Here is a 57,671-nt window from a genome sequence, read left to right on the forward strand (position 1 = left end):
GCCCAAGCAACTGTTTAGCAAAAACACAGGTCTATGCAAAACCGCAAGGTGAAGTATATGGGCTGACGCCTGCCCGGTGCTGGAAGGTTAAGGGGAGGGCTTAGAGCAATCGAAGGTCTGAACTTAAGCCCCAGTAAACGGCGGCCGTAACTATAACGGTCCTAAGGTAGCGAAATTCCTTGTCGGGTAAGTTCCGACCCGCACGAAAGGCGTAATGATTTGGGCACTGTCTCAACAACACACCCGGTGAAATTGAAATACCAGTGAAGATGCTGGTTACCCGCGCCAGGACGGAAAGACCCCATGGAGCTTTACTCTAGCTTGATACTGGGATTCGGTACTGCATGTACAGGATAGGTGGGAGACGTGGAATCATGGACGCCAGTCCATGAGGAGTCGCTGTTGGGATACCACCCTTGCAGTATTGGATTTCTAACCAGCAGCCGTGATCCGGCTGGGGGACAATGTCAGGTGGGGAGTTTGACTGGGGCGGTCGCCTCCGAAAGGGTATCGGAGGCGCTCAAAGGTTCCCTCAGAATGGTCGGAAACCATTCGCAGAGTGCAAAGGCAGAAGGGAGCTTGACTGTGACACCGACGGGTGGAGCAGGTACGAAAGTAGGACTTAGTGATCCGGTGGTATAAAGTGGGATTGCCATCGCTCAACGGATAAAAGCTACCCTGGGGATAACAGGCTTATCACTCCCAAGAGTTCACATCGACGGAGTGGTTTGGCACCTCGATGTCGGCTCATCGCATCCTGGAGCTGTAGCAGGTTCCAAGGGTTGGGCTGTTCGCCCATTAAAGCGGTACGCGAGCTGGGTTCAGAACGTCGTGAGACAGTTCGGTCCCTATCCGGCGTGGGCGCAGGAGATCTGAGAGGAGCTGTCCTTAGTACGAGAGGACCGGGATGGACGGACCGCTGGTGTATCTGTTGTCGTGCCAACGGCATAGCAGAGTAGCCAAGTCTGGAAGGGATAAACGCTGAAGGCATCTAAGCGTGAAGCCCCCCTCAAGATGAGATCTCCCATTCTTCGGAAGTAAGACCCCTTGAAGACGACGAGGTAGATAGGGCAGGGGTGGAAGTGCAGCAATGCATGGAGCTGACTGTCACTAATCGGTCGAGGTCTTAACCAGAGAATGGCTGTAGAGATGTTTGAACGTACAGGAAGAGATGGAAGGTTAAGAAGATATCTGTATGTAGTTTTTAGGGTACATCCTTAATACAAGTATTGCAAGATGAAATATATAATTTTGTTATTATATAGGGGTATAGTTCAGCTGGTAGAATAACGGTCTCCAAAACCGCAGGTCGTGGGTTCAAATCCTACTGCCCCTGTTAAGAATCCTAGGAAATAAGCCATTTCCTAGGATTTATTTGTATCAATATTTATATATACATAAAGCAAATGATCAGAGAAATGGAAGAATAAAAAATAATACCACCAGTTAGTAATGACCGGTGGTATTTTTGTGTAAAATAGCACTGAAAAAATCAGTCTCTATAAGTGTATCTCTAAAATTATCTGTACTTAAAGTCAATAGGACTGTCAATAAGGGTAGCTGCCTGAAATTCGTGCTTATGGTTATCTTCCACTTCTGTAAAGTCTTTAATAAAGTGTACGTGTTTTCCATTTCCTACATCAATAGCACCGGAAGTTTTTCCACAGAATTCATGAAAATGCTCATCGGAAAAATCAGTATGGAATTTTACTTCATGGTAATGATCGTGTTTATCTTTGCGATAAATAGCTTCACCTGTTACTGTACAGAATCTATGATTATGACAATCATCACATTCATTAAAAATTCTTGTACTTCCTGTTAATTCATGAACATGTTTCTGATCTTGGGAGCAATTTTGATTATACATTTAAAAAATTCCTTTTTCTTTTACTATATGACAAGAGATAAGTAGTGTGATAAGTGAGCAAAAATAGAGAGAAGAAAAAAGAAGGTCATATGGAGAGATGATGGGGGTTATTCCCCATCATCTCCTCCTGGACCATCCTTTCGTGGCCGAGTAGACTCTGGAAGTGGTTCCACTGGCTTTACAACATTTTCGCCTTGAGGTAAGTCCACATCGGGAATATTATCATCATCGTAATCGTTTTTGATATCTTTTGATTTCATTGTACATACCTTCCTTTCAAAAATAGTATGTGTCGATGAAAGTATATTATGTATGAAACATTAATAGCATTTCTTACATAGGAATGGGTTAATGATTTTGTCAGACAAAGAGTCAATGATGCATCCATAGCGGATTACATTAAATGAGGAATCGATTCTCTAGTAGTAACCAGTTTGCGCGAAAGAGCTGCATGATATTCCAGTAGCTGCATCCACGCAAAGAAAATTCTTTGATCAGATTGAATTTTGCATCCAGACTTCGGACATCTTCAAACCACACTTCATGGAGCTTGCCAGCTTCGGTGTAATGATAATAAGGTGCTTGGGAAATAGGGTCGAATTCAATAGAGGAACCTTTTTCGATGGCCAATTGAACGGCCTCTATATTTCCAAGGGTAATGGCTCTGGATTCGCCTCTGACAAAGGGAAGTGTCCAGTCGTATCCATAGTTAGGAATTCCGAGATGAATTTTTTCTGGAGGAATTACAGTCAGGGCATAATTTACTACTTCTCGAACCTTGTTGATGGGAGCTACGGCCATGGCAGGACCATAGGTATATCCCCATTCATAAGTCATAAGTAGGACGTAATCAGCAATTTCGCCTAACCGTTTATAATCCTTTCCTTCATAAAGAAGACCTTTTTGGTCATCTGAGGTTTTTGGAGCAAGAGCCACAGAGACAGGATAGCCAAGGGAAGAGATTCCGTCTTTCATATAAGCAACAAAGGACACAAAGGCTTCTTTATCTTCTGGAAGAATATATTCAAAATCAATGTCTAGTCCACGAAATCCGCGTTGGGTCATTTGCGAAATAATATCTTCTCTTAAAGATGACATTGAGGAAGGACTATGGATCACTTTGTGAATGAGATAATTGCTAAATTGTCCATCTGGGCCAAAAGGGGTCAAAGTAAGGACAGGTGAGGTTTCATAAGAAGCTGCAAGAGAAAGAATCCAGGTATCATCCAGGGTGGGAGGAATCAGGTGGCCTTCTTCGGTAAATCCATAAGAGAAAACATACAAATAAGATAAATAGGGGAGCGTTTCAGTAAGAACCCATCGGCTGATAAAAGGATAGGCATAACCACCAGAATAAATATGTTGTTTTGGCAGAGAATCTGTTTCATCTTGTGTAGATAAAAGTAGGGCCTGGCCGATGGCGAGACGATAGGGATAGGGGATTTGATTGTTATAGATAATAGAATGTGCGGAAATACCGTATTGTTTTGCAATAGAATCAACAGAGTCTCCAGATTTTACAATATAGATTGTCATACCAACAGCTCCATAAATGAGTGCGTTTATATTAATATATGTGAAAGAAAATTCCAATATGATAAAATTCTTCCGCAGAGTGTTGATTTGGATACAAAGGAAAATGGCCGACATATAGTCGGCCTGAGAGAAAATAATGAAAAAGTTTTATAGCTTTAGCAATGCTACGAGTATTATAATAACATATAATTGTGAAAAAAGTATGTCTAAACAAAATGAAGGGCTTTAGGGCCCTTCATTCTGCTTTGTGTATATGTTTTGTTTGTTTTTTGGTGGAGTTGCAAGTACAGGAGCATTCCTGTAGAGTCTCCTGCAGACTCCACAAAACGAAAGAGTCTGTATTACTAAAATGTTTAGTGTCTGTGCATAGAGAAGTTTAATTCTTCGCCAACATGTTTTTTGATGCTGTCAGCGATTCCGATATCTTCGGTCTTGCTTAAGCAATCCTGACGGTCTTTTTTGAACTGAGGGATTGTCTTTCTTGCACCAGGTCCTGCAATACATCCTCCAGGACAAGCCATGCCTTCAATGAAATCTCCTTTGAATTTACCAGCTTTCATCATAAGAAGTGCTTTCTTACATTCTAAAGCTCCGTTGCAGACTTCAACTTTTACATCAGTGCTTTCGCCGGTTTCTTTTAGAGACTGAACAACAGCATCGGTAACACCGTGGCTGTGGGCAAAGTGTTTTCCAAAGATAGATGCCTGCTGATGATCATATTCTTCTGGTTCTAATGTTACACCCTGGGCTTCTAACATTGGAAGAATTTCACTAAATAACATAACGAAATCAACATTGCCTTCAATCTTCTGATCCTGCATTTCGCTCTTCTTAGCAACACAAGGCCCGATGAATACAGTAACAACATCCGGATCATCTGCCTTTAACATTCTGGAAACAGCACACATTGGTGATACAGAAGTTGAAATATTGTCTACCAGAGTTGGATAGTGCTTATGGATCATATTAACAAAAGCTGGACAGCAAGAAGTCGTCATCTTCTTTCCTTCTTTGTAAGCTTCTGCCCATTCTTCTGCCTCTGCCTGAGCAGTTAAGTCACCACCTAAAGCAACCTCAACCATATCGTCAAAACCGATTTTCTTTAAAGCAGTTCTCCAGCTTGTCATAGTAACACCTTTTCCGAACTGACCTTCTGCAGCTGGAGCAACCATTGCAACAACACGTTTTCCGGAACGGATAGCATTGATAACTTTTACGATACCAGCTCTTGATCCGATTGCACCAAATGGGCAGCTGTGAATGCAGGCACCACACTGAATACATTTATCTTTGTCAATCTTAACAATACCGGATACTTCTTCCATCTGAATTGCGTCTACTGGGCAAGCTTTCTTACATGGACGAACCAGATCAGCAATTGCATTGTAAGGACAAGCTTTTGCACACTGTCCACATTCTTTACAGATATTAGGGTCAATGATGGCTTTTCTTGCACCCATAGTGATTGCATTGAATTTGCAGGCATTCTGACATGCCTTCTGCATACATTTCTGACAGTTGTCGGTTACACTGAATCTGGAAATTGGACATCCATGACAGGCAGCTGGAATAACCTGGATCATATTGTAATCACCCTCATGAAGTGTTCCACCTTCAGCTAAAACAATACGTTCTCTTAATACTTCACGTTCACGGTATACACAGCAGCGGAAGTTCGCATTTGGACCAGGAGATAATTCATATGGAATCTTGTCCCTTTTTTCCTCATAAACTCCTTCAAAGGCGTACTTGGCAACAGTTCTCATAAGTTCGTGCTTTACCTGAAAAATAGTAGCGTCATTTGATAACATAATTTCCTCCCACATAATAGATCTTGATAAATTCCTACTTGGTTAATATTTTAACATACCATGTAAAAAATGCAATAAATTTTGCCGGATTTCTTGTATAAAATTGTGAACAAATAAAACTTTTCATGAAAGTTCTTTGTTTTAATATTAAATTGTGATAAAATGTTGCTAAAGTTTTAGAAAAGGAGACAAAAATGAAGAAAATCAGATGGCTTCTATTGTGGATGACCTGTGTGATTATCTTTTTTACTGGATGTTCGTTTCTAAAAGAAGGTGGAAAGGATAAAGGTCAGATAGAGGAAAAGGAGAAGGGGATGACGACAAATTCTGCGACAACAACAGAGATGAAACAAGAAGAAAAAAAACTGATTGCCATCGATGCTGGTCATCAGGAACAGCAAAATAGTCAATTAGAACCGATTGGCCCAGGCGCATCTGAAAAGAAGATCAAGGTTTCTTCTGGAACGGAAGGTGTGGAAACTGGAGTACCAGAATATAAGGTGAATCTTCAGGTTTCCCAAAAGCTGAAAAAGATTTTTCAGCAGAGAGGCTATGAAGTGTTGATGATCAGAGAGAAGAATGATGTAGATTTAAGTAATCGGGAACGGGCTCAGATTGCCAATGAAGCCAATGCAGATATTTTTTTGAGAATTCATTGTAATAGCGCGGAAAATAGTTTGGTAAATGGTGCGTTAACATTATGTCCGGATTCAGAAAACCCATATTGTGATAGTGAGATGATTGAGAAGAGCAGTCTGCTATCAGAACTGGTTTTAGAGCAGCTGTGCAGGAATACAGGCGCCAAAAAGCTTTCGATTATCCGTACTTCTGATATGTCGGGAATCAATTGGTGTGAGATTCCGGTCACGATTGTAGAGATGGGATTTATGTCGAACCCGGAAGAGGATGAAAAGCTGAATCAAGAAAGCTATCAGGAGCGTCTGGCAGAAGGAATTGCAGATGGAGTCGATACATATTTTGAGAAAGGAATGGAAGAATGAAAGAAAAAACACTGGATAAGATTATCATTGGTCTGGCAGTTGCCATTGTGTTCATGATTTTATTATTTGCAGTCGGAATTTTAAAAGAAAAGAAGAATTCTGAGCAGATAGCAGGAACGACTAATGTGGAAACAACCCAAAAGACAGAAGAGGGTTCCAAGGAACAGACTTCTGGTAAGGTTACAGATAATGAAAGTGAAACGGCTTCTGGAGAAGCAAAGAACGATGAAAAGGTGACAGATGAAACGAAAGAAGAAACTGCTTCTGGCAAGGTTACTTTTGATAAGGATGCAGATTATGTACTTTCAGAAAGTGATACAAGATATTATACGAAATCAGAATTGTCTGCTTTGACGAAAAACCAGCTGGCCATTGCAAGAAATGAGATTTATGCAAGACATGGCTATATTTTTGAGAAAAACAAAGAGATGAAGGAATATTTTGAAGGAAAATCCTGGTACAAAGGAACAACAAAGTCTTCCAATTTTGATGAATCTGTTTTCAATAAATATGAAAAGAAAAATATTGAAACCATCGTAGCATTAGAAGGAAGGTAGAAAGGAGGAGAATTCATGTATTGTCCATATTGTGGAAGTAAGATTGATGACGATGCAAGATTCTGTGGTGAATGTGGTGCTTCTTTAGAAGATTTGAAAGAGGAGAAAGAACTTGAAGAGACAGAATTAGAGGACAAAATCGCAGAGGAATCTGATGAGATAGAAGAAATCGAAGAAGGAATTGTGGAGGAAAAACCAAAGAGAAAACCAGCAGTTAAGAAGCAGTATAGTAAATCTGAAAAGAAAAAGCTTGGTATTATTTTGGTAGAAAGTATTGTTCTGTTATGTCTGGTAGTAGTCTTTGTCATTGTGGGTTCTGCTTATAGCAATCCGAATAAGATTATGAAAAAGTATGCTCAGGCAAGACAGGAAGGAGACTGGGCAACGATCTACGAGTTATATGATATTGGAGATTACGGATTTGTAAGTAAGGATCAGTTTATCTCATTTATGCAGAAAAAAGAGCAGAGCAGTGGAACAGTTCTCAATTATTCCATTCAGCCAAGCAGCATAAACAATGGAGTCAGCCAGAGTATGGTCATGACCTATTCGACAACTGGTGGAAGTACTGGTGAGCAGGAATATTTTACAGTAAAAAGGGAAGGATCCAACCGATTTTTATTTTTTCAGAAATGGTCACTGGATGGAGGTAATATTTTCCAGGATAATTTATACATAAAATATATTCCAGGGATTACTATGAAGTTGGATGGAGTAGAAATCAAAAAGGATTATCTGACGACTTATGGCACAGATAAGATACAGGCATATAAGATTCCAGTTGTTTTGACGGGAGAGCATACATTAAGTCTTCAGGATAAGAATGATTTTATTGAAAAAACGGAACAGACGGTTTCTGTAAGCGGAGATGATATGTATTATGTACCTGCTGTAAAATATACAGAGGCAGCTGCCAAAAAGGCTCTTTCTACTGCAAAGAACTATGTCAAAGATATTTATGATGCGGCTTATAGTAAGAAGGGTGTAACTGCTGTGAAAAAGTACTTTTCCAACAGCGAAGAAGCGAAAAAAGCATATGATGAAATTGTAGAAAGTTATAAATACTATAATGAAAATGGTTATAGCATGCGCAGCTATTCCGTAAGTGTAAACAGTGCTGAAGCCAATACCAATGCAGAAGAAGCGGGGCTTCGCGTGATTGTTTATGGAACGGTAAAAATTAATTATCAATACCGCAGTGCTTTTTCAGGATCCATTTATCCATATAGCGGAGATAAAAGTATTTATCAAAGTCTTGTGATGGGATATGACGATGGAGAGTGGAAGATAGCATCATTTGGATATTAAAATGAAAACAGAGGAGAAACGATTATGGCTAAATTTTGTACAAAATGTGGAAAACCATTAGTGGATGGTCAGCCTTGTTCATGTACGTTACAGGGAAAGGTCGAACCAGAAGAAGAAAAGAAGATATATGTGACTGAAGAGACAGAGGCACCGAAAGAAAAAAAGGTGGTAAAGAAGGTAGTAAGAAAACGAGTTGTCAAAAAAACAATGAATATCTGGGAGATGTTTGTTGCTGTGTTAAAGGCACCAGTTACTGCTATGGAACAGGTGGTAAATGAAAAATATTTTATGAATGGAATGTTGCTTGCTTTGATAGAATGCGCGTTGATGGCATTCAGTGTTTGTGCAGTCATAAGCAGTATGATCCGTATGACTTACAATGGGGTTTCTTCCATTGCAAACAGCATATCAGGTGGATATTCTATGGGAAGAAGCTATGCGCAGTATGTAAATGTACCATATTTTGAGATTTTCTTTAAATTACTCATTTTCTATATTATTATCAAGTTCCTGTTTGTAGTAATTTCTATGGGAATGTTAAATGGTCTTGGAAAGGCAAAGATATCCTTTAAAGCAGCATTTCCAGCTGCATCTGCCTATAGTACAGGAATGATTGTTGGTTTAGTAGTTTCTATTGTATTGACTTTTTTAAATCCATTTATTGGACTGATATTCCTTATGCTGACATCTTATCTTGCATTAATTATGTATACAGCTAGTATTACGGGAATTAAGGAAATCAAAAGAAACAATTGTGGATGGATCGTTTTTCTGACTATGGTCATCAATGGTCTTATTACAATGATTTTACTGATTTTTGTAGCACAGTCATTTGTAACCCAGCTTCAAAATTCTATTTATAACAGCTTTGGAAGTTTGTTCTAAAGTTGATCGAAAACAAAGAAAAACGCGCATTGCGCGTTTTTCTCACTTTAAGCAGATTTGAATAAGGGGGACTTGTGTTATGAGAATATTAGAAATACCAGAGGGAACGACAGAAATTAAAAATTATGAATATCGGGGCTTAAAGGAGCTGGAGCAGGTTCTCATACCAAACAGTGTGAAAAAAATCGGAAAGCATGCATTTTACGATTGTAGAAATTTAAAAAATATCAGAATCTCCGGCAATTTACATGAAATCGAGGATGGAGCATTTAAAAATTGCGATAGTCTTCGATATGTAGAAGTGACAGCGGATAATCACGAAACAGGATGTATGAAAAACATTGTTGCAGATCTTAGTCATGAAATTGTGTTTCATATCCAATATTCGGATGGACAGGCACGGCTGCTGGTTCCATCTTACAGCTATGATTATGAAATAGATATTAATTCCAGAGTTTTTCATGAGGTAGTATATGGATCTGGAGATGCCTATCAAAGATGTGTCAGCAAGGAAAAAATTGATTTTGGAGAGTATGATTTTTTATTTTCCGTAGCTAAGAGAGAGGAACAAGAGCCCACGTTATTTGAACTGATCACAGATCGACTGGAGTATCCTTATCAGCTGGAGGAGAAGGCAAAAGAACGTTATCTTGCATATTTAAAAGAACATGCGGTATCCTATGTAAAGCAAAAGATTGAAAGCAATGATCAGAAAGGACTCCGACTTGCAGCAGATTGTGGGCTTTTTCGAAAAGAAGATATGGAGGAATATCTGGAACTGGCTGGAAAAGAAAAGAAGATTGAAAGTATGGCCTTTTTAATGGAATATCAGAATCAGTATTTTCCAGTTATATTACAGGAATTTGAGTTTTAGGAGAAAGACATGGAAATGACATTTCAGCAGAAATTAAATAAAATTTGTATGGAAATCTGGCAGTCATCTAGAATGGGACTTCATCTTCATATGCGACATTTGGATCAGGCTTTATATGCATTCACATTTGCACGAAATGAAACAACCTCATTTTTTGGAACAGATGGAGATAAGATTTTTTATCATCCAAAGTATGTGATACAGACCTATGAAAAGGATCGGATTTTGATTCAGAGGGGATATGTTCACATGATCGTGCACTGTTTGTTTGGTCATCTATTTCATAGAGACGGCAGGCTCATCGATTACTGGAATCTGGCATGTGACATCGTCGTGGAATATATTTTAGATCAGTGGAAGAATGAAGCAATCCATCTTCCTGTAAGCAGTCAAAGAACACGAATTTATCAGGCGATGAAGACACAAAGGAATGTTCTGACTGCTGAAAGGGTGTATCAGATATTATTGGCTACACCAATGACGGAGAAAGAGTTTAATCAGCTTTTAGGAGAATTCGAAGTAGATGATCATTCATTCTGGAGAGAAGAACAAAATCAGCCAAATCAGCCGCCATTGTCACAAAGGCAAAAAAAATGGGAAAATATGAGCAAAAAGATGCAGATGTCTATGGAACAATTTTCAGATGAAGGAGGCAATGATGGTGAGCATATGGTGGAAACCATGAAGGTGGAAAATCGAAAACGCTATCGTTATTCTGATTTTCTAAGAAAATTTTCCGTATTAAGAGAGGAAGCGGTTGTGGATCTGGATAGTTTTGATTACAATTATTATATTTATGGCTTGACGATGTATGGGAATATGCCATTTATTGAGCCGCAGGAGTGGAAAGAATCTAAAAAGATACGCGACTTTGTGATTGCTATCGACACGTCCATGTCCTGTTCTGGTGATTTGATCGAGAAGTTTCTGGAAGAAACCTATACGATTCTGGCAGAGTCGGATCAGTATTTTTCAAAGACAGTGATCCATATCCTGCAGTGTGACGATCAGATTCGAGATGATACTTTGATTACAAAAAGTGAGGATTTGAAAAGATATATGGAGAATTTTGAGATAAAGGGATATGGTGGTACGGATTTTCGGCCGGTATTTGCACATGTAGAGCAGCTGAAGAATGAAAAAAAGATTCAGGATTTGAAAGGACTTTTGTATTTTACTGACGGAAAAGGAACATTTCCGGCGGTTTGTCCAGATTATCAAACAGCATTTGTATTTATCCAGGATGAATATGAGGATGTAAAGGTTCCATCATGGGCCATGAAACTTATCTTAGACGAACATTCAATTGGAGGAAAACTATGAATATCAAACAAGCAAAAGAAGAGTTAAAGCATACGATACAGGCATATATACAAAAAGATGAGTATGGAATTTATAAAATGGCAGCAGTACGGCAAAGACCAGTATTACTTATGGGACCTCCGGGAATTGGGAAAACAGCCATTATGGAACAGATTGCAAAAGAGTGTGAAATCGGGCTGGTATCCTATACGATTACACATCATACAAGACAAAGTGCCATTGGTTTGCCATTTATTGAAAAAAAAGAATATGGAGGAAAAGAGTACTCTATTACAGAATATACCATGAGTGAGATTATTGCATCTGTTTATGATAAGATGGAGAATACTGGATGTCAGGAGGGAATCTTATTTATCGATGAAATCAACTGTGTATCAGAGACATTGGCACCTACCATGCTTCAATTTCTTCAATGTAAAACGTTCGGGAACCATAAGGTACCAGAAGGCTGGATCATTGTAGCAGCAGGAAATCCACCAGAATATAATAAATCCGTACGTGATTTTGATATTGTAACGTTGGATCGTGTGAAGAAAATTGATGTTGAGGAGGATTATGGAATCTGGAAGGAATATGCATATGAACGAAGTATTCATCCGTCAATTCTTTCTTATCTGGATATAAAAAAAGAAGATTTTTATTGTATTGAGACAACTGTAGACGGAAAGGAATTTGTTACAGCCCGTGGCTGGGAAGATTTATCCCAGATGATGTATTTATACGAAGAACTTGGGTATCAGGTTACGGAAGAAGTAGTAATCCAGTACGTACAGCACAAGAGAATTGCCAAAGATTTTGCTAATTATCTGGATTTATATTATAAATACAAGGATCAGTATCAGATTGAAGAAGTATTGAAAGGGAAAATTGTCAAATCATCTGTACAGTCTTTGTCAAAAGCCGGATTTGATGAGAAAATCAGCATGATTAGTTTGCTGATCACCAAACTGGCAGCTGGAATTAAAGAAGCACTTGCTCAGGATGCATTTACCACAGAGTTATTTGGAAAACTGAAGGAAGTGCAGGCGGAAAATGACATTGCAGTCGTATTGAACAGAATAAATGTAAAGCTAGAGCAGATGCGGGAGAAGGAGATGCTGGATGCAGAGCAGGAAAAGCAGCAGCATAGACTGGCAGCTCAGTTAGAAGCCTATCTTCCGATTATGGAGGAAAAAGGATTCGAGGGAGTCAAAGAAGCATTTGCCCAGCAAGCAGAGCTTCGTAAGCAGCTGTTAGAAGGGGCAGGAAAGCAGCTGGAATATGCATTCTTATTCCTGGAAGAAGCGTTTGGAGAAGGACAGGAGCTGGTATGGTTTGTAACAGAGTTGACTTCTAATTATTATACAGCCAAGTATATTGGCAGATTTGGATGTGAAAAATATTTTTATTACAATAAAGAACTTCTTTTGGTGGAAAAAGACCAGGAATTGCAAAGAGAAATTGAGGAAGTGAAAAATCTTTTGGATTATATGTAAGCAGATTTTGACATATTTTTTATCTCTCAGTTTTTCTTTCCCATAAATACGGGTTTTGTGGACTAAATGAAGAAGAAAATTTCTCCTCCTGCGCCTAGGATGCCAGAACGTAAGAACAACCAAAGCTGTCTGGATTTACCCCGCGCCAAACCCTAATCCGCTCCGCTAGTCGGGCTTGGCATGGCACAAGACGAACTGCATTCCTTTTTTCCATAACAGTTGGAAAGGTAAGTAAACTTCCCTACCAACTGTCCTATGGAAAACAGTCATCTTCGATGCCTGAAGCAGTTCTGGTGATAGAATCCAGCCAACAGGTTGTTCTAACATTCCGCATATGTCGCTTTCGGAGAAGTTTTCTTCTTTTCCATGTTCCGTTTCTCCACACGAATATGGGAGAAATCAATACACTACAAAGAACGAAACCATTCCGGTAAAGCAATCTGCGAAGGAGCTTACATGTTTTCTCAGGTAGAAAATCTTTGGCAAAAGCGTTGCTTTTGGTCGTCCATAAGGACAAATGGATGGAAGCTTGCTTACATAGCCATTTGTCCCTGGACGAGAGATAAGATTTTCGTCTGTCTTGGTGTGGAACAAGAGAAAACATGTATCAGATTTGGAAGCTCCGTAGCCTGATTGCTGACCGGAATGATTTCGTTCTCACATATTATCCCATAGTCAAAGAAACCCGCATTTTTTGCACTATATCACAATAAAATTGGAATTTCATACGGTTTACGCTTGCGAAAAAGCGTGTAGTGGTCAAAGCCAGCTTCTTTTAAGATCGCCGGAAGTTTATGAAAGTCATAGGCCATATGTTCAGGCTTATGGCCATCAGATCCGATGGTCAGAATCGAACCGCCTAATTCCCGGTAACGTTTTAAGATATCTATATGTGGATTGGGTTGTCCCAGTCCATATTTTAATCCAGCGGTATTTACTTCAATTCCTTTTTCAGATTTGATCAATGCTATTAAGATTTCATCCAGAATATCCTGATAATCGGCAAAGTGGAAAAAGGTGTTTTTGTCTGGAGCGTAGCGGATGACATAGTCCAGATGACCATATACTTGATAATCCACATGTCTGCAGCTGGTGATATTTTCATAAATGGATTCGAAATATCTTCGGACCCCCTGTCTGGAGTCGTATTTTTGAAAGTATTCTGGTTCGTATGGGTCCATTCCATCAACTAAGTGAGAGGAGCCGATGACAAAGTCAAAATCATAGGAATCGGTTACTTTCTGATATCTGGCATCTAAATGTGGCATAAGACCCAGCTCTATGCCAAAAAAAAGTTCTATTTTGTCTTGGTATTTGTCTTTCAATCGCAGATACTCTTTATAGTAGGAATCAAAATCCAATAAAAAGTCCAGTCCCTCTTCGTTGGGAGGGTAATCATAGTCTAAATGTTCTGTCATACACACCGATGTAAGCCCGAGTTCTATTCCGCGTAGCACCATATGCTCCATTGGTGTATCAGAATCACTGGAAAATGAAGAGTGTAAATGACAATCAGATCGTATCATAAGTTGTCCTCCTGAAATGCTGTATAATGAGATAAGAAATGTCAATACTTCCTATATCCCTTTGCTTTATTATATAAGTTAAATCCCCTTTTCGTAAAGTAAATTTATGGAGAGAAGATAAATTTGCTTTTGACTTTATGGGAAGTAAACACAAACTTTACATAGAATTAACATAAGAAAAAGAGACGCATGATAAAATTTAAGAGAGATTGGGAAAATATTTGAAAGGAAGAGTGAAACAATGCAACACATTGGAAATTTATTTGGATTTATCGGCGGACTCGGGATGTTCTTATATGGTATGAATATCATGGCGGAGGGATTGCAGAAGTCTGCTGGTAATAAAATGAAGCAACTATTAGGCTATTTAACGAATAACAGACTTCTTGGAGTTTTAGTGGGGGCTTTGGTGACTGCGATTATCCAGAGTTCTTCTGCGACCACAGTTATGGTCGTTGGATTTGTCAATGCTCAGATCATTAATCTGACACAGGCAGCTGGAGTGATCATGGGTGCCAATATCGGAACGACGATTACAGCCTGGCTGGTATCTGCAAGCGAATGGAGTGCATTTCTAAAACCTGAATTTATCGCTCCGCTAATATTGGGAATTGGTGCGTTTGTCTTAATGTTCGCGAAAAAGGAAAAGTATCACCAGTTTAGTGAAATTGCTATTGGATTTGGTATTTTATTCATTGGACTTAGCTTTATGTCCGATTCTATTAGTATTTATAGGGAAAGTCCGATTTTTTCAAAAGCATTTGCAGTTTTAGGGGGGAATCCGATTCTTGGAATTTTAACAGGAGCGGTAGTAACAGCTATTATTCAAAGTTCATCTGCATCTGTAGGAATCCTGCAGACATTGGCCATGAATGGAATCGTAAATTGGCGTTCAGCAGTTTTTATTACCTTGGGACAGAACATTGGTACTTGTGTGACAGCATTATTATCCAGTATTGGTGCTAATAAAACGGCAAAAAGAGCTGCTGTGATCCACCTGTTGTTTAATGTCATGGGGGCAATTTTATTCGGTATTATTATGGTTGTGTTCTTTACGATCAACCAGGTGTGGGCAGTGTCGCAGATCAGCAGTACACAGATTTCTATTTTCCATACGATCTTTAATGTGACTAATACGATTATTTTATTCCCATTTGCGAACCTTTTGGTAAAACTGTCTGGAAAGATTGTAAAAGATACTGAAGATGCGGAAGAAGAATTAGACGAAGAAGAATTAACAATGAGACATCTGGATACTCGTATCATGGAGACACCGACCTTTGCGGTCAATAGTGGAATTGAAGAAATTGTTCACATGGGAGAGGTAACCATGAAGAATTATAGCCGGATCCATACAGAAATGTTAAAGGACAAGCCTAGCAAAAGCCGGCTGGAACGTGTAGAAAAAACGGAAAATTATATCAATGATATGGAAACCATGTTGGCACAATATTTCGTACAAGTAAGCACACTTGCTATTTCAGAGCAGCAGCGACTGATGGTAAATAATCTGCATTTTGTCATTAATGATATCGAACGAATTGGAGACTATGTTAAAAATATTGCAGACTTTATTGAAAGAAATGCAGGAATTGGCGGCATTTTTTCAGATGGGGCAAAAGAGGATCTGCGTCTAATGAGTGAGAAAGTGGGGAAAGCATTTGAATTATCCATTAATTCTATTGCCAGTGACAGTATGGAATTGGCGGACCAGGTAATGGAAGTTGAGGAGGAAGTTGACAAAATTGAAGCAAAAATTCGTGAAAAACATATCAATCGATTATCGAAGGAATCCTGCAAGGTAGAGAGCGGTGTTATTTTCCTGGATATCATCAATTGCCTGGAGAAAATCTCTGATCATGCAGAAAATATAGCAAAATGTGTGAAAAATGAACAGACCCTTCATAAATAAAACTAAAACATTTTCACAAAAGAAAGAACTAAATGTATATTGTATACATGCTAATATTTTTAAAAGGGACTTGAATTTTTTACTAGAATTGGTTAAAATAATAATAAAGTTTGACATAACAATGTCAAGGTAATCTTTTAAAAGACTTAGGAGGAATTATAAGATGGCAGTAAAAGTAGCAATCAATGGATTTGGACGTATTGGACGTCTTGCATTTAGACAAATGTTTGGAGCTGAAGGATACGATGTAGTTGCGATCAACGACTTAACATCTCCTAAAATGTTAGCTCACTTATTAAAATATGACTCTTCTCAGGGAACATATGACAAAGCAGCAACAGTTGTAGCTGGTGAAGATTCTATTACTGTAGACGGAAAAGAAATCAAAATCTATGCAAAAGCTAACGCTGAAGAACTTCCTTGGGGAGAAATCGGAGTAGATGTAGTATTAGAATGTACAGGTTTCTACACATCTAAAGAAAAAGCTTCTGCTCACGTTAAAGCAGGCGCTAAGAAAGTTGTTATTTCCGCACCAGCAGGAAATGACCTTCCAACTATCGTTTACAATGTAAACCATACAGAATTAAAACCAGAAGATACAGTTATTTCTGCAGCTTCTTGTACAACAAACTGTTTAGCACCTATGGCTAAAGCTCTTAATGACTTAGCTCCAATCAAATCTGGTATCATGTGTACAATCCACGCTTACACAGGTGATCAGATGACTCTTGATGGACCACAGAGAAAAGGTGATTTAAGAAGATCTCGTGCTGCAGCAATCAATATCGTACCAAACAGCACAGGTGCTGCAAAAGCTATCGGATTAGTTATTCCAGAATTAAATGGTAAATTAATCGGTGCTGCACAGCGTGTTCCAACTCCTACAGGATCTACAACAATCTTAACAGCAGTTGTAGAAGGAACAGTTACTGTTGATGAAATCAACGCAGCTATGAAAGCAGCTTCTACAGAATCTTTCGGATACAACACAGACGAAATCGTATCTAGCGATATCGTTGGTATGAGATATGGTTCTTTATTTGATGCAACTCAGACAATGGTTTGCCCATTAGACAATGGTACAACAGAAGTTCAGGTTGTTTCTTGGTATGATAACGAAAACTCTTACACAAGCCAGATGGTAAGAACAATCAAATACTTTGCTGAATTAGCTTAATTTGAAGTATTTTAAATTGATCCAGTAGGGGTCCGGTCTTTTTGGGCCGGACCCTTTTTTATTACATAAGAAATTCCCTGAATTTCTTATGTAACAAAAACGCTCCGCGGGAATCGCACTTCGACGGAGAAGAAGATGCTGCTGTTGCAGCCCGCCTCAGGCGGAGAATCTCGCAAAGCGAGATTCTTTTTCACTTATAATATTGAGGTTCTATTAGGAGGAATAAAATATGTTAAATAAAAAATCAGTAGATGATATTAATGTAAAGGGCAAAAAAGTCTTAGTTCGTTGTGACTTTAACGTACCTTTACAGGATGGAAAGATTACAGATGAAAACCGTCTGGTAGCTGCTCTTCCAACATTAAAGAAATTGATTGCAGATGGTGGACAGTTGATTCTTTGCTCTCATTTAGGAAAACCAAAAGGAGAACCAAAACCAGAATTATCTTTAGCACCTGTTGCTGTTCGTTTAAGCGAATTATTAGGACAGGAAGTAACATTTGCTGCAGATCCAGAAGTTGTTGGACCAAACGCAAAAGCAGCTGTTGCAGCAATGAAAGATGGAGACGTTGTTCTTCTTGAAAACACACGTTACAGAATTGAAGAAACAAAGAACGGTGAAGCATTCAGCAAAGAATTAGCAAGCTTAGCAGATATTTTTGTAAATGATGCATTTGGTACTGCTCATAGAGCACACTGTTCTAACGTTGGTGTTACAAAATTTGTTGATACAGCAGTTGTAGGTTACTTAATGCAGAAAGAAATCGATTTCTTAGGAAATGCAGTAAACAATCCAGAAAGACCTATGGTTGCAATCTTAGGTGGAGCAAAAGTTTCTTCTAAAATTTCTGTTATCAATAACTTATTAGATAAAGTTGATACATTGATCATCGGTGGAGGTATGGCATATACTTTCATGAAAGCTCTTGGAGAAGAAGTTGGTGATTCTCTTCTGGAAGCAGATTATTTAGATTATGCAAAAGAAATGATGGAAAAAGCAAAAGACAAAGGTGTGAACCTTTTAATTCCTGTAGATACTGTAATTGCTGATGCTTTCTCTAATGATGCAAACCGCAAAGTTGTAGGACGTGGTGGAATCGAAGCTGGATGGCAGGGATTAGATATCGGACCTGAAACTCAGAAATTATTTGCAGATGCTGTAAAAGATGCTAAGACAGTTGTATGGAACGGACCTATGGGATGTTTCGAAATGCCTAACTTTGCAGCTGGTACAGTAGCAGTAGCAAAAGCTTTAGCAGATATTGATGCTACAACAATCATCGGTGGTGGAGATTCTGCAGCAGCAGTTAACCAGTTAGGATTTGGTGATAAGATGACTCACATCTCTACAGGTGGTGGAGCTTCTCTGGAATTCTTAGAAGGAAAAGAACTTCCTGGTGTAGCTGCAGCTAATGATAAATAGGCATTGAACACTTAACGATTGGCAAGCCTGAAAGGCACAGAAAGAGTTTAGTGAGAAAGCCCATCCCGAGCCTTAATGAAAACAAACCGAAGGTGAAGTTTGAATTTAGTATTGAGTATAAGAACAGTTAGGAGAATTTTATTATGCGTAGAAAAATTGTTGCTGGAAACTGGAAAATGAACAAAACTCCAAGTGAAGCAGTTGAATTAATTAATACTTTAAAACCATTAGTAGCAAATGATGATGTAGATGTTGTATTTTGTGTACCAGCAATCGATATTACAGTAGCAGTAGAAGCTGCAAAAGGATCTAACATTGCAATCGGTGCAGAAAATATGTACTATGAAGAAAGTGGAGCTTATACAGGAGAAATTGCTCCAGCTATGTTAGTAGATGCAGGTGTAAAATATGTGATCATCGGACATTCTGAAAGAAGAGAATACTTTGCAGAAACAGATGAAACTGTAAATAAGAAAGTATTAAAAGCAATCGAACATGGTATCGTTCCTATTATCTGCTGTGGAGAAACATTAACACAGAGAGAACAGGGTGTTACGATTGATTTTGTTCGCCAGCAGATTAAAATTGCTCTTCAGGGAGTAACTGCAGATCAGGCTAAAGAAGTTGTAATCGCTTACGAACCAATCTGGGCAATCGGAACTGGTGTAGTAGCTACAACAGAACAGGCTCAGGAAGTATGTGTAGCTATTCGTGCATGTATCGCTGAAGTTTATGATGAAGCAACAGCAGAAGCAATCCGCATTCAGTACGGCGGATCTGTATCAGCAGCAAGTGCTCCAGAATTATTTGCTCAGGCAGATATCGATGGTGGATTAGTTGGTGGTGCTTCTTTAAAACCAGATTTTGGAGCAATCGTAAACTATAACAAATAATTTTAGTAAACGAAGAGTCCCATAGGTATATTGCCTGTGGGATTTTTTTATTACATAAGAAATTCTTCGAATTTCTTATGTAATAAAAATCCTCCGGCGATGTACACTGGTGCGCAAAACGGAATAAAAATTCTTTCCCAAAAGTACAACACATTTTATGTGCATCCTGCCCAATGATATTTGAAATATATTGTACATTGTAGATTTTGTAAATGAGAGCAAGCTTCCTTATACTTTTTATTAAAAATAAAGAAGAAATATGAAGTATCAGTCAAAGATAAAAATGAATTTTATTAATCAGAATTATATATCTACTTAAAAAAATAATGTGATAAATTAGTTATCTTCGGATCAATCCTTCTCCCAACCACCGCTGGTAGAGAGAGAGGTAGAACTTTCTTCATTGGACATATCAATGGATTGCGTGCGCTTTGCTGGTTGTTGTCTTCGGAGGGAACAGCTGGAAGCAGAGCAGCACAATAATATAAGCAAAAGAATATAAAATAATGTTCTTGCCGTCATAATTATTCCTCCCATCTATTGTTTTTTCACAATATTTTGTGCTATGGTAAGTATATTACATAAAAATGAGAATCGTATTAAAATAACGAGGGAGGATCAGGAATGAGAATTTTATTAGTAGAGGATGAGAGTGATCTAAGACAGATTATAAAAAAGAGATTGATCAAAGAAAAATATACCGTTGATGACTGTCAGGATGGATTAGAAGCAGAAGATTATATAGATATGACAGAATATGATGGTATTATTTTAGATGGCATGCTTCCAGGGAAAGATGGCCTGGATATTTTAAAAGAGATGCGTCGGAAGGGAAATCATACGCCGGTATTGATGTTGACAGCAAGAGATAGTATAGAGGATCGGGTAAAAGGCTTGGATTATGGAGCTGATGATTATCTGGTAAAGCCGTTTTCGTTTGAGGAATTGTTGGCAAGGCTTCGTGCTGTTATGAGGAGGAAGCCTGTATTTGTTTCCGAGGTGTTGACCGTGGATGATCTGCAGATGAATCTGCATACAAAGGATGTGATGAGAAATGGAGAAAGAATCGAACTGTCCAGTAAGGAGTATATGCTGCTGGAATATCTGATGCAGAATAAAAATATCGTACTTTCACGAGAACAGATCCAGGAACGGGTATGGGGATATGATTTTGAAGGAGGCTCCAATGTAGTTGATGTTTATATACGATATTTAAGAAAGAAAATCGACCATGAAAATGAAAAAAAACTGATTCAGACGGTTCGTGGAGTGGGATACGTCATAAGAGGATAATGTATGAAGGAACGATCTATAAAGCGTAAGATTACGCTATGGTATACGATGATTCTGGCGCTTATTTTATCGATCGTACTGGTCGGAATGCTGGTTTTCATTCATAATCTGGAGACCAATGTAGCAAAAGAAGAACTTAGCCAAAATCTGTCTGCATTTTATGGACAGATTACCTTTGCAGAGGATGCGTATTATATACCAGATGACATGGAATTTTATAATAATGGAGTGGTGATCTCTGTTTATTCAGAAAGAGGAGTTCCACTTGTAGGAAGTATCCCCAGTCATTTTCCAATGGATACGACGTTGAAAGATGATACTTTTCAGCGGGTACAGGGAGATGGAACCAGATGGCTTGTATACGACAGAGCCTATGATTATGGAGAAGGAAAAACACTGTGGATACGAGGAGTATCTACAATCTCTGGAGTTGAATTGGTGGCAGGGCAGATCATGATAGCTACAGTATGTTTGTTCATGGGACTTACAGCATTTATTGGATGTATTGGATATATTATGCTTTCCAAAGCATTAAAGCCAGTAGAGATTATCTGTTCAGAGGCTGGAGAAATTTCAAGGGGAGAGGATTTATCCAAACGGCTTACCATACCTCAGATTCAGGATGAGATGTATCGGCTATCCATTTCCTTTAATGAGATGTTTGATCGATTGGAGGAATCTTTTGAAGCAGAAAAGCAGTTTTCTTCTGATGTGTCCCACGAACTTCGTACGCCGCTTTCAGTGATTCGTTCTCAGTGCGAATATTTGATCGGAGAGTGTCGAACTTCAGATGAAAGAGAAGAGATTGAAATTATCAAGAATCAGGCGGATCGGATGACAAATCTGATTTCTCAGCTGCTTACGATTTCCAGATGTGAACGGGGAAGTGAGCATTTCCATATGGAAGAATTTGATTTTAGTTTTATGGCAGAGATGGTTGTGGATACGTTGGCGGAAACTGCGCAGAGAAATGAGATTTCCATTCAGAGAGAGATTGAAGAGGGTCTCCTGGTCTATGGAGAAGAGACTTTATTGATGCGCATGCTGATGAATCTGATTGAAAATGCAATCTTTTATGGAAAGAAAGGTGGTTATATCAAGGTTAAAATCAGGAGAAAAGGAAATTATCTGGAAGGAAGTGTGGAGGATAATGGAATTGGAATTTCCGAGGAAAATCTATCAAAAATATGGAAGAGATTTTATCGGGAAGACAAAAGCAGAAAAAACAGTACCAATGGAACAGGACTTGGACTTTCGATGGTAAAATGGATTGTGCAGATTCATGAAGGAACCATTGATGTAGAAAGTCAAAAAGATAAGGGAAGTACATTTACATTTTTTTTGCCAGTAAAATCGGACCAGATGGATTGTTAAAAAATTCTCATTTCTGAGTAACCTGTACAGTTTGAGTTGAATTTCTCCTGAAAGTACGTTATAATTATGACATATGTGAGTAGCATGATGGCACAGGGATAGTGTCTAAGAGTTTATAGATGCAAAGGAGAGTAAAAGATGGGTAAAAAACCAACAGTTCTGATGATATTAGATGGTTATGGATTAAATGAAAAGAAAGAAGCCAATGCTGTGGCAATGGCTAATACACCAGTGATGGATAAACTGATGAGTGAAGGCGTATTCGTAAAAGGAAATGCAAGCGGAATGGCAGTAGGACTTCCAGATGGACAGATGGGAAACTCTGAAGTTGGACATCTGAACATGGGTGCTGGACGTATTGTATATCAGGAATTAACAAGAATTACAAAAGAAATTCAGGATGGAACATTCTTTGAAAATGAAGCGATGTTAAAGGCAGTGGAAAACTGTAAAGCACACGATTCTGCACTTCATTGCTTTGGTCTGTTATCCGATGGTGGAGTACACAGCCATAATACACATTTATATGGGGTATTAGAGCTTGCAAAACGCCAGGGATTAAAGAAAGTATATGTTCATTTATTCTTAGATGGACGTGATACTGCACCAACATCTGGAAAAGGCTATGCAGAAGAATTAGTAGCTAAGATGGATGAGTTAGGTATTGGTAAGATTGCAAGTGTTTCCGGACGTTATTACGCAATGGATCGAGACAATCGTTGGGAACGTGTGGAAAAGGCTTATCGTGCCATCGTTATGGGTGAAGGAAATACAGCAGAAGATGCTGTTCAGGCAATTGCTGATTCTTATAAAGAAGACGTTACAGATGAATTCGTAGTACCAACTGTTATTATGGAAGATGGTGCTCCAGTAGCAACTTTAAAAGAAAATGATTCTGTAATCTTCTATAACTTCAGACCAGACCGTGCAAGAGAGATTACACGTTCTATTTGTGATGATAAGTTTGAAGGATTTGAACGTCCAAATGGATATTTCCCAACCACATACGTATGCTTTACAGAATATGATGTGACGATTCCGAATAAATTGGTAGCATTCCACAAGGTGGAAATCAATAACACATTTGGTGAATATCTGGCAGCACATGGATTAAAGCAGTTAAGACTGGCAGAAACAGAAAAATATGCACATGTTACTTTCTTCTTCAATGGTGGTATTGAAGAACCAAACGAAGGAGAAGACAGAATTTTGGTAAAATCTCCAGCAGTTGCAACTTATGATCTTCAGCCAGAGATGAGTGCTCCAGAGGTTGGAAAGCAGTTAGTAAAAGCAATTAGATCAAATGAGTATGATGTTATTATCATTAACTTTGCAAATAGTGATATGGTTGGACATACTGGAATCCCAGAAGCTGCAATCAAGGCTGTAGAAGCAGTGGATAAATGTGTTGGAGATGCCGTAGAAGCAATCAAAGAGGTAGATGGACAGATGTTTATCTGTGCAGACCATGGTAATGCAGAGCAGTTGGTAGATTACGAGACTGGTGCTCCATTTACTGCACATACAACGAATCCAGTACCTTTTATCTTAGTAAATTACGATGAAAACTATACTTTAAGAGAAGGTGGTTGTCTGGCAGATATTGTTCCTACTTTAATTGAAATGATGGGAATGGAACAGCCAAAAGAAATGACAGGTAAATCTTTATTAGTTCGTAAATAAATCCAAAAATTTTAAAGGAGTTGTTGCAAAATGAAGCGAAATGATTTCACTTCTGGAGCACAGCTCCTTTGTTTTTTATAAATATGTATAATCCGTTAAATAGGGGTTTCTTTGACTATGGGATAGTGAGTGAGAACGAAATCATTCCGATCAGCAATCAGGCTACGGAGCTTCCAAATCTGATACATGTTTTCTCTTATTCTACACCATGATAGACGAAAATCTTATCTCTCGTCCAGGGACAAATGCCTATGTAAGCAAGCTTCCAGCCATTTGTCCTTATGGACGACCAAAAGCGTAGCTTTTGCCAAAGATTTTCTGCCTGAGAAAACATGTAAGCTCCTTCGCAGATTGCTTTACCGGAATGGTTTCGTTCTTTATAGTATATTGGCTTCTCCCATATTCATATGGAGAAACGGAACATGGAAAACCCTCATAATGCGCTCCTTTTAGAAAGTTTTATAAATAATTAAGCAAATGGAAAGAATTATTTTGTATGATAAAAATAAAAGTCACTAAGGGGGAAACGTATGGTTAAGTTATGGAACGCACTGGATCCTGCACAAGAACAGGAGTTATTAGAAGTATTGAAAAAGAATCAGATTGCATGTTTTGTGAAGGATGCAGGCGCAGGAGAATTTATGAAAATTACCATGGGTTTTTCATTGGCTGGAAGAGATATTTATGTGGATGAGAAAGATGCCAATAAGGCGAGTAGGTTGATCGGTCAGATGAAAGCAAGATGGAACCTGGAACAGATGCAGGAGGGCTGGGAAGGAGAAGAGGAGGAAGAAAGGGCCTCATGGTACCAAAGGAAAGAAATCATATCCAGAATCATTCTTAGTGTTCTTGTGGTTATGGTGATCATTCTTATTTTTATTTAGAACAAAATAAGAGAAAAAGATAGAGCGGATGTTCTTTTCTGAAATGTGAGAAAGAGCATCCGCTCGTTTGTGTTTAATACAATCGCTATTTTATGGTAAGATCACAGATACTTAGAATTTCTTCCCAATCCTGAGAATCTACCTCTTCGTAGACACCTACTACGACAAAACCTGCATCTTTTGCTGTTCTTACGCAGTGAAGTGCATCTTCAAATACGACGGTATTTTCCAGTGTCCCGCCCAGTCGCCTCATGGATTCTAAAAAAATATCCGGGTGATATTTTCCTTTTCCGACCTCGGAACAGGTTAGAATAAATGAAAACCGATGAAGAACACCCAGCCTTTTTAGAGCATCTTCAACCATATGACGGTCCGTAGAGGTAGCCGCACAGAATGGAATCTGATGTTTGTCGAGAAAATCAAGAATCTTTGTTCCCGATTCTTTCATCGGAATGGTAGTGGCATATTTTTTTTCAATGACACGATGCAGACCGGATATGATCTCTTCCCTTGTCTTATGGACTCCATAAGCTTCCTGAAGATAGGCGGCAGTTTCCTGGGAAGTGCGCCTTTTTACCTGCTCTCGAATGTCTGGGGCAGCAGTTATGCCAAGAGAAGATAGATAATCTCTGGTTACATTTTTCCAGCTTTCCATAGAATCTAAAATCGTACCGTCCAGATCAAGAATGGCATATTGCATCTTTGGTAATAATGATTCTATCATGATTAAAATAATTTATTTAAATTGATCATTTCAATTGCACCTAATGCACAATCATATCCTTTGTTGCCAGCCTTTGTTCCGGCGCGTTCAATTGCCTGCTCAATATTTTCTGTAGTTACGACACCAAACATTACAGGAACACCTGTCTGTAATTCTACAGATGCAATTCCTTTGGAAACCTCGTTGCATACATAATCATAATGAGTTGTAGAACCGCGGATGACAGTTCCAAGACAGATGATTGCATCATATTTTCCAGATTTTGCCATTTTAGAAGCGGCCAGAGGAATTTCAAATGCACCTGGAACCCATGCCAGTGTGATGTCGTCATCTTCTACATTGTGGCGTTTTAATCCGTCCAAGCATCCGGATACCAGTTTGGATACGATAAATTCATTAAATCTTGCTGCTACGATACCGATTTTTGCGCCTTCAGCGACTAATTTTCCTTCTAAAACTTTCATGATAATATCTCCTTTTTCTAAATGATTATAATTTTAATACATATGTCCCATACGTTCTGATTTTGTACGTAGATAAAATGCATCAATTTTATTTGCTTTAATGATGATTGGAACCCGTTCTACGATTTCCATGCCGAATTCTCCTAACCCATAAATTTTTTCCGGGTTATTGGTCAGAAGACGGAGTTTTTTTACACCTAGATCAGCAAGAATCTGAGCACCAGCCCAATATTCTCTTAAATCCTCTGGAAAACCAAGCTTTAAATTGGCATCCACAGTGTCATAGCCCTGTTCCTGAAGCTCATAGGCTTTTAATTTATTGATTAGGCCGATGCCTCGTCCTTCTTGTCTCATATAGAGAAGAATTCCGCGCCCTTCTTTTTCAATAGCTTTTAAAGCTGCTTCCAGCTGTTCTCCACAGTCACAGCGCATGGAACCTAATACATCTCCGGTCAAACATTCGGAATGAACGCGGCAAAGAACAGGTTCACCATTGGCAACATCACCTTTGACCAGAGCAACGTGATGTTCCCCATTTACAGTATTTACATAGCCATAAATATCAAATTCTCCAAATTTAGTTGGCATTTTTGCTTTGGCTTCTCTAGAAACCAGTTTTTGATATTGACGGCGGTAATCCTGAAGTTCATTCATAGTAATGGTAATTGTACCGGAAGGAATCTCGGTTGTTTCCTGATAAGAAGCACGATTGATCAACTTGGCAAGATCGGATAGATCCGCAGCGGCTTCTCCAAAACCAGCGTGCATTAAGGTTCCCCCTTGTGTCAGTATGGCAGGTTTGCAATTCGTATCTGCTTTTTCAGATGGTATGATAAGTGCTGCGCCTGTGTCATCTGTAATGGCAATGGTCAGTCCCTGCTTCAGGGCATTGATTGCATTTGAAATATTATTTGTGTCAGTCATGATGTCCTCCTATGTTAAAACCCATGTTGGGTTAAGAATTCGAGTGTTAGATTGCTTTCTACTGTAGGGGTGGATTCTTTTGTTGAAAAATTCAGCAGTTTTTCCACATATTTTCCAATTAAATCGCATTCCAGATTGACCAGATCGCCAATCCTTTTTCCAAGCAGCGTGGTTTCTTCACCGGTATGAGGAATGATAGATACGGAAAAGTTTAAATCAGTAACCGCTGCAACTGTGAGACTGATACCGTCGATAGTGATGGAGCCCTTCTCAATGATATATTTAAGAAGCAAAGTAGGGGGATCAATGGTAATCCAGATGGCATTGCCTTCCTTCTTTCGCTTGGCAATGGTACCTGTGGCATCCACATGACCAGCAACGATATGACCGCCAAATCTTCCGTTGGCAGCCATGGCACGCTCAAGATTCACTTTGCTCCCGATGGTCAGGGAGCCTAAGCTGGTACGACGAAAGGTCTCAGGCATAACATCGACGCAAAAAGAATTTTCAGTATAGGAGGTGACAGTCAGGCATACACCATTTACAGCGATGCTGTCACCCAAGTGGACGTCTGTTAGTACCTTATTGGCATTTAATTCTAAAATGCCGGGCTTTAGAGCTTTTACAGTACCAATTTCTTCAATAATTCCTGTAAACATATCGTTTGTTCCTTTCTATTTTACAGTTCCTTCAATTAGAATATCTCCATCGAAGGAAGTAATCTTTGTATTTGTAATGGAAAAAGCATCTGACGGTGTGGCAACACCCTGTCCGCCTACAGGTGTAAAGGCAGAAGTCCCGCCAAAGAGTTTGGCGCCAATGTAACAATAGAGGTATTGAACAATGCCAGCTTCCAGAGCAGCATAGTTTAACGTCTGTCCACCTTCTAACAGAATGCTGTCGATATGTTTTTCTCCTAATTGTTTCATCAAATCCTGCAAATCTAGATGACCGTGGTCTTCTTTCACAACGATCACTTGAACACCGAGAGATTGCAACGCATTTACTTTTTCTGATTTTGGATGACAGCAAGCTACGATGGTTGGATATTCCCCAGCAGTTTGGCAGATTTTACAGTCCAAAGGAATGGAAAGCTGACTGTCACATACGATACGAATCGGATTTCGCCCTCCTTTCATACGGCAGTTCATCATAGGATTATCTGCCAGCACAGTGCCTATGCCGGTCATGATGGCAGTATAGGTATGCCGAAGAAGGTGTACATGTTTTCTGGAGGATTCGTTGGTAATCCATTGAGAAGCACCAGTATAAGTAGCCAGCTTGCCATCCATGGTCATGGCATATTTTAAGGCAACAAAAGGAGTTTTTTTAGTAATGTAATGAAAGAAGACTGGATTAATGGCATCGCATTCTTCGCGGCAAAAATCTTCGATGACCGTAATGCCATGGTCTCTTAATATTTGTGCTCCTTTTCCGGCTACCAGAGGATTAGGATCTCTAGAACCAATATATACAGTGGAGATACCGGCATCAATAATGGCCTCAGTGCATGGTGGTGTCTTACCATAGTGACAGCAAGGTTCTAAGGTAACATAGATCGCAGCACCGGTCATATCCTCCTGACAATTTAAAATTGCATTGCGTTCTGCATGGTATTCTCCATATCTGTGGTGATAATCCTCATTTATGATGCGGCCGTCTTTTACGATCACGGCACCAACGAGAGGGTTGGGATTTACCGCACCGATTCCTTTTTTTGCAAGCTCAATGGCACGCATCATATAATTTCTATGAGCATCCATGGAAATTCTCCTTTCCCCGCACATTGTGTGCATATTTTTAAGCATTGTTTTATAAAACAAAAAACATCCCGAAATGTCTATTCAGGGATGCTTGTAATGAAATATATCTATATCATTGAAAAAGCTCTGAACCCATGTAGATTCAGAGCAGTATGTCGTCAAATGATCAATGATGGATAATGATCTTTGTATCTTCTTTCATCCAGACTATACTGTCGGCTTTGGAATTACACCAAATCATGCCTTTCGGCTCGCGGGCTTTACCGCCGGTAGGGAATTGCACCCTGCCCTGAAGAACAAATCATTTAATTGTCTGAAATCATAATATCACCATTGGTAACTAATGTCAAATAGAAAAAGAAAGTATTAGAAGATTTTTCATATCTAAGGAATATTTTCTGCAATTCTGGAAAAAATAATAAAAATTCAAAAAAAGGACGTGGAATTATGAAAGGTCAATTGGAAATTTTAGATATTTGCAGTAGAGAAGTTCTGGATTCCAGAGGGAATCCAACGGTAGAAGTGGAAGTTCTTTTAAACAACGGTGCAATGGGAAGAGCTATGGTACCGTCTGGTGCCTCAACAGGGAAATTTGAAGCGGTAGAGCTTCGTGATGGAGAAAAACGCTATGGCGGCAAAGGGGTCGAGAAGGCGGTCAATCATGTAAATAGCAGAATAGCGGATAAGCTGATTGGAAAAAATCCATTGAATCAGATTGAAATCGATCAGATTCTCATCGATATGGATGGGACTGATAATAAATCAAGGCTGGGAGCCAATGCTACGCTTGGAGTTTCTCTGGCTGTTGCAAAAGCAGCTGCTGAGGCACTGAATCTTCCACTTTACCAATATATTGGTGGATGCAACAGTAAAAAACTTCCGATTCCCATGATGAATATTCTAAACGGGGGACAGCATGCCGATAATACGGTGGATCTTCAGGAATTTATGATCATGCCGGTGGGAGCAGATGATTTTCACGAAGCATTGCGCATGGGAACCGAAATATATCATAAGTTAAAAGAATTATTAAAAAGCAGAGGCCTATCTACAGCAGTAGGAGATGAAGGAGGATTCGCGCCAGATTTATCCAGCAGCAGGGAAGCTCTGGACTATCTTGTGAATGCCATCCAGGAGGCAGGCTATCGACCAGGAGAAGATGTAATGATTGCCATTGATGCGGCTGCCAGTGAATTGTACGATGAAGATGATGACCAATATTATTTTCCTGGGGAAAGTAAGATGGCAGGAAAAGAAATTCGCAGAAATGCAGAAGAAATGGTACAGTATTATGAAGAACTGGTGACGAATTATCCGATTGCCAGTATTGAGGATGGATTAAACGAAGAAGATATGAAGGGCTGGAAGGTACTGACGTATCGATTGGGCGATCGGGTGCAGCTGGTAGGAGATGATCTGTTTGTGACCAATGTAAGGAGGTTGAAAGCGGGCATTGAAAGCGCCATTGCAAACTCTATTTTAATCAAATTTAATCAGATTGGGACTCTGACGGAGACTCTGGATGCTATCGAAATGGCAAAATGTGCTGGTTATACTACGGTGATTTCTCATCGCTCCGGTGAGACGGAAGATAATACCATTGCCGATCTTGCAGTAGCAGTCAATGCAGGACAGATCAAAACAGGAGCACCTTGCAGAAGTGATCGGATCAGCAAGTATAATCAGCTTCTTCGAATAGAAGAACAATTGGGAAAATGTAAAACATTTGGAAGATAGAAATAAGAGCGGGAGAACATCTAATGGACGTTCCTCCGCTTTTGTTATATAATGCTCTTGTTCTGTTTTGATCTGTAGAAGAAAGGAAAAGGAGCAGAAAATGAGAAAGACAAAAAGTATCATAGTAATATTTGGATTATTTTGTATAGAACTGATACGAATGATATGTGTGAATCAGGGCATATATGCAAATATGGATAGTATGGTCCAGTGGCAGCAGTGGCTGCTGACTGGTATTGGCAAGATATCGGAATGTGGCATTCTGGTAGGACTGGCAGCAGGATGTTTTTATAGTGAGTTGGAAGAAACCAGAGAAGAACAGCAAAGAGCTGTGACGATGATTACGGGTCTTACCATAGTATTCGTGTTCGTTCTTCTTGGAGCAATCCAGGAAAAAGGTGGATTTGAGATGTCCTATCTGGTTCGGATGGGATCTTACTTTATTTTTCCGGTGGCCGTTATTTTCATCTTGAAGAAGATGATAAGGCATCAGGATGTGGGAGGACATTTAACATATTTTTGGCTGTTGATTCTTTTAAATATGGTATACATATCCCTGTTTCAGAAGACTGGTGAGCTGCTGCTTCCCTTCTTGATTTACCAGACCATCCTGGAAGCATTGCTGATTCACTGGATTTTTCAAGGAGAGAGAGAAAGTCAGTTGATGTTGAGCCTTTCTGTATTTCTTGGAAACATATGTATTTATAATTGGTATCAGGGAAAGATAACTTTTTTGCAACAATTTCCAAGCCTGGGTCGATGGCATTTTGAATGGGGGATGAAAAGGGCTGGAATCCTTCTCATCATGCTGATCTTAGGTGGAATGATCTTGTATTATATAACCAGATTGGAAAGGGAGAGACAGATTCTGCTTTTGTCTTCCGGAGTAGGCGCAATGTGGGAGCTGTTTTTAAAGTCTGGTGCAGATGGGATTTTTCACATGCGGGCAATCTGGCAGGAGCAACAGGGAATCTTTTTGCTGACTCCATTTTTGGCGGTGATTGCAGGAGCATTTCTAATTGAGGAAAGAGAAGGAATGTTTTTAGAGGACGAGGAAGAATACGAAGATGAGGAGGAAGAAAATGGATAAAGGAAGAATCAAAGGCATTGCACTTGATTTGGATGGAGGAATATTTTTCAAAACTTTAATGAAAGTTCAGTGTTTTTTCAAAAAACAAAAAGACTATCTTCATAATTGTTTTGTATAATAAGAAATGGATATAAAAGGAGAAGCGTATGACGAATGAACAATATTATGATCTGCGGACTCCGTACAATGATGCATTGCAGATTATGGGGACCAGAATTGATATTTTGGATCACAATTTATATCATAAGCCAAGCAGTGGCCCGGTTCACCATATTCAAAAACGGGTGAAGTCAAAGCAGAGCATAGAAGAGAAATTAAGAAAATTAAATCTGACCGATAGTAAGGTAAATGCTAAGGAAAATCTGCTGGATATTGCCGGTATCCGGGTCATCTGTTATTTTACAGATGATATTTATAATTTGGTGGAAGTATTAAAGGGACAGTCAGATCTGATTATTTTAAAAGAAAAGGATTACATAAAGCATCCGAAACCAAATGGATACCGAAGTTATCATATTATTATTGGAGTTCCTTTGTATTATGCAGATGCAACAGAATATTTTCCGGTAGAAGTACAGTTTCGAACGATGGCTATGGATATGTGGGCCAGTCTGGAGCATAGAATCTATTACAAGAAGGGGAAAGAAAAGGATGAAAAGCTGGAAGAAGAACTGCTAAATTATGCCCATATTCTTGCAGATTTGGAAGAACGATTCAAAAAGCATAATGAAAATGAACGCTTGAAAATTCAAAAAGAATAAGAAAATAATTGTGAAATTCAAAAATAGTTGCTATAATTGAGTCGTTAGCTTAAAGAGAAGCAAGAAAGGAATCAAAAATGGCAATTGTAAAACCTTTTTGCGCAGTGCGGCCAAGAGCTGATTTGGTCAGTCAGGTAGCTGCATTGCCTTATGATGTTTATAATCGAAAAGAAGCAAGAGAAGCAGTAAAAGGAAAACCATACTCGTTTTTGAATATTGATCGTCCAGAGACACAGTTAGACCCATCGATCGATATTTATGACGATGCTGTTTATGAGAAGGCAAAAGAATTATTAAACAAGCATATTGAGGCGGGCATTTATTTAAGAGACTGGTCAGCATGCTATTACATCTATGAGTTGACTATGAACGGAAGAACACAGACCGGAATAGTAGGTTGTTCTTCCATCGATGATTATGAGACTGGTGTTATTAAAAAGCATGAGAATACAAGAGCTGACAAGGAAATGGACAGAATTCGCCATGTAGATGCCTGTAGTGCTCAGACAGGACCTATTTTTCTGGCGTATCGTTCCAATGAGACGATCAATGAAATTGTTGCTATGGTGAAACGGGACGAGATGCCAATATATAATTTTGTAGCAGAAGATGGAATCCGACATCAGGTTTGGAAGATTGGTGATCCAGGTCGAATTCAGATTTTGGAGGAAGCTTTTTCAAAGATTCCGAATACTTACATTGCAGATGGTCACCATAGAGCTGCTTCTGCAGTCAAGGTCGGACAAGGAAGAAGGAATCAGCATCCGGATTATACGGGGAACGAAGAATTTAACTATTTTCTTTCTGTATTGTTTCCGGACGATGAACTTTATATTATGGATTATAACCGTACCGTTAAGGATTTGAATGGTTATACTAAAAAGGAATTTATGGAAAAAGTAGAAGAGAACTTCCAAGTTGATTTTGTTGGGAAAACGCCGTTTGCACCAATGAAAAAGAACACATTTGGTATGTATATTGACAATAACTGGTATTGTCTGACGGCAAAAGATTCTATCAAGAATGAAGATCCGGTAAAGGGACTGGATGTATCCATTCTTCAGGATTATCTTTTGAGTCCGGTGCTTGGAATCAAAGACCCAAAAAATGATATGAGAATTGATTTTATTGGTGGAATCCGGGGATTAAAGGAATTGGAGAGACGTGCCGATATGGATATGAGAGTTTCTTTTTCCATGTATCCAACGACAATTTCTGAGTTATTTGCAGTAGCAGATGCAGATTTGCTCATGCCGCCTAAATCAACCTGGTTTGAACCAAAGCTGCGCAGCGGTTTATTTATACATACATTTTAGAATTGATCTTCAGAATCATAGATAAAAGAAGCAGATCCAAGAGGTTCTGCTTCTTTTTCGTAGTTATTATTCTATTCGTATACGTAAGAAATACCTAATTTTTCTTTCATGTATTCGCTGTCTACACGTTCTCCAAGGATTAATTCGATTGCCTCGATGGCTTGGAATAACATCATGCCCTGTCCGTTCATTGTCTTGCATCCAGCTTCTCTTGCCATCTTTAACATTGCTGTTTCATGAGGAGAGTAAATAACATCTGTTACGATTAAGTCAGGACGGAAGAAAGATTTGTCAGGAATATATGTCTGCCCTTCCATTGGTTTCATTCCAACGCCAGTAGCATTTGTGAATAAATAGCTGTCGTTCATTTCTTCTTTTAATTTATCTAAATCAGCCAGATCATATAAAGTAGCTTTGCAGTTTGTCTTTGTATTGATCTTTTCAACAGTGGCTTTTGCGTTATCCCAGAACTTATCCTGAATTGCGAAGATAGACATTTCTTTTACTCCATCTAATGCAGCCTGAATCTGAACAGCGGTTGCAGCTCCGCCGGAACCTACGATGGTAACTTTCTTTCCAATTGGATCAATGCCGTTGTCCTTTAAAGACTGCATATAACCGATACCATCAGTGATATGTCCAACTAAATAACCATCTTTGTTAACAACAGTGTTAACAGCACCACAAAGTTCTGCTGCTGGAGAAATTTCATCCAGATATTTATGTACGATTGTTTTATTAGGCATAGAGATGTTAGAACCTCTTAATTTTAAAGCCTTCAATCCTTTAATGGCATCTTCTAATTCGTCTGCATCTACTTCAAATGCAAGGTTTACGATGTCAAGGCCTAATTTTTCGTATGCGGCGTTATGAGTAGCAGGTGATTGAGAGTGTCTGATTGGGTAAGCCATTAAACCGACGAGTTCGGTATGACCGGTAATTTGATGTCTTTGCATAATAGTTCGCTCCTTCTTATTAATAGTTCTTTGTTTATTTTATAACAATATTATACATCATTTTTTATAAAATTGTATGAGAAAATGCTCTGAAAAAGATGGTATTTATTTATAGATTTATAGGTGTTTGGCTATTGATTTTTTCAGAAATGTGAAAAGATTTTCTCGGGATTTATGCAGGTGTCTTGTTTTTCTTATTTTTATGTGTTAAAATAAATACCGATTGACGACAGATAAAAGAAGCTATACCAGATTTGTAAATGAGTCAGGAGGAATAAACATGCTTAAAACAATTCTTACAGTTTTATTTATTATAGTATGCATTGTGCTTACAGTGCTCGTTTTAGCTCAGGAAGGAAAGGATGCAGGATTGGGTTCTATGTATGGATCTGCACCAGCAGGAACCTATTGGAGTCAGAATAAGGGACGTTCTAAAAAGGCGAGAATCATTCAGATTACAACGATTTTTGCATTACTATTTTTTGTACTTGCAGCAATACTTTCTTCCAAATTATTTTAGAAAGAATAAAACGGCACTTCTTAGCAGAGAATAAGGAGTGCCGTATTTTTGTTACATAAGAAATTAGAGGCGGACTTGTCCGCGTTGTTCCATTAGAAGAAATTTTGAAAGTCCGATCAGAAGAGTTTGGGAAGGAAAACTGGAGGAAAATATGAAGAAGAATGAGTTATATGAACAGAGAAAAAAGATTGTGTATAATATTATACAGGATGATGTTTATCAACCTTTGAAATTAAAGGAATTTTCTTATTTGCTGCAGGTTCCGCCACGAGATCGGGAGCAGCTAAAACAGATTCTGGATGAATTAGTTGCAGAAGGTAAGATTTCTATTACAAAAAAAGGGAAATATACCAAGTTGGAAAAAGGCCTGGTAAGAGGAATCTTTGAAAGTAATGCAAGAGGCTTTGGCTTTGTGACGGTAGAAGGGGAAGAAGAGGATTATTTTATTCCAGAGAATGCAGTGGGAGATGCCATGTATCATGATGTGGTATTGATGCAGGTAGTCGTACCTTATGCGGAGCCAGGAAAAAGAAAAGAAGGAAAGGTTATAAAAGTCTTAGAGAGAGGCATTACCCAGGTGGTAGGAACTTTCCAGAAAAGCAGAAATTTTGGATTTGTTGTTCCAGATAACCAGAGATTTGAAAAGGATATTTTTTTATCAAAGTCAGAAAGTAAAAATCTTTCCGAAGGACATAAGGTGGTCGTAAAGATTATCGATTATGGTGGAGATGGGAAGAATCCAGAAGGAAAGGTTCTGGAGGTGCTAGGTCATGCTAATGACCCGCGAGTGGATGTTTTATCGGTGATCAAGGCATATGACGTACCCCTTGAGTTCCCACAGGAAGTCATGCAGCAGGTAAAAAGGGTAAATGATGAGGTTTTAGAAAGAGAAAAAGCCGGACGTATGGATATTCGGGGCTGGCAGACGGTGACCATTGATGGTGAGGATGCCAAGGATTTGGATGATGCGATTACGCTTACGAGGCAGGATGGCGGTTATCAGCTTGGTGTTCATATTGCAGATGTTAGTCACTACGTGACAGAAGGCTCTGCACTGGATCAGGAGGCATTAAAGCGCGGAACGAGTATTTATCTGATCGACCGAGTAATACCAATGCTTCCTCATAAGCTGTCTAATGGCATCTGTTCTCTCAATGCAGGAGTCGATCGTCTGGCATTGAGCTGTATTATGGATATTGATGCGAAGGGGCGGATTATCGGGCATAAAATTGCAGAAACCGTTGTTCGGGTGGATGAACGGATGAGCTATACCAGTGTTGCTAAAATCTTAGAAGAGCAGGATCCAGAAGAAATCAAAAGATATGAGAATCTGGTACCGATGTTCCAGCTTATGAAGGAATTGTCCGATATATTAAGGCAGCATCGGCATGAACGGGGATCCATTGATTTTGATTTTCCGGAATCCAAGCTGATTCTGGACGAGGATGGAAGGCCGTTGGAGATTTATCCATATGATCGCAATTGTGCTACGAAAATCATTGAAGATTTTATGCTTGCGGCAAATGAGACGATTGCAGAGGATTTCTTTTGGCAGGAGCTTCCATTCGTATATCGTACCCATGAAAGTCCAGATCCGGATAAGATTCAAAAGCTTGCGGTATTTATTCAAAACTTTGGATATTTTTTAAAGAATTCCAGTAAGGATCATATTCATCCGAAGGAAATCCAGAAATTATTAAATAAGATCGAGGGAACAGAGGAAGAGGCTCTGATCAGCCGTTTGGCTTTACGGTCTATGAAACAGGCACGATATACTACTACAAACATTGGACATTTTGGCCTATCAGCCAAGTATTACTGTCATTTTACTTCCCCAATTCGTAGATATCCAGATCTTCAGATTCACCGAATTATTAAGGAAAACCTTCATGGTAATCTGCAGAAGAAGCGCGTAAAGCATTATGAACAGATATTGCCAAAGGTTGCAGAAATCAGCTCTAAGACAGAGCGAAGAGCCGAAGAGATGGAGCGGGAAGTCGTTAAGATGAAGAAGGTTGAATATATGGAGCAGCATCTTGGAGAAATCTTTGTAGGAGTTATTTCAGGGATTACAACTTGGGGCATTTATGTGGAGCTTCCCAATACCATCGAAGGTATGATCAGGGTTGCGGATATGATTGATGATTATTATAATTATGATGAGCGAAGTTATTCTATGGTGGGAGAGATGACGGGAAGAACCTTTGAGCTTGGGATGCGGGTTGCTGTCAGAGTGAAAGAAACCAATAGAATGTTAAGAACGATAGATTTTGAACTCTATGATGAAGATATGGAAGAGTAGAAAGGGGAAGCTATGGCAAAAAAAGAGGGAATAAAGCTGGTCGCCAATAACAAAAAGGCCAGACATGACTATTTTATAGAAGAAACTTATGAAACCGGCATTGTGCTTCATGGTACAGAAGTGAAGTCTCTTCGTCTGGGTCAGTGCAGCATCAAGGAAGCATTTATCAGTATTGATCATGGAGAAGTGTTTATTAACCGGATGCATATCAATCCTTATGAAAAGGGGAATATCTTTAACAAAGATCCTCTGCGGGTGAAAAAACTTCTCATGCATAAAAATGAGATCTATAAGATGGAAAGTCGGGCACAGGTAAAAGGTTATACCATTGTACCATTGAGAGTATATTTTAAGGGCAGCCTGGTTAAGGTGGAAATCGGTCTTGCTAAGGGTAAGAAGCTGTACGATAAGCGTCAGGACATTGCTAAGAAAGATCAAAAGAGAGAAGCACAAAGAGATTTTAAAGTAAGAAATTTTGGATAAAGGACTAAAAAACATTGACAAAAAAAGAAAAGTAATATATAATAAAAAATCACGCAGGAGTTATCTGTGACCAGAATAAATCTTGAAGCAATCAGGGCTTGTACTGGTTTCGACGGGGATTTTGAAGGTCGGGAAGCCATTCGGAGGGACCACGTTACGGTGCGAAACTTAAATATAAACGCAGATAATAAATTAGCGTACGCTGCCTAGTTTGCAGCTGCCTGCTCCATACCACCTACAGTATGGAATCCAGGCATCAAAACATGTAGGACACTAATCTGGTAAAGCTTTGCATCAGGTTAAGTAATATGAAGCTACTAAAGCAGGCAGCCTGTTCATGGGCGTCCTGTGGAGGGAATGTAAAATCATGAACTGCAATGGGAGATGCCTTACTGGACGAGTTTTCGGACGCGGGTTCGATTCCCGCCAGGTCCATAGAAAAAGCCTTGTTTCGACAGGGCTTTTTATTTTTTTCAGGTCTTTGTTTTTCAAACGTTCTGATTATAAAGCACCATTGGCAATGAGTTTTGCAATTTCAGCCACATTGCTTCCACGGCTGAATTCGAAGGTGATCATGCCAAGACTGCTAAAATAAAGTTCTAATTCGGATTCGATATCAAAAGTTCCTGCCGTTTCGATGGAAAAGGCTTGAATGTGGTTGTAAGGAAGAGAGGTAAAATCCTTTTTTGCTCCTACGAGTCCTTGTACATTGACAGATATGATCCGCTTGTCAGTAAATACGATAAAATCCCTTAAAGAGGAATAGACATGAAGAATGCTTTCATTATCTGCAAGCATCGGCTGTACCATAGGTGTGATATGTTTCTGTATCTCCTTGTCACTGGCTTTTGATAATTTAAAAACTTTTTTATTGGTAAAATCAATCATGCTGAACCTCCTGTTCTCTCCTGCTGTCCGCAGAAGGAAATTGTTGATAAAAATCCTGAATATCGTCAAATTCCATGTTAATTTTTAGTCGGTTGATGGGGAAACTTCCGTGGCATCCATTCCCGCATGAGCAACGATTGACTTTTATAGAAGTCCCGTTAGAGAATTGAATGATATTGACAAAATCGCTACTATGACAGCCACCGCTACAGCAACACATGGAATTACCGAGAATATCTGTAATTCTAATCATATACAAAAATCCTTTCTGAATCATTCATTTTTATAAATCTATTGTATCATAGAAATTGTCTATGAAAGAGAATCTTATCATATTTTTATAAAATTTTATCATTGGGAAAGAAAATGGAATATAATAAGAGAATGGTTAAGAAGGAAAAAATTACTTTACGAGAGAACATATGTTTGGTAAAATAAAGGTGGAGGGAGAAAGATGAAGCAGGACAGAATTATTTATCATATTGACGTGAATTCTGCATTCTTATCGTGGGAGGCAGTTTATCGAACTCAGGTAAAAAAAGATGCGGTAGATTTAAGAGAGATTCCGTCCATCATCGGTGGAGATGAAAAGCAGAGGCATGGAATTGTTCTGGCAAAATCGATACCGGCCAAAAGATTTGGAGTGAGAACGGGGGAACCTATTCGTGATGCGTTGGCAAAGTGTCCGGAGTTGGTTGTGTGTCCTCCCTGCTATCCTTTGTATGATCGATGTTCAAAGGCTATGCGCAGAGAATTTGAGGTATATTCCCCTACGATAGAAAAGTATAGTGTGGATGAATGTTTTATTGATATGACAGAGACCATGAGATTATTTGGAGATCCTGTGGAAACAGCCTATGAGCTTAAGGATAAGATTAAAAGCAAGCTTGGTTTTACTGTGAATATTGGTGTGGCTCCTAATAAGCTTTTGGCTAAGATGGCAAGCGACTTTGAGAAGCCAGATCGGGTTCATACTTTATTTTATGAAGAGATACCAAAGAAGATGTGGCCGCTTCCGGTAGAGAATCTGTTCTTTGTGGGACGTGCAACAAGAAAGAAGCTATATAATCTTGGAATTTTTACGATTGGACAGTTGGCACAATTTGATCTGGAATTGTTAAAGCTACATGTTGGGAATAAATATGGAATTATGATTCATAATTATGCCAATGGAATAGATGATTCCAGGGTAGAGGAGGAACCACCCATCAATAAAGGATATGGGAATAGTACGACGATTTCTCATGATGTATCGGATTGGACAGAGGGGAAAAAGATTATTTTATCGTTGGTAGAGAATGTTGCTGCAAGATTGAGACAGGATCGGGTTAAGACCAATTGCATTTGCCTGGAATTAAAGACAAGTGGCTTCCATACCTATTCTCATCAGAAGACTTTGAAGGGAGCTACGGATATTACCAATGATATCTATCAGGCGGCTGCAGAGCTCTTTGAAGAAATGTGGCAGGAGGAGCCGCTGCGATTGATCGGGGTGCGGGCCACAGGTATTACGGAAGACGGATATCAGTTTGGATTATTTGATTATCAGGAGAAAGAGAAACTGCAGAATATGGATAAGGCTATTGATGCTATCCGAAGTAAATTTGGTCAGGATGCAGTAAAGAGAGCCAGCTTTTTAAAGGGCGATATTGAGCATATGACTGGAGGAATCTCCAAAAAGAAACAGGAAGAAAACGAAGGAGGAATTGATTTCTGAGGTAGAACGTCATAGATGGTGGTTAAAAAATTAGAAAAGAGGCACAAATTTGTTGAAGAAATCGAAAAATTTATAAAAATAGTGGATAGATTCAGCGAAAAATGCATAGACGGCAAAGAATAAGCTGTGATATAATAGTGGCACTTAGTCAGAAGAAAAATTACAATATAGAAAAGGATGGATAAGATGGACTTAATTTATAGAAGTACAAGAAATGATAACGAAACAGCAACGGCTTCTCAGGCAATTTTAAAAGGACTTGCCAATAATAGCGGACTTTTTGTACCAACTGAGATTCCAAAGCTGGATGTTGGCATTGATGAGTTGGTAAGAATGAACTATCAGGAAACGGCCTATGCAGTTATGAAGCAGTTTTTTACTGACTTTACAGAAGAAGAATTAAAGTACTGTATTGAACATGCATACGATGATAAGTTCGATACACCGGATATTGTACCGATTATTAAAGCCGGAGAGGCTTATCATATGCAATTATTCCATGGTTCTACGATTGCATTTAAGGATATGGCACTTTCTATTCTTCCATATTTACTTGTAACTGCAGCGAAGAAGAATAATGTAAAGAACGAAATCGTTATTTTAACAGCAACTTCTGGTGATACTGGAAAAGCAGCTTTGGCGGGATTTGCAGATGTTCCTGGAACAAAGATTATCGTATTTTATCCAAAAGATGGCGTAAGTCCGATCCAGGAAAAACAGATGGTAACTCAAAAAGGAGATAATACATATGTTGTTGGAATCAAAGGAAACTTTGATGATGCACAGACAGGTGTGAAAAAGATGTTCTCTGATGTAGAACTTGCAAAAGAGATGGATGCAGCTGGATATCAGTTTTCTTCTGCAAATTCCATTAATATTGGACGTCTGGTTCCTCAGATTGTATATTATGTATACTCCTATGCAAAATTAGTGTCTAATAATGTAGTATCCAAAGGAACAGCGATGAATGTGGTAGTGCCTACAGGAAACTTTGGTAACATTTTGGCTGCTTATTACGCAAAACAGATGGGAATTCCAATTAAGACTTTTATTTGTGCTTCCAATGAGAATAAAGTGCTATTTGATTTCTTCCAGACGGGTACATATGATAAGAATAGAGAATTTATTTTAACTTCTTCTCCATCTATGGACATCCTGATTTCCAGCAACTTAGAGCGTCTGATTTATAAGATTGCAGGGGATGATGCAGAAAAATGCGCAGAGCTTATGAAGGCATTGTCAGAAGATGGTAAGTATACCATTACAGACGAGATGAAGAAAAATTTAAATGACTTTGTTGGCGTCTATACCACAGAAGAGGATACAGCAAAAGCAATTAAACGTATGTATAACGATATTGGTTATGTTATGGATACGCATACTGCAGTAGCAGCTCAGGGATATTATCAGTATATCGAAAAGACTGATGATCGTACTCCAACGGTAATTGCGTCTACTGCAAGTCCATATAAATTTACAAGAAGTGTCATGAATGCCATTGATCCTGCATATGACAGCAAGACCGATTTTGAATTGGTGGATGAATTAAGTAAGATTTCTAGAACTCCAGTGCCAAAAGCAATTGAGGAGATTCGTACAGCTCCAGTTCTTCACGATACCGTATGTGAGAAAGATCAGATGCTTGCAGAAGTAAAGAAGATTTTAGGTATTTAGGCTTTGAAAGGTTTATTTTAGAGGTAGAGTTTTTCTACCTCTTTTTCTTTTGGTTGTGAAAAAACAAAAGGTATATGAAATATGATAAATATGGTAAAATAAAAGTAATAAAATATAGCAGAAAGGACGGAGTTTGTATGGCATTTTTTGATGATTTACAAAAAAATTTGTCTGCAGCCGGAAAGCAGGCAGCAGATAAGGCAAAAGAAGTTGCAGATTTAACGATGAAGACGGCTGAGCTTCGTAGAGAAGAACAGGAATTAAAGGATTGTTATGCAAGAATTGGACAGCGTTTATATGAGTCTACCAAAGAAGTTCCATCAGAAGCAGATCTGGATGATTTTAATCAGATAGAAGCACATCTGAATAATATTAAGAATATTGAGGAAGAAATTCAACAGTTAAAGGGTAAGAAGCCATGCCCAAATTGTGGGAAGACGATAGATGCGGAAAGTAAATTCTGTAATTATTGTGGAACAGTATTAGAATAAGTAAGAATACCTCTGGTCACTTAAATGGACGCAGGGGTATTTTTTATGAAAGGCGTAAAATCCTGCAAAACAGGATTCTTTTTGATTGTCTGTGAAATGTTCACAAAGTGTTCGCATTTATAGTATATAATAGACTCCAGAAATAAAAGAAAGGGAGTTTGCAATGATTCAGATTACTAATTTAGTAAAAAAATATGGAAATAAAACAGCACTTCAGGGCATTGACTTAACGGTAAAAGAAGGGGAAATTATGGGACTTCTTGGACCAAATGGTGCTGGAAAGTCAACCACCATGAATATTATGACCGGATACCTGTCTGCAACCAGTGGGGAAGTTAAAATCAATGGACATGATATTTTAACAGAACCTATAGAAACGAAAAAATCCATTGGATATCTTCCAGAGATTCCACCACTGTATATGGATATGAAGGTAAAAGAATATCTGAATTTTGTGGCGCAGTTAAAAAAACTGAAAAAAGCGGAAAGAAAGAAGCAGGTAGAGCAGGTTATGGAATTGGTAGAAGTAAAAGAATACGAAAACCGCTTGATCAAGTATCTATCCAAAGGATATAAGCAGAGGGTTGGATTGGCTCAGGCGCTTCTTGGAGAACCGAAACTATTGATTTTAGATGAGCCCACCGTAGGTTTAGATCCAAATCAGATTATCAGAATGAGAAAACTGATCAAAGATCTTGCAAAAGATCATACGATTATTTTAAGCTCACACATTTTATCAGAAATCAGCGCGATCTGTGACAGTGTGGTGATCATTGATCAAGGAAAGGTAATTGCCAGAGGTACAGCAGAAGAACTGGAGGAACAGTTTACCAATAAAGAAGTCATTTGGCTGACAGTAAAAGGAGAACAGGAAAAAGTAAAAAGTGCAGTAAAGGAATGTAAATGTTTTGTTTCTTATGATATGGAAGAGCTGGAAGAAGAGCAATGGAGAATCAGAGCAGAAATGAAGAGTGAAGAGGATATGAGAGATCAGCTGTTCTTTTATTTTGCGGAAAAGAAAATACCAGTTCTGAATATGGAACAGGAGACAAAATCCTTAGAAGATGTCTTCCTGCAACTAACAGGAAAAGAAAGTGAGGAAGCGAAATAATATGAAAGCGATTTATTTAAAAGAATTGAAAAGCTATTTTCAGTCTATGATAGGATATATTTATCTTGCCTTTTTTACGGTAGCCATTGGGATTTATTATATATACTACTGTGTATTAAATGCAACAACCAATTTTTCCTATTATGTATTGGGAAGTGTATCTACCATCTTTTTGATCACAATTCCAATTTTAACAATGAAATTGATTTCTGAGGAAAAGCGGCAGAAAACGGATCAGCTTTTATTTACAGCACCGGTACGTACATGGGAAATTATTGTGGGAAAATATCTGGCATCTCTTACAGTCTTTGTAATATCCTTGCTCTTGATTGCATTATTTCCATTAATGCTCAGCTTGTTTGGAAAAGTAAACTGGCCGATGACTGCATCAGGCTTTCTTGGAGTCTTTTTATTTGGAGCAGGACTGATGGCCATAGGACTGTTGATTTCCTGTGTGACAGAACATCAGATGGTAGCAGCACTCTTAAGTTTTGCCATTTTTATTGTCATGTATCTTCTTCCAAATATTACGGATATGTTCCCATCAAGTGGAATTTTCACAGTTGTGTTCTTGGTGATTTTAGTACTCCTTCTGGCATGGCTGTTTTACAGTGAGACAAAGGATATTCGGATCGCACTGATATCCGGAGTTGTTCCAATTGGGATTATAGTGGGCATGTATGTGTGGAAATCAGAAATTTTTGACAATGGAATTTCCAATATCGTATCCTGGTTTTCTTTGCTAGATCGATTTAACGATTTTATTAGCGGAGTATTAAATGCATCTTCTGTGGTATATTATGTATCTTTTATTGTTGCTTCTTTGTTTATTGGAACACAGATATTAGAGCGTAGAAGATGGAAATAAGGAGGAACGATGGATATGAATTTTAAAATTAAAAATAGAAAGAAAAAAGAAAAAAACCAGACAGTTCCAGTCGGAGTAAAAACAAAAAAAGCGTTAGGTGCATTCTCAGCCACTTCTATTGTTCTGGTCATAATGATTGCAATATTGGCAAATGTTCTGATCACCAAAACAGACTGGAGCTACGATGTGACAGATAATAAGCTATATACACTGTCTGAACAGTCTAAAAAAATTGTAAAGAACCTGGATCAGGATGTAACAATCTATTTCTTATCCAGCAAAAAAAATACAGATGATGGTTATTTAAAAATTGTAAATCAATACAAAAAGAATTCCAAGCATGTTTCGGTCAAATTCCGCGATATGGAGTTATATCCGAACTTTGCAAAAAAATATGTTTCTTCAGGAACTGCAGAAGAGGGTGGAATCATTGTTGTTTGCGGAGAAAAGGGAAAATATATTTCTCCAAATGACTTTGTTGGAACATCTATGGATGACAGCGGAAATTACAGTACGGAAGTTACGCTGGAGCCATCTGTGACTTCTGCTATTAATTATGTAACATCAGATGATACGCCAGTTATTTATTTGTTGTCTGGTCATGGTGAATTGGAGCTTGATTCCTCTTTCCAGAGCAGTATCGAAAGGGACAATTATGAATTTAAAGAGCTAAATCTGTTGACGGAATCGAAAGTACCAGAAGATTGTGAGATTTTGATGATTAATGGACCAACATCAGATATTAACTCTGCGGATATGAAAAAAGTAAAAAAATACCTGAATAATGGCGGCAAGCTCTTCTATGTATGTAATACAGATGCGGATACTTTAAAGAACTTTGAATCGATACTGGATTCTTATGGAATTGGTATCAACGATGGTATTGTGGTTGAGACAGATGGCTCTATGTACATGCAGGGATATCCAACCTATCTCCTTCCAACCATAGAAGCCACGGATATTACCAGCGCTTTGGCAGAGAATAAATCTTATATTTTGATGCCGGTCAGCAAGGGATTTACATTAACAGGAAATGCAAGCGCTCTGTTATCTACCAGTGATGGTGCTTATTCTAAGGTGAATTTAGAAAGTGAAACAGTGGACAAAGAAAGTGGCGATATCAATGGACCATTCTCAGTAGCAGCAGAGTCAATGAACGATGATGGAGAGATTCAGGTTGTAGCAATTGGATCTCCAAGTATGATGATGGAAGAAATTGATCAATATGTTTCAGGAACCAATTCTGATTTTGTATCAAATTGTGTCAATGGCATGACCGATCAGGAGGAAAAAATCTCTATTAAGGCCAAAGAGGTATCCAATGATACGGCTACTTATACGACAGCAGCAGTTCAGGCAGTATCCTTTGTGTCTGTAATTGGAATTCCAGTGTGCATTCTGATTATTGGTCTGATTGTTGTGATTTTAAGAAAACGAAGCAAATAAAAAGTTTATAGTGTATTTAAGGGACACTTCATATAAAGGAGTGTTCCTTTTTATTTTATTAAAAAATGATTGACAAATGGAATTTTATGTATATAATTGTAAATAAATGGAAGAATGGAGGGGCGAAAGATGTTCTTATTGCTGTTTCTTGGTGTAGTTGCTTACAAGGACATGAGTGAAAGGAGAATTCCTCTTATCTACATGGGGATAGGATTATCATACTGTTTTTGTTGCAACATATGGAAGTTATATCGTGGTGCACAGATTTTATCGTTGATAAGAATATGGGATTTTTTATTTGCAGGAGCTATAGTGGGAGCATGTTTTTTGTGTCGAAGGATTAGGCCGGAAACCATAGGGCTTGGGGATATCTGGCTTTTGTTGGTGACAGCGCTTCTTGCCGGGTATGATCGTATACTGGGGATTTTAATGATGGCTTTTCTCATTCTTATGGGATGCTCTGGGCTGTTATTGATGAGAGGATATTCAAAGAATACCACACTTCCTTTCGCGCCTTTTTTACTGATCGGTTATGTGGGATATTTAGCTATTTCAGCATTGTGAGAAATGATAAGAGAAGGGGGAGTATATAGTGATCAAGTTGGAGTATATGATAGATGCAGGATGTGCCGGAAGGGCGAATCAGGATGCTTATTGGGTTAAGCAAGGAATCTTTCAGGGAAAGCAGGTTGTATTGGCTATGGTGTGTGATGGAGTTGGCGGAGTGGCAAAGGGAGAAGTGGCGAGCAGAAAGACCATTGATTATATAGTGGGAGGTTTCTGGTCAAATTTACCTGATTTCTTACAAAAGGACCTGTCTATGAAGCAAATGGGAGATAAGATGGATCAGTATCTTCAGAAAGCCAATCGTTATCTTTATAGAGCGAGTTGCAGTAACGGAATTCGGACAGGAACCACCATTGCCTTGTATTTTATGCTGGATAGGAAATATCTGATTGTGAATGTGGGAGACAGCAGAGTCTATTGGTTGAAGGAAAAGGGAATGTATCGCACCAGGGATCATACCTTATATGAACGTAGACGGCATGGTGGAATGGCACCGGAAAAGGAAAAGCACATTTTGTGGCAGAGTGTGGGAAGTCAGACGAAGGTCAGGGCTGATCGATATATGGGAGAAGTGGATCAGAGTATGGATGTGTTATTACTGACCGATGGAGCATATCGACCGTTTTCCAAGCAGGAGATTCGGGAGTATTGTCAATATGGAAATTTAAACAAAATGAGGCGTCAGGCATTGAAGAGGAAAGAAGCAGATAATATGGCGGGAGTGAGAATTGAAATTCGATGAAAGACGTATGTATAGGAGCAGGTGGAAGTGGAAAAGTATATCGAATCTGGAAGGAAGAAGAAGGATGCTTTGTAGTTGAAAAAAGAAGCAGAGAGTCGCTGCTTTGGGAAGCATTTTGGTTAGAGAAGCTGCAGGGATTTTCTGTTCCGTGTTTTTATGGGGTAGAAAGGAAAAAGGGGTGTTGGACTATTCAGATGGAGTATGTAACTGGAAGGTCCTTACGGCAGCTTCTTGCAGAAGGAAAGCTGGATAGGCTAAGAAGGATTTCCGTTATGAAATCAATGGTCAGAGAACTGAATCGGATTCGAAAAAACTTTCCAGAAATTGTATTTTGTGATATTAAGCCTGCGAATGTTATGGTAAATCAGAGAAATGAGATAACTTTGATCGATTTTGGTGCTATTACCCAGCCCGGAGCGGGAAAAAGGTGTTTTGGAACGAAGCCTTATGCAGCACCGGAATTATTACAGGGGAATCCTGGAAGGAAAAGTGATATTTATAGCATTGGACAGATTATGTGGCAGTTAAATAGGAAAAAGAAGAATCTTTTCTTTTACTTTGTCATACGTCCTTGTATCCGAAAAAAGGAAGCACGTAGAACAGATAATCTAGATCGTATTTATCGAAGGATTTCTGTAGCTGAAAGAGCTGAACGCTGGGTTCAGGCAATCAAATATATTAGAAAAAAGATGTTTGGAATCATGTTATTTCTGTTGGTATACATCGGTATAAAGAAAGGATATTTTTCATCAGAAAAAATCGGATTGGGGTGGGAAGAAATGAAGAATATGTGTAGAATGTTATTATTTGTGAAGCTGGGACGGTCGTGGCTGTTATAATTTATCTCGTGGGAGAAGACTTCCGCTGCGATAGGTGGTGAAAAATTTATGTCTATATTCTTTTGACAGGATGTGCTATAATTAGTGTTAATGATTATTTAAAAGAAAAGGAGTGTATATATAATGTCAGAAGAATTAAAGGTCCAGGAAGCATGGGATAATTTAGAAGAAATATATGAAGCAGGAACCGTATTGGATTTAAAGGTAGAAGGAATTGTGAATGCAGGCGTGATCGTGTATGTAGAAGGAATCCGCGGATTTATTCCGGTATCTCAGTTATCTACAAGATATGTTGAGGATACTAATCCATATCTGCATAAAATGGTTCAGGCTAAAATTATTGAGGTGAGTCAGGAGGAAAAGAGACTGATTTTATCTGTACGTGAAGTGGAAATGATGAAAGCGGAAGAAGCAAAGCAGGCTAAGATCGCAGCTTTTGTACCAGGAACTGTAGTAGAAGGAAAAGTGGAAACGATCAAACCTTATGGGGCATTTGTGGATCTTGGAGATGGAATCAGTGGTCTGGTTCATATTTCTCAGTTCTGTGAAAAGAGAATTAAGTCTGCAGCTGAGGTAGTAGAGCAGGGACAGGAAGTAAGAGTACGTATTTTAAAAGTTGAAGATGGTAAGATTAGCTTGTCTATGAAAGGGTTATTAGAGACTGACGAAGAAGAGGCAGAACCAGAAGTAAAAGAGTACAAGGCAGATGGAGATGCATCCACCAGTCTTGCAGATTTATTATCTGGAATCAAGTTATAGGAGGCAGTATGGCAGGATCTAGCATTGGAACAATTTTTCGAATTACCACATGGGGGGAAACTCATGGAAAAGGTGTAGGGGTTGTAATTGACGGAGTACCAGCCGGCCTTGCATTGTGTGAAGAAGATATTCAGATTTATCTAAATCGCCGAAAACCAGGACAGTCAAAGTTCGTATCTCCAAGAAAAGAAAGTGATACGGTAGAGATTTTATCAGGAGTATTTGAGGGAAAGACGACAGGAACACCGGTCTCCCTTATCGTTATGAATCAGAATCAGCGTTCAAAGGATTACAGCAATATTATGAATTGCTACCGTCCGGGACATGCAGATTTTACGTTTGATGCCAAATATGGAATTCGTGATTATCGTGGCGGAGGACGCTCCTCTGCCAGAGAGACGATTGGTCGTGTGGCGGCTGGTGCAGTGGCTGCAAAGATTTTGGAACAGATGGGTATTGTATTTACCACTTACGCAAAGGCCATTGGAGGCATCGAAGTGGATATGAATCGTTTTGACCGGGAAGAGATTATGCAGAATCCTTTTTATATGCCGGACAAAGAGGCAGCGCAGAAAGTTTCTGCATATGCAGAAGAGATGATGAAGAACAAGAATTCCATTGGCGGGATTGTAGAATGCCGTATCCAGGGAGTACCTGCTGGGATTGGAGATCCAGTTTTTGAAAAGATCAGTGCGAATCTTGGAAAGGCAGTTCTTTCTATTGGTGCAGTAAAAGGATTTGAGATCGGGGATGGTTTTTCAGTTGCCGAATCCAATGGTGCGGCGAACAATGACAATTTCTATGTAACAGAAGACGGAGCAATCGCAAAGAAAACGAATCATTCTGGAGGGACCTTAGGTGGAATGACGGATGGAAGCGAGATTGTGTTCCGTACGGCATTTAAGCCTACACCATCTATTGCACAGGTACAGGAAACGGTCACAACCAATATGGAAGAAGTAGAGATTGAGATAACTGGACGACATGATCCGATTATTGTGCCAAGAGCGGTGGTTGTAGTGGAATCTATGGCAGCAATCACAATTTTGGACGCACTTTTACTAAATATGACTGCACGTTTAGATCGTATTTGTGAATTTTATAATCGATAATAGGTGAATGAAGATGTATGAATTATTGAAAAAGGATGGAAGAGCCAAACGAGGTCGTCTGACAACAGTACATGGAGTGATCGAAACACCGGTTTTTATGAATGTAGGAACGGTAGCAGCCATTAAAGGTGCTGTCAGCACCGACGATTTAAAAGAAATCAAGACTCAGGTGCAGTTATCTAATACGTATCATCTCCATGTCAGAACAGGAGACCAGCTGATCAAACAGTTTGGAGGTCTTCACAAGTTTATGGTTTGGGATAGACCAATTTTGACAGATTCTGGTGGCTTTCAGGTGTTTTCCCTGGCAGGGCTAAGGAAGATTAAGGAAGAAGGTGTATATTTTCAGTCTCACATTGATGGACATAAAATTTTTATGGGGCCAGAGGAGAGCATGCAGATTCAATCCAATTTAGGATCTACTATTGCTATGGCGTTTGATGAATGTCCGCCTCATCCAGCGACAAGAGAATATATGCAGAATTCTGTAGATCGGACGACCAGATGGTTAGAACGGTGTAAAAAAGAGATGGCTCGGTTGAATACACTTGAGGATACAGTGAATCCCCATCAGCTGTTATTTGGAATTAATCAGGGAGGTACCTTTGAGGATATTCGTATTCAGCATGCCAAGACCATCAGTGAGATGGATTTGGATGGATATGCACTGGGGGGACTTGCCGTGGGAGAAAGTCATGAAGAGATGTATCGTATTCTCGATGAGACGGTTCCATACCTTCCAGAAAATAAGCCAACTTATCTAATGGGAGTGGGAACTCCAGCGAATATTTTAGAAAGCGTAGAACGAGGGGTAGATTTTTTTGATTGTGTATACCCAACGAGAAATGGACGTCATGGTCATGTATATACCAATGAAGGAAAACTCAATTTGTTTAATAAAAAGTATGAGCTAGACGCTCGGCCAATTCAGGAAGGATGTCAATGTCCGGCTTGTAGAAGCTACAGCAGAGCTTATATCAGACATTTATTAAAGGCGAAAGAAATGCTAGGATTGCGTCTTTGTGTATTGCATAATTTGTATTTTTATAATACAATGATGGAAGAAATTCGCCTTGCGATTGAGGAAGGTCGTTTCCAGGAATATAAAAAAGCAAAACTGGAAGGATTTCAAATAAATGATAAGAAATAATCATAAGATGGAGGAAGAAACATGAATAGTGCAATGATGCAGACAGTAATGGCCCTTGTTGTGTGTGCTGTACTTATGTATTTTATGGCAATCAGACCACAGAAAAAGTATGACGAGAAAAAGAGACAGTTGATTAGTTCTTTGGCAGTCGGAGACAGCATTAAGACATCAAGCGGATTTTATGGAGTTATTCTTGGGATTGAAGGTGATGTTGTTATCGTTGAATTTGGTAATGACAAACATTGTAGAATTCCTATGGATGTAAATTGTATTGAAGAAGTGGATAAACCACAGGCAGATACAGAAGAGTAAGAAAGAAAAGCCGATTGGAAGTGATATAAAGTATCTTTTTCCAATCGGCTTTATTTGCCCCAAAATTATTTTTCGGGCTGTAATTCTGTCAACAGGCTTTCGTGAATCCGTAATCCGCCACGACCAATTCCCAGTTGGATATCTGGCTTATTGGCACCATGAAAATCGGAGCCACCGGTAGCAACCAGTTGAAATTGGTGAGTCAGTTCTCTTAAATAGCTGCTCTGTTGCTGATAGTTATTAGAGTGGTAGACCTCGATTCCCTTTAGACCAAGTTCCTTTAATTCACTGATCAATGAGATCAGCTGAGCATTGGAAAGGTGATATTCATATGGGTGGGCGAGAACAGGAATTCCACCAGCATCTACGATATAGCGAATTGCGTCAGCAGGTTTGATTTCAGAGCGCGGAATGTAATACTTTTTGCCTTCACCCAGATATTTTTGAAAAGCAGCATCCTTTGAGGAAACAATTCCTTCTTCCACCAAAACTCGGGCAAAATGGGCACGGGTAATTACAGTATCTGGATTCCCATGCTGGAGTTTTTCCATTGTGATAGGAAAACCATCTTTTTGAAAAGCCTCAAGCATGCGTTCGTTACGGCTGGCTCGATTTTTCCTAAGTGATTCTAATCGATCCAGCAGGAGGGAATCCTTGTAGTCTAAGTAAAATCCCAACATATGAATTTCTTTACCCATGGCATGGCAGGTGACCTCAATTCCGGGAATCAGTGTGATTTGGTATTCTTTGGCAGCTTGTAAAGCCTCTGGAATTCCAGCTACTGTATCGTGATCAGTTAATGCTATGGCACAAAGTTCCTGGTCTTTAGCAGCTTTTACTACATCGGCAGGAGTCAGAGTTCCATCAGAGGCGGTGGAATGAACATGTAAATCAATAAAACTCATAATAGTGACCTCTTTCTTTTTTGTAAATTATCATTAGTTTATCACATCTAATGCATGAAATCCAATGCTCCTTCATATAGGTATAGAAGGAGGTGGTCCGATGAAAAAAGGAATCAGGTTATTGCAGGGACTTTTGCTGGCTTACATAATTACTGGTATCTTATTAATGGTGTTGGCATTTTTGTTGTATCGATTGGAGTGGGGAGAGAACGCATCTCATATTGGTATTATTGTTACCTATATATTATCTACGGTAATCGGAGGATTTTATGTAGGGAAAAAGGTAAAAAGGCAAAGATTTTTGTTTGGATTGGCGTTTGGAACGCTTTATATAGGGATTATTTTGGGCATATCAATGATTCTTTATCCAAAGGCTGAAATTTTTTCAGGAAGCCTTGTAACCGTATTTGGTATGTGTGTTGGAGGAGGAATGCTGGGAGGTATTCTGTCTTGAGAAGAGGAGACTTAGAAAAAAATCTTTTAAATAGAAAAATTATATGATATAATACTATAAGCTTTATCCAGCCGAAGATGGGTCGGTAGGGCCGTCGCTGGTTGGGAAACTGCGTATCAGCGCACAAATATTATACAATGAGGAGGCGTTAAAGCATGAAACGTATTAAAACATTAACAAACAAAACTTTAAAAAATACTATGAAAAAGGGCGGATGTGGAGAATGCCAGACATCTTGCCAGTCAGCTTGTAAAACATCTTGTACAGTTGGAAATCAGAGCTGCGAAAACAAATAAGAACATAAAAAGAAATGGAGGCGTCCTTTACAGATGCCTCCATATCATCGTTATGAAAAGAACATGATCTGTTTAAAGGAGAAAAATCGTGGTACATCAATATAAGAATAATGGATACAATATGGTCTTAGATGTGTGCAGCGGATCTGTCCATGTTGTTGATGATCTGAGTTATGATGTCATTGCGTTATTTGAAGATAATAGCGAGGATGAAATTGTAAAAAAATTATCCAAGTATGACGAAAAAGAAGTAAGAGAAGTAATTGAAGAAGTAAAAGAATTGAAAGAAGAAGGAATGCTTTTCACAGAAGATATTTATAAGGATTATATTTTTGATGTGAAGAAGCGTTCTACTGTTGTAAAAGCATTGTGTTTACATATTGCACATGATTGTAACCTGGCCTGCAAATATTGTTTTGCAGAAGAAGGAGAATATAAAGGCGACCGTTCCCTTATGAGTTCTGAAGTAGGGAAAAAGGCATTGGATTTTCTCGTAGAGAATTCTGGAAATCGAGTAAATTTGGAAGTGGATTTCTTTGGTGGAGAGCCATTGATGAATTTTGATGTGGTAAAAGAAATTGTTGCTTATGGAAGAAGTTTGGAAAAAGAACATAATAAAAAGTTCCGTTTTACGCTGACGACCAATGGAATGCTTCTAAATGATGAAATTATGGAATTCGCCAATAAAGAAATGAGCAACGTGGTACTGAGCATTGATGGAAGAAAGGAAATTCACGATTTAATGCGCCCAACTCCAAATGGAAAGGGCAGTTATGACATTATTCTTCCAAAATTTCAGAAGTTTGCCAAGTTAAGAGGCGGTAAGAGTTATTATGTAAGAGGAACTTTTACAAGAAATAATCTGGATTTTTGTGAGGATGTTCTCCATATGGCTGATTTGGGCTTTGATGAGATTTCCATTGAACCGGTGGTAGCAGAAGAGGAAGCTCCTTATGCCATTCGCGAGGAAGATTTGCCGAAGATTTTTGAACAGTATGATCTTTTGGCAAAAGAGATGATCAAAAGGGAAAAAGAGGGAAGAGGATTTACATTTTTTCATTATATGATTGATCTAACGGGAGGTCCATGTGTGGCAAAGCGTCTGTCCGGATGTGGTTCTGGAACCGAATATCTGGCCGTAACACCATGGGGAGATCTATATCCGTGTCATCAATTCGTTGGCGAAGATGGATTCCTACTGGGGAATGTCTTTGATGGCATTCAAAAGCAGGAATTGGTAAATGAATTTAAAGGATGTAACGTATACACAAAAGAAAAATGTAAAGATTGTTTTGCAAGATTTTATTGCAGTGGCGGTTGTGCAGCTAATTCTTATAAGTTCCATGGAACATTAAATGATGCTTATGACATTGGATGTGAGATGGAGCGCAAGAGAGTGGAATGTGCACTGATGATAAAGGCTGCTCTAGCGGAGTAGAAAATAAGAAAGGATAACAGTATGAAAAAGAGTAAGAGAAAAGTCATTTTAGGTTTTCTGCTTGTAATCATTCTGACCGTTGCTGGTGGCGTTATCAGCTATCAGGGGATTGGAAAAAAGCACACGGGAAGCGCCCAAAATATTGATTTGGGTCTTGACCTTGCAGGAGGGGTTAGTATTACCTATGAAGTTCAGGGAAAAAAGATTTCTCAGAAGGACATGGACGATACGATTTATAAACTGCAGAAACGTGTAGATGGTTATAGTACGGAGTCAGAAGTTTATCAGGAAGGTGATAAACGAATTAAAATTGAGATTCCAGGGGTGACAGATGCCAATACAATTTTAGAAGAATTGGGTCAGCCAGGAACCTTAAGTTTTATGACACCAGATGGGCAGGTAGTATTAACTGGTTCTAACGTAAAATCTGCAGAGGCGCAGACAGGTGATGACAATGGTACAAAGAAGTATTATGTAGCGTTGGAATTTGATGAAGAGGGAACCAAAGCATTTGCAACTGCCACAAAGAACTTTTTAGGACAGCAGATTTATATTATCTATGATAATCAGATTGTAAGTGCGCCATCTGTTAATTCTGAGATTAAGAATGGAGAGTGTGTCATTGAAGGAATGGAAAGTTTTGAAGCAGCAGAAAATCTTGCTTCTTCCATTCGAATTGGGGCACTTCCAGTGGAGTTAAAGGAATTAAGCTCTAATGTGGTTTCTGCGAAGTTGGGAGCAAATGCCATTGCATCAACATTAAAAGCCGGTGCCATCGGGTTTGCACTGGTAGCTATTTTTATGATGATCGTATATCTGGTTCCTGGAGTATGCGCAAGTATCGCCTTAGTAAGCTATATTGTAATGATGCTTCTGGCATTGAATGGATTTAATGTTACGTTGACACTTCCAGGATTGGCAGGTATTATTCTGACTATTGGTATGGCAGTGGATGCCAATGTTATTATTTATACGCGTATTCGGGAAGAGATTGCAACTGGAAAGAGTGTACTTACTTCTATTAAAGAAGGATTTAGTAAAGCGAGCTCTGCTATTTTAGACGGTAATATTACAACCTTGATCGCAGCAGCAGTATTATGGTTTAAAGGCTCAGGATCTGTCAAAGGATTTGCACAGACATTGGCTATTGGTATTCTGATTTCCATGTTTACTGCATTGGTTGTCAGCAGGATTTTAGCTTATGCATTTTACTATTTTGGCTTTAAAGATACCAGGTTCTATGGAAAGATCAAAGAAGGAAAGAAGATTAATTATACCAAGCTGAGTAAAAAATGCATGATTTTATCACTGGTGGTGATTCTGGCAGGATTTGCTTTTATGCCGATCAATAAAGCGGATAAGGATATTGGACATCCGTTGAATTTCAGCCTGGAGTTTTCTGGCGGAACATCATCTACCGTTACCTTTGATAAAGATACCAAGCTAAACAGCAGCTTGGAGAAGAAGGTTGTGAAATTATATGAGGATGTTTCTGAGTCTTCTTCTGTGCAAACACAGAAGGTATCAGACAGCAACCAGATGATCATAAAGACAGTCAGTCTTACGTTGGAGCAGAGAGAGAAGCTGGAAAGTTCTCTTACCAAGAACTACCATGCTAAGAGCGTAGCATGCGAGAATATCAGCTCTACCATTAGTTCTGAGATGCAGCGGGATGCGATCATTGCTGTTATCATTGCGACTGTTTGTATGTTGATATATATCGCATTTCGATTTAAAGATATTAAATTTGGTGGAAGCGCAGTTTTGGCATTGCTTCATGACGTACTGGTCGTGCTTACGGTATATTCCATCGGACGATTGTCTGTAGGAAGTAATTTTATCGCATGTATGTTGACTATTGTTGGTTATTCGATCAATGCTACGATTATTATCTTCGACCGTATCCGTGAGAATTTAAAAGCTATGGATGGCGAAGAACTGGATGATATCGTTAATACAAGTATCAACCAGACATTTACAAGAACGATCAATACTTCTATTACTACATTTATTATGGTATTGTGTCTGTTCTTACTGGGATCCTCCAGCATTCGTGAATTTGCGTTGACCTTAATGGCTGGTATTGTCTGTGGTGCATATTCTTCTGTATGTATTACTGGACCAGTATGGTATTATATGAAGAAAAGAGAAAAAGGAAAACGCAAAGCAGTAAGCTCTAAATCAGGAGTGGATGTATCCAAGGGGCTTATTGGAAATAGAAAAGAGAAAAAAGCTGCAAAACGAACTGGAAAGAGACAAAAAAGACGTTAATAGGATTTGTGACAGGAAGGGGAAGGAGACAAGAGCTCTTTCCTCTTCTTTATGTAAAGGAAGTTTATGGAAAAATGGTTTGTGCAGGCAAAAAGAGCGGATTTTTTTGCCATAGGAAAAAAATTTCATATTGATCCTGTCATTGCAAGGATTATACGGAATCGGGATATTATCGGAGATTTGGCAGTAGAAGAATACCTGTATGGGGATCTTCGATCCCTTCATTCTCCATATTTATTAAAAGATGTGGAAAAGGCAGCCAGAATTCTGATGGAAAAAGGAAGAGCACATAAAAAAATCAGGATTATTTCGGATTATGATGTAGATGGAGTCGTTTCCAATTATATATTATGGAAGGCATTAAAACGATGCAATATGGAGGTAGACTTTCGAATTCCAGATAGAATTGCCGATGGATATGGTATCAATGAACGACTGATCGATCAGGCAAAGACGGATGGAATCGATACCATTGTTACCTGTGATAATGGTATCGCAGCCATCCCTCAGATTGCTCATGGAAAGAAGCTGGGACTTACGATTGTGGTAACGGACCATCATGATATTCCATACGAGATGACTGGGAGGGAAAAGACCTATCTTTCATCTCAGGCGGATGCTATTGTGAATCCAAAACAGCCGGATTGTGGCTATCCCTTTGATAAGCTTTGTGGGGCAGTTGTGGCCATGAAGCTGGTACAGGTGCTGTATGATCTAATGGGATTTCCTGAAGATGCTTATGAAGAATTTGTTCCGTATGCAGCTATTGCTACCGTCTGTGATGTG

General features: G+C 38.9%; 56 protein-coding genes, 1 tRNA gene, 1 rRNA gene, 1 other RNA gene, 1 pseudogene and 1 riboswitch (2 of these 61 running past the window's edge). Of the genes and pseudogenes, 44 read left to right on the forward strand and 16 right to left on the reverse strand.

Going from position 1 to position 57,671, the window contains the following annotated elements:
• Both BHF69_RS02670 and BHF69_RS02675 read left to right on the forward strand, forming a co-directional pair.
• Positions 1-1,134, forward strand: a 23S ribosomal RNA gene (locus tag BHF69_RS02670) (it extends 1,752 nt beyond the left edge of the window).
• A gap of 129 nt (positions 1,135-1,263) precedes the next feature.
• Positions 1,264-1,336, forward strand: a tRNA-Trp gene (locus BHF69_RS02675).
• Between the two features lie 183 nt (positions 1,337-1,519).
• On the opposite strand, the gene BHF69_RS02680 is transcribed toward BHF69_RS02675, so the two are convergent.
• The 4 genes from BHF69_RS02680 to BHF69_RS02690 form a co-directional block, all read right to left on the reverse strand.
• Complete coding sequence (locus tag BHF69_RS02680; protein WP_075669534.1) at positions 1,520-1,870, reverse strand: YmaF family protein; 351 nt, start codon at positions 1,868-1,870, stop codon at positions 1,520-1,522.
• 107 nt (positions 1,871-1,977) lie between these two features.
• Positions 1,978-2,130, reverse strand: coding sequence for a hypothetical protein (locus BHF69_RS14110; protein WP_158022541.1), 153 nt, complete (start codon positions 2,128-2,130; stop codon positions 1,978-1,980).
• Between the two features lie 139 nt (positions 2,131-2,269).
• On the reverse strand, positions 2,270-3,406 hold the full coding sequence (locus BHF69_RS02685; RefSeq protein ID WP_075669535.1) for a glycosyl hydrolase family 18 protein: 1,137 nt from the start codon (positions 3,404-3,406) through the stop codon (positions 2,270-2,272).
• 353 nt (positions 3,407-3,759) lie between these two features.
• Complete coding sequence (locus BHF69_RS02690) at positions 3,760-5,217, reverse strand: 4Fe-4S dicluster domain-containing protein (protein WP_075669536.1); 1,458 nt, start codon at positions 5,215-5,217, stop codon at positions 3,760-3,762.
• 194 nt (positions 5,218-5,411) lie between these two features.
• On the opposite strand from BHF69_RS02690, the gene BHF69_RS02695 reads away from it, so the two are divergent.
• The 7 genes from BHF69_RS02695 to BHF69_RS02725 all read left to right on the forward strand — a co-directional run bounded on the left by BHF69_RS02695 (position 5,412) and on the right by BHF69_RS02725 (position 12,640).
• Complete coding sequence (locus BHF69_RS02695; protein WP_075669537.1) at positions 5,412-6,218, forward strand: N-acetylmuramoyl-L-alanine amidase family protein; 807 nt, start codon at positions 5,412-5,414, stop codon at positions 6,216-6,218.
• The gene (locus BHF69_RS02700; protein ID WP_075669538.1) at positions 6,215-6,775 is read left to right on the forward strand and encodes a YARHG domain-containing protein; all 561 of its coding nucleotides are present in this window, start codon (positions 6,215-6,217) and stop codon (positions 6,773-6,775) included. Before BHF69_RS02695 ends, BHF69_RS02700 begins: the two co-directional genes overlap by 4 nt.
• A 15-nt stretch (positions 6,776-6,790) precedes the next feature.
• Positions 6,791-8,083 carry a zinc-ribbon domain-containing protein gene (locus BHF69_RS02705; RefSeq protein ID WP_075669539.1) on the forward strand — a complete coding sequence of 431 codons (1,293 nt, stop codon included), beginning with the start codon at positions 6,791-6,793 and terminating at the stop codon, positions 8,081-8,083.
• Between the two features lie 24 nt (positions 8,084-8,107).
• Positions 8,108-8,968: a hypothetical protein gene (locus BHF69_RS02710; protein ID WP_075669540.1), complete on the forward strand. Its 861-nt coding sequence runs from the start codon at positions 8,108-8,110 to the stop codon at positions 8,966-8,968.
• 79 nt (positions 8,969-9,047) lie between these two features.
• Positions 9,048-9,842, forward strand: coding sequence for a leucine-rich repeat domain-containing protein (locus tag BHF69_RS02715; protein WP_075669541.1), 795 nt, complete (start codon positions 9,048-9,050; stop codon positions 9,840-9,842).
• Between the two features lie 9 nt (positions 9,843-9,851).
• Entirely contained in the window at positions 9,852-11,165 is a 1,314-nt protein-coding gene (locus BHF69_RS02720) for a vWA domain-containing protein (protein ID WP_075669542.1), read from the forward strand.
• Positions 11,162-12,640 carry an ATP-binding protein gene (locus BHF69_RS02725; protein ID WP_075669543.1) on the forward strand — a complete coding sequence of 493 codons (1,479 nt, stop codon included), beginning with the start codon at positions 11,162-11,164 and terminating at the stop codon, positions 12,638-12,640. The genes BHF69_RS02720 and BHF69_RS02725 overlap by 4 nt, the downstream gene beginning before the upstream one ends.
• A 165-nt stretch (positions 12,641-12,805) precedes the next feature.
• On the opposite strand, the gene BHF69_RS14115 is transcribed toward BHF69_RS02725, so the two are convergent.
• Both BHF69_RS14115 and BHF69_RS02730 read right to left on the reverse strand, forming a co-directional pair.
• Complete coding sequence (locus BHF69_RS14115; RefSeq protein WP_158022526.1) at positions 12,806-12,967, reverse strand: hypothetical protein; 162 nt, start codon at positions 12,965-12,967, stop codon at positions 12,806-12,808.
• Positions 12,968-13,344: 377 nt separating this feature from the next.
• Complete coding sequence (locus tag BHF69_RS02730; RefSeq protein WP_075669544.1) at positions 13,345-14,166, reverse strand: histidinol-phosphatase HisJ family protein; 822 nt, start codon at positions 14,164-14,166, stop codon at positions 13,345-13,347.
• A gap of 241 nt (positions 14,167-14,407) precedes the next feature.
• On the opposite strand from BHF69_RS02730, the gene BHF69_RS02735 reads away from it, so the two are divergent.
• The 4 genes from BHF69_RS02735 (at position 14,408) to tpiA (ending at position 19,571) form a co-directional block, all read left to right on the forward strand.
• Complete coding sequence (locus tag BHF69_RS02735; protein WP_075669545.1) at positions 14,408-16,078, forward strand: Na/Pi cotransporter family protein; 1,671 nt, start codon at positions 14,408-14,410, stop codon at positions 16,076-16,078.
• Positions 16,079-16,241: 163 nt separating this feature from the next.
• The gene (gene gap, locus BHF69_RS02740) at positions 16,242-17,255 is read left to right on the forward strand and encodes a type I glyceraldehyde-3-phosphate dehydrogenase (protein ID WP_075669546.1); all 1,014 of its coding nucleotides are present in this window, start codon (positions 16,242-16,244) and stop codon (positions 17,253-17,255) included.
• Positions 17,256-17,484: 229 nt separating this feature from the next.
• The gene (locus BHF69_RS02745) at positions 17,485-18,678 is read left to right on the forward strand and encodes a phosphoglycerate kinase (protein ID WP_075669547.1); all 1,194 of its coding nucleotides are present in this window, start codon (positions 17,485-17,487) and stop codon (positions 18,676-18,678) included.
• Positions 18,679-18,818: 140 nt separating this feature from the next.
• Positions 18,819-19,571, forward strand: coding sequence for a triose-phosphate isomerase (tpiA, locus tag BHF69_RS02750; protein ID WP_075669548.1), 753 nt, complete (start codon positions 18,819-18,821; stop codon positions 19,569-19,571).
• A gap of 351 nt (positions 19,572-19,922) precedes the next feature.
• On the opposite strand, the gene BHF69_RS14120 is transcribed toward tpiA, so the two are convergent.
• Complete coding sequence (locus BHF69_RS14120) at positions 19,923-20,093, reverse strand: hypothetical protein (protein ID WP_158022542.1); 171 nt, start codon at positions 20,091-20,093, stop codon at positions 19,923-19,925.
• A gap of 102 nt (positions 20,094-20,195) precedes the next feature.
• On the opposite strand from BHF69_RS14120, the gene rppA reads away from it, so the two are divergent.
• From rppA to BHF69_RS02770, 4 genes are all read left to right on the forward strand, one after another.
• Positions 20,196-20,864 (forward strand): two-component system response regulator RppA, encoded by a 669-nt coding sequence (gene rppA, locus BHF69_RS02755; RefSeq protein ID WP_075669549.1) that lies wholly within the window; start codon positions 20,196-20,198, stop codon positions 20,862-20,864.
• Between the two features lie 3 nt (positions 20,865-20,867).
• Positions 20,868-22,238: a HAMP domain-containing sensor histidine kinase gene (locus tag BHF69_RS02760; protein ID WP_075669550.1), complete on the forward strand. Its 1,371-nt coding sequence runs from the start codon at positions 20,868-20,870 to the stop codon at positions 22,236-22,238.
• Between the two features lie 138 nt (positions 22,239-22,376).
• Positions 22,377-23,921, forward strand: a complete 1,545-nt coding sequence (gpmI, locus tag BHF69_RS02765; RefSeq protein WP_075669551.1) for a 2,3-bisphosphoglycerate-independent phosphoglycerate mutase — start codon at positions 22,377-22,379, stop codon at positions 23,919-23,921.
• A 530-nt stretch (positions 23,922-24,451) separates the two neighbouring features.
• The gene (locus tag BHF69_RS02770; RefSeq protein ID WP_075669552.1) at positions 24,452-24,805 is read left to right on the forward strand and encodes a putative signal transducing protein; all 354 of its coding nucleotides are present in this window, start codon (positions 24,452-24,454) and stop codon (positions 24,803-24,805) included.
• Between the two features lie 85 nt (positions 24,806-24,890).
• Here the strand turns inward: BHF69_RS02770 and BHF69_RS02775 are convergent, their stop codons facing one another.
• From BHF69_RS02775 to ribD, 5 genes and pseudogenes are all read right to left on the reverse strand, one after another.
• The gene (locus BHF69_RS02775) at positions 24,891-25,529 is read right to left on the reverse strand and encodes an HAD family hydrolase (protein ID WP_075669553.1); all 639 of its coding nucleotides are present in this window, start codon (positions 25,527-25,529) and stop codon (positions 24,891-24,893) included.
• A 2-nt stretch (positions 25,530-25,531) separates the two neighbouring features.
• Positions 25,532-25,993, reverse strand: coding sequence for a 6,7-dimethyl-8-ribityllumazine synthase (ribH, locus tag BHF69_RS02780; protein WP_075669554.1), 462 nt, complete (start codon positions 25,991-25,993; stop codon positions 25,532-25,534).
• Positions 25,994-26,026: 33 nt separating this feature from the next.
• Positions 26,027-26,791 (reverse strand): annotated as a pseudogene (ribA, locus tag BHF69_RS02785) (GTP cyclohydrolase II); the annotation flags it as partial.
• Between the two features lie 140 nt (positions 26,792-26,931).
• Positions 26,932-27,576, reverse strand: coding sequence for a riboflavin synthase (gene ribE, locus BHF69_RS02790; protein WP_075669555.1), 645 nt, complete (start codon positions 27,574-27,576; stop codon positions 26,932-26,934).
• Between the two features lie 15 nt (positions 27,577-27,591).
• Complete coding sequence (gene ribD / locus BHF69_RS02795; protein ID WP_075669556.1) at positions 27,592-28,680, reverse strand: bifunctional diaminohydroxyphosphoribosylaminopyrimidine deaminase/5-amino-6-(5-phosphoribosylamino)uracil reductase RibD; 1,089 nt, start codon at positions 28,678-28,680, stop codon at positions 27,592-27,594.
• Positions 28,681-28,866: 186 nt separating this feature from the next.
• A riboswitch (FMN riboswitch) is annotated at positions 28,867-28,981 on the reverse strand.
• 146 nt (positions 28,982-29,127) lie between these two features.
• On the opposite strand from ribD, the gene eno reads away from it, so the two are divergent.
• The 5 genes from eno to BHF69_RS02815 all read left to right on the forward strand — a co-directional run bounded on the left by eno (position 29,128) and on the right by BHF69_RS02815 (position 33,584).
• Positions 29,128-30,417 carry a phosphopyruvate hydratase gene (gene eno, locus BHF69_RS02800; RefSeq protein ID WP_075669557.1) on the forward strand — a complete coding sequence of 430 codons (1,290 nt, stop codon included), beginning with the start codon at positions 29,128-29,130 and terminating at the stop codon, positions 30,415-30,417.
• 100 nt (positions 30,418-30,517) lie between these two features.
• On the forward strand, positions 30,518-31,507 hold the full coding sequence (locus tag BHF69_RS02805) for a hypothetical protein (RefSeq protein WP_075669558.1): 990 nt from the start codon (positions 30,518-30,520) through the stop codon (positions 31,505-31,507).
• The gene (locus BHF69_RS14525) at positions 31,500-31,625 is read left to right on the forward strand and encodes a hypothetical protein (protein ID WP_278276961.1); all 126 of its coding nucleotides are present in this window, start codon (positions 31,500-31,502) and stop codon (positions 31,623-31,625) included. Before BHF69_RS02805 ends, BHF69_RS14525 begins: the two co-directional genes overlap by 8 nt.
• A gap of 28 nt (positions 31,626-31,653) precedes the next feature.
• Positions 31,654-32,268 (forward strand): GTP pyrophosphokinase, encoded by a 615-nt coding sequence (locus tag BHF69_RS02810; RefSeq protein WP_075669559.1) that lies wholly within the window; start codon positions 31,654-31,656, stop codon positions 32,266-32,268.
• Positions 32,269-32,345: 77 nt separating this feature from the next.
• Positions 32,346-33,584: a DUF1015 domain-containing protein gene (locus BHF69_RS02815; RefSeq protein WP_075669560.1), complete on the forward strand. Its 1,239-nt coding sequence runs from the start codon at positions 32,346-32,348 to the stop codon at positions 33,582-33,584.
• Positions 33,585-33,655: 71 nt separating this feature from the next.
• On the opposite strand, the gene BHF69_RS02820 is transcribed toward BHF69_RS02815, so the two are convergent.
• Entirely contained in the window at positions 33,656-34,540 is an 885-nt protein-coding gene (locus BHF69_RS02820; RefSeq protein WP_075669561.1) for a shikimate dehydrogenase, read from the reverse strand.
• A 280-nt stretch (positions 34,541-34,820) separates the two neighbouring features.
• Here BHF69_RS02820 and secG point away from each other — a divergent pair, with 280 nt between their 5' ends.
• The 4 genes from secG (at position 34,821) to ssrA (ending at position 38,283) form a co-directional block, all read left to right on the forward strand.
• Complete coding sequence (secG, locus tag BHF69_RS02825) at positions 34,821-35,060, forward strand: preprotein translocase subunit SecG (RefSeq protein WP_075669562.1); 240 nt, start codon at positions 34,821-34,823, stop codon at positions 35,058-35,060.
• Positions 35,061-35,211: 151 nt separating this feature from the next.
• Positions 35,212-37,362 (forward strand): ribonuclease R, encoded by a 2,151-nt coding sequence (gene rnr / locus BHF69_RS02830; RefSeq protein WP_075669563.1) that lies wholly within the window; start codon positions 35,212-35,214, stop codon positions 37,360-37,362.
• A gap of 12 nt (positions 37,363-37,374) precedes the next feature.
• Positions 37,375-37,845, forward strand: coding sequence for an SsrA-binding protein SmpB (smpB, locus tag BHF69_RS02835; protein ID WP_075669564.1), 471 nt, complete (start codon positions 37,375-37,377; stop codon positions 37,843-37,845).
• Positions 37,846-37,939: 94 nt separating this feature from the next.
• Positions 37,940-38,283, forward strand: a transfer-messenger RNA (tmRNA) gene (gene ssrA, locus BHF69_RS02840).
• A 63-nt stretch (positions 38,284-38,346) separates the two neighbouring features.
• Here the strand turns inward: ssrA and BHF69_RS02845 are convergent.
• Positions 38,347-38,733: a PH domain-containing protein gene (locus BHF69_RS02845; RefSeq protein WP_075669565.1), complete on the reverse strand. Its 387-nt coding sequence runs from the start codon at positions 38,731-38,733 to the stop codon at positions 38,347-38,349.
• Positions 38,726-38,986: a hypothetical protein gene (locus BHF69_RS13900; protein ID WP_143249461.1), complete on the reverse strand. Its 261-nt coding sequence runs from the start codon at positions 38,984-38,986 to the stop codon at positions 38,726-38,728. The genes BHF69_RS02845 and BHF69_RS13900 overlap by 8 nt, the downstream gene beginning before the upstream one ends.
• Before the next feature lie 201 nt (positions 38,987-39,187).
• Between BHF69_RS13900 and BHF69_RS02850 the strand changes: the two genes are divergently transcribed.
• From BHF69_RS02850 to yajC, 13 genes are all read left to right on the forward strand, one after another.
• Positions 39,188-40,450 (forward strand): DNA polymerase Y family protein, encoded by a 1,263-nt coding sequence (locus BHF69_RS02850; protein ID WP_075669566.1) that lies wholly within the window; start codon positions 39,188-39,190, stop codon positions 40,448-40,450.
• Positions 40,451-40,636: 186 nt separating this feature from the next.
• Entirely contained in the window at positions 40,637-42,124 is a 1,488-nt protein-coding gene (gene thrC, locus BHF69_RS02855) for a threonine synthase (protein ID WP_075669567.1), read from the forward strand.
• 137 nt (positions 42,125-42,261) lie between these two features.
• Positions 42,262-42,615, forward strand: a complete 354-nt coding sequence (locus tag BHF69_RS02860; protein WP_075669568.1) for a zinc ribbon domain-containing protein — start codon at positions 42,262-42,264, stop codon at positions 42,613-42,615.
• 163 nt (positions 42,616-42,778) lie between these two features.
• Complete coding sequence (locus BHF69_RS02865; RefSeq protein WP_075669569.1) at positions 42,779-43,726, forward strand: ABC transporter ATP-binding protein; 948 nt, start codon at positions 42,779-42,781, stop codon at positions 43,724-43,726.
• A gap of 1 nt (position 43,727) precedes the next feature.
• Positions 43,728-44,594 (forward strand): ABC transporter permease, encoded by an 867-nt coding sequence (locus BHF69_RS02870; protein WP_075669570.1) that lies wholly within the window; start codon positions 43,728-43,730, stop codon positions 44,592-44,594.
• 15 nt (positions 44,595-44,609) lie between these two features.
• Positions 44,610-46,040: a GldG family protein gene (locus BHF69_RS02875; RefSeq protein ID WP_158022543.1), complete on the forward strand. Its 1,431-nt coding sequence runs from the start codon at positions 44,610-44,612 to the stop codon at positions 46,038-46,040.
• Between the two features lie 129 nt (positions 46,041-46,169).
• The gene (locus BHF69_RS02880) at positions 46,170-46,604 is read left to right on the forward strand and encodes a prepilin peptidase (protein ID WP_075669572.1); all 435 of its coding nucleotides are present in this window, start codon (positions 46,170-46,172) and stop codon (positions 46,602-46,604) included.
• Positions 46,605-46,632: 28 nt separating this feature from the next.
• Positions 46,633-47,349, forward strand: a complete 717-nt coding sequence (locus tag BHF69_RS02885) for a PP2C family protein-serine/threonine phosphatase (protein WP_075669573.1) — start codon at positions 46,633-46,635, stop codon at positions 47,347-47,349.
• On the forward strand, positions 47,346-48,188 hold the full coding sequence (locus BHF69_RS02890; protein WP_075669574.1) for a protein kinase domain-containing protein: 843 nt from the start codon (positions 47,346-47,348) through the stop codon (positions 48,186-48,188). Before BHF69_RS02885 ends, BHF69_RS02890 begins: the two co-directional genes overlap by 4 nt.
• 123 nt (positions 48,189-48,311) lie before the next feature.
• A complete protein-coding gene (locus BHF69_RS02895) occupies positions 48,312-48,947 on the forward strand; it encodes a S1 RNA-binding domain-containing protein (protein WP_083650982.1) in 636 nt (211 codons plus the stop codon).
• 8 nt (positions 48,948-48,955) lie between these two features.
• Complete coding sequence (gene aroC / locus BHF69_RS02900; RefSeq protein ID WP_075669576.1) at positions 48,956-50,059, forward strand: chorismate synthase; 1,104 nt, start codon at positions 48,956-48,958, stop codon at positions 50,057-50,059.
• A 13-nt stretch (positions 50,060-50,072) separates the two neighbouring features.
• The gene (gene tgt / locus BHF69_RS02905; RefSeq protein WP_075669577.1) at positions 50,073-51,209 is read left to right on the forward strand and encodes a tRNA guanosine(34) transglycosylase Tgt; all 1,137 of its coding nucleotides are present in this window, start codon (positions 50,073-50,075) and stop codon (positions 51,207-51,209) included.
• A 21-nt stretch (positions 51,210-51,230) separates the two neighbouring features.
• Complete coding sequence (gene yajC, locus BHF69_RS02910; RefSeq protein WP_075669578.1) at positions 51,231-51,521, forward strand: preprotein translocase subunit YajC; 291 nt, start codon at positions 51,231-51,233, stop codon at positions 51,519-51,521.
• Positions 51,522-51,586: 65 nt separating this feature from the next.
• On the opposite strand, the gene BHF69_RS02915 is transcribed toward yajC, so the two are convergent.
• Entirely contained in the window at positions 51,587-52,426 is an 840-nt protein-coding gene (locus BHF69_RS02915; protein ID WP_075669579.1) for a PHP domain-containing protein, read from the reverse strand.
• Positions 52,427-52,526: 100 nt separating this feature from the next.
• Between BHF69_RS02915 and BHF69_RS02920 the strand changes: the two genes are divergently transcribed.
• The 5 genes from BHF69_RS02920 to recJ all read left to right on the forward strand — a co-directional run.
• Positions 52,527-52,880 (forward strand): TIGR04086 family membrane protein, encoded by a 354-nt coding sequence (locus BHF69_RS02920; RefSeq protein WP_158022544.1) that lies wholly within the window; start codon positions 52,527-52,529, stop codon positions 52,878-52,880.
• Positions 52,881-53,035: 155 nt separating this feature from the next.
• Positions 53,036-53,176: a six-cysteine ranthipeptide SCIFF gene (gene scfA / locus BHF69_RS02925; protein ID WP_075669580.1), complete on the forward strand. Its 141-nt coding sequence runs from the start codon at positions 53,036-53,038 to the stop codon at positions 53,174-53,176.
• Positions 53,177-53,264: 88 nt separating this feature from the next.
• A complete protein-coding gene (gene scfB / locus BHF69_RS02930) occupies positions 53,265-54,614 on the forward strand; it encodes a thioether cross-link-forming SCIFF peptide maturase (protein WP_075669581.1) in 1,350 nt (449 codons plus the stop codon).
• Between the two features lie 21 nt (positions 54,615-54,635).
• Positions 54,636-56,885 (forward strand): protein translocase subunit SecDF, encoded by a 2,250-nt coding sequence (locus BHF69_RS02935; protein WP_075669582.1) that lies wholly within the window; start codon positions 54,636-54,638, stop codon positions 56,883-56,885.
• 66 nt (positions 56,886-56,951) lie between these two features.
• Positions 56,952-57,671, forward strand: the start of a protein-coding gene (recJ, locus tag BHF69_RS02940) for a single-stranded-DNA-specific exonuclease RecJ (RefSeq protein ID WP_075669583.1). The gene runs 1,044 nt beyond the window's last position; 720 of the gene's 1,764 nt are visible here — the first part of the coding sequence; its start codon is at positions 56,952-56,954; the stop codon falls past the right edge of the window.

The sequence above is a fragment of the Anaerostipes sp. 992a genome, from assembly GCF_001940245.1.
GTDB lineage: Bacteria > Bacillota > Clostridia > Lachnospirales > Lachnospiraceae > Fimousia.

Coding starts and splice junctions, on each gene's coding strand:
- BHF69_RS02680 (WP_075669534.1), bottom strand. CDS start 1,870: ATGTATAATCAAAATTGCTCCCAAGATCAGAAACATGTTCATGAATTA.
- BHF69_RS14110 (WP_158022541.1), bottom strand. CDS start 2,130: ATGAAATCAAAAGATATCAAAAACGATTACGATGATGATAATATTCCC.
- BHF69_RS02685 (WP_075669535.1), bottom strand. CDS start 3,406: ATGACAATCTATATTGTAAAATCTGGAGACTCTGTTGATTCTATTGCA.
- BHF69_RS02690 (WP_075669536.1), bottom strand. CDS start 5,217: ATGTTATCAAATGACGCTACTATTTTTCAGGTAAAGCACGAACTTATG.
- BHF69_RS02695 (WP_075669537.1), top strand. CDS start 5,412: ATGAAGAAAATCAGATGGCTTCTATTGTGGATGACCTGTGTGATTATC.
- BHF69_RS02700 (WP_075669538.1), top strand. CDS start 6,215: ATGAAAGAAAAAACACTGGATAAGATTATCATTGGTCTGGCAGTTGCC.
- BHF69_RS02705 (WP_075669539.1), top strand. CDS start 6,791: ATGTATTGTCCATATTGTGGAAGTAAGATTGATGACGATGCAAGATTC.
- BHF69_RS02710 (WP_075669540.1), top strand. CDS start 8,108: ATGGCTAAATTTTGTACAAAATGTGGAAAACCATTAGTGGATGGTCAG.
- BHF69_RS02715 (WP_075669541.1), top strand. CDS start 9,048: ATGAGAATATTAGAAATACCAGAGGGAACGACAGAAATTAAAAATTAT.
- BHF69_RS02720 (WP_075669542.1), top strand. CDS start 9,852: ATGGAAATGACATTTCAGCAGAAATTAAATAAAATTTGTATGGAAATC.
- BHF69_RS02725 (WP_075669543.1), top strand. CDS start 11,162: ATGAATATCAAACAAGCAAAAGAAGAGTTAAAGCATACGATACAGGCA.
- BHF69_RS14115 (WP_158022526.1), bottom strand. CDS start 12,967: ATGTTAGAACAACCTGTTGGCTGGATTCTATCACCAGAACTGCTTCAG.
- BHF69_RS02730 (WP_075669544.1), bottom strand. CDS start 14,166: ATGATACGATCTGATTGTCATTTACACTCTTCATTTTCCAGTGATTCT.
- BHF69_RS02735 (WP_075669545.1), top strand. CDS start 14,408: ATGCAACACATTGGAAATTTATTTGGATTTATCGGCGGACTCGGGATG.
- gap (WP_075669546.1), top strand. CDS start 16,242: ATGGCAGTAAAAGTAGCAATCAATGGATTTGGACGTATTGGACGTCTT.
- BHF69_RS02745 (WP_075669547.1), top strand. CDS start 17,485: ATGTTAAATAAAAAATCAGTAGATGATATTAATGTAAAGGGCAAAAAA.
- BHF69_RS14120 (WP_158022542.1), bottom strand. CDS start 20,093: ATGACGGCAAGAACATTATTTTATATTCTTTTGCTTATATTATTGTGC.
- rppA (WP_075669549.1), top strand. CDS start 20,196: ATGAGAATTTTATTAGTAGAGGATGAGAGTGATCTAAGACAGATTATA.
- BHF69_RS02760 (WP_075669550.1), top strand. CDS start 20,868: ATGAAGGAACGATCTATAAAGCGTAAGATTACGCTATGGTATACGATG.
- gpmI (WP_075669551.1), top strand. CDS start 22,377: ATGGGTAAAAAACCAACAGTTCTGATGATATTAGATGGTTATGGATTA.
- BHF69_RS02770 (WP_075669552.1), top strand. CDS start 24,452: ATGGTTAAGTTATGGAACGCACTGGATCCTGCACAAGAACAGGAGTTA.
- BHF69_RS02775 (WP_075669553.1), bottom strand. CDS start 25,529: ATGATAGAATCATTATTACCAAAGATGCAATATGCCATTCTTGATCTG.
- ribH (WP_075669554.1), bottom strand. CDS start 25,993: ATGAAAGTTTTAGAAGGAAAATTAGTCGCTGAAGGCGCAAAAATCGGT.
- ribE (WP_075669555.1), bottom strand. CDS start 27,576: ATGTTTACAGGAATTATTGAAGAAATTGGTACTGTAAAAGCTCTAAAG.
- ribD (WP_075669556.1), bottom strand. CDS start 28,680: ATGGATGCTCATAGAAATTATATGATGCGTGCCATTGAGCTTGCAAAA.
- eno (WP_075669557.1), top strand. CDS start 29,128: ATGAAAGGTCAATTGGAAATTTTAGATATTTGCAGTAGAGAAGTTCTG.
- BHF69_RS02805 (WP_075669558.1), top strand. CDS start 30,518: ATGAGAAAGACAAAAAGTATCATAGTAATATTTGGATTATTTTGTATA.
- BHF69_RS14525 (WP_278276961.1), top strand. CDS start 31,500: ATGGATAAAGGAAGAATCAAAGGCATTGCACTTGATTTGGATGGAGGA.
- BHF69_RS02810 (WP_075669559.1), top strand. CDS start 31,654: ATGACGAATGAACAATATTATGATCTGCGGACTCCGTACAATGATGCA.
- BHF69_RS02815 (WP_075669560.1), top strand. CDS start 32,346: ATGGCAATTGTAAAACCTTTTTGCGCAGTGCGGCCAAGAGCTGATTTG.
- BHF69_RS02820 (WP_075669561.1), bottom strand. CDS start 34,540: ATGCAAAGACATCAAATTACCGGTCATACCGAACTCGTCGGTTTAATG.
- secG (WP_075669562.1), top strand. CDS start 34,821: ATGCTTAAAACAATTCTTACAGTTTTATTTATTATAGTATGCATTGTG.
- rnr (WP_075669563.1), top strand. CDS start 35,212: ATGAAGAAGAATGAGTTATATGAACAGAGAAAAAAGATTGTGTATAAT.
- smpB (WP_075669564.1), top strand. CDS start 37,375: ATGGCAAAAAAAGAGGGAATAAAGCTGGTCGCCAATAACAAAAAGGCC.
- BHF69_RS02845 (WP_075669565.1), bottom strand. CDS start 38,733: ATGATTGATTTTACCAATAAAAAAGTTTTTAAATTATCAAAAGCCAGT.
- BHF69_RS13900 (WP_143249461.1), bottom strand. CDS start 38,986: ATGATTAGAATTACAGATATTCTCGGTAATTCCATGTGTTGCTGTAGC.
- BHF69_RS02850 (WP_075669566.1), top strand. CDS start 39,188: ATGAAGCAGGACAGAATTATTTATCATATTGACGTGAATTCTGCATTC.
- thrC (WP_075669567.1), top strand. CDS start 40,637: ATGGACTTAATTTATAGAAGTACAAGAAATGATAACGAAACAGCAACG.
- BHF69_RS02860 (WP_075669568.1), top strand. CDS start 42,262: ATGGCATTTTTTGATGATTTACAAAAAAATTTGTCTGCAGCCGGAAAG.
- BHF69_RS02865 (WP_075669569.1), top strand. CDS start 42,779: ATGATTCAGATTACTAATTTAGTAAAAAAATATGGAAATAAAACAGCA.
- BHF69_RS02870 (WP_075669570.1), top strand. CDS start 43,728: ATGAAAGCGATTTATTTAAAAGAATTGAAAAGCTATTTTCAGTCTATG.
- BHF69_RS02875 (WP_158022543.1), top strand. CDS start 44,610: ATGAATTTTAAAATTAAAAATAGAAAGAAAAAAGAAAAAAACCAGACA.
- BHF69_RS02880 (WP_075669572.1), top strand. CDS start 46,170: ATGTTCTTATTGCTGTTTCTTGGTGTAGTTGCTTACAAGGACATGAGT.
- BHF69_RS02890 (WP_075669574.1), top strand. CDS start 47,346: ATGAAAGACGTATGTATAGGAGCAGGTGGAAGTGGAAAAGTATATCGA.
- BHF69_RS02895 (WP_083650982.1), top strand. CDS start 48,312: ATGTCAGAAGAATTAAAGGTCCAGGAAGCATGGGATAATTTAGAAGAA.
- aroC (WP_075669576.1), top strand. CDS start 48,956: ATGGCAGGATCTAGCATTGGAACAATTTTTCGAATTACCACATGGGGG.
- tgt (WP_075669577.1), top strand. CDS start 50,073: ATGTATGAATTATTGAAAAAGGATGGAAGAGCCAAACGAGGTCGTCTG.
- yajC (WP_075669578.1), top strand. CDS start 51,231: ATGAATAGTGCAATGATGCAGACAGTAATGGCCCTTGTTGTGTGTGCT.
- BHF69_RS02915 (WP_075669579.1), bottom strand. CDS start 52,426: ATGAGTTTTATTGATTTACATGTTCATTCCACCGCCTCTGATGGAACT.
- BHF69_RS02920 (WP_158022544.1), top strand. CDS start 52,527: ATGAAAAAAGGAATCAGGTTATTGCAGGGACTTTTGCTGGCTTACATA.
- scfA (WP_075669580.1), top strand. CDS start 53,036: ATGAAACGTATTAAAACATTAACAAACAAAACTTTAAAAAATACTATG.
- BHF69_RS02935 (WP_075669582.1), top strand. CDS start 54,636: ATGAAAAAGAGTAAGAGAAAAGTCATTTTAGGTTTTCTGCTTGTAATC.